Below are 57671 nucleotides of genomic sequence, written 5' to 3'. Positions count from 1 at the left end.
CCAGTCCGGGTAGTGCTATAGGTGTTGGCGGCAAGCCATTGATTCGATAAGTATTCCACGGGGTTGTGGTATTCAGGTCACTGCGTCGTATCACACCTTCGTAAGTCTCACCCATGCCATAAATGACAGTCGGGTCCGATTGCAGTCGCATACCCAGCGCCAGGCGCCGCACAAACACGCCGGCAATATCTGGTTTTTCAGCCTGATGTCCTGATTCCCTTTCGATGATGGAGGCCATGATCAGGGCCTCCCAGGGACTTCCGTAAGGGGTCTCATGTGCCCTGACAGGCCATTCAATGTCAATAATGTCCAGCATGCGCTGTTGGGCGCGACGCAGTATCTCCAGATCGGTGGTGCCACGGGTGTGAAAATAGGTGTCCGGAAAAAGACTGCCTTCCAAAGCCGGCCAGGGCGATTGCAGAGCCTGTAAAATGTCTTTTTCGTCCAGTCCCTGCAAGGTTGCCTGAACAGTATCAACAGCCCACAGGTTTTGCAGAGCCTGCTTTGCTGTCCAGCCCTCAATGAATGTCACGGGATATTGAACATTGCGACCTGACAGCAGCAGAGCCAGCAGATCCCGCGGCGTCGAACCGGTTTCAACTGCATATTCGCCGCTTTTTATGGAGCGGTCCTCGCCACGAAATCTGACCCAGCCTGCAAAAAGGCGTGGCTGTTTAAGGCCCAGTTCCTGCGACAGCTGGTTGGCGAGCCGATTGACGCCGGTGCCCGGTGCAACATTGATGATTGCAGTCTGCTGCTCTGTCTGCGCCATGGTGATTGGTGTGTCGAGATAGTTAAGGAACCACAGGCCCGCTGCAAAAACAGCAGCGACCAGACCCAGGCTAATGCCGGTATAAATTTTGAGTGGAGCCAAGCGCATCTTCATCGGCTTATTATGCCAGAAGAGATTGTAATTCTCTGATGTAATTGTGCTGCCCGAGTCGGACAGGCGGTGAGTCTTCGCTGCACTCGTTAGACAGCCAAAGTTGCCTCAGGGGAATAATGCCAATGATGCTGTTGCAGATAAAAGCGCTGTCGGCTGTGGTCAGGTCCCGGGGGTAGATATCAGTGACCCTCACAGGCCAGTTGCTGTCGTTAGCAACCTCCAGCACACACTGGCGCATGATGCCCTTTACACCGGCATTTACAAGGTTCGGCGTCATCAATTCATCATTGCGGATCAAAAAAAGATTGCTGCGGGTTCCTTCAATAACCCGGCCCTGCTGATCCAGCATCAGGCCTTCAGACATGCCATTTATCTTGCCTGAAACACGCTGAACTTCTGCGCTACCCAGTACCTGATCGAGGCGATTGAGGTGCTTGATACCGCACAGCGTCGGGTTGCTGCTCAGCCGGTGATTACACAAAATACAATCAATACCGGTTTGCTGATACTCAGGCAGTCTGTCTGGTACGGGGTGTGAGCTAATGATGATACGGCTGGCGGGGTTGTCCGGTGGTGTATATCCACGGCCACCGCTGCCGCGGCTGATAATGAGTTTAACGACCAGCTGCTGATCTGCAGTGCTGCCGGCAAGGATGCCCAGAAATGACTCTAGTTGTTGCTGTATCTTTGCCTGCTCAAAAGCTATGCCAAGTACCGCGCAGCCGTCTCGTAGCCGACTCATGTGTTTATCGAGTCTTTTCAGCTGACCGGCACTCCAGCTCATGGTCTCGAACAGGCCATCTCCGTATTGTATGGAGCGGTCGCTGGCAGGCAGCAAATGACTGGCCTGCCCGTCGATAAATACCAGCGCGGTCATCCCGATTAGCGGTTCGGCTGGCTGAAAATCAATGAGCCGTTGGTGCCACCAAATCCGAATGAATTACTCAGCACGGCTCGAAGTGCGGCATCACGACTGTTTTTCGGCACATAATCCAGATCACAACCTTCATCCGGAGACTCAAGATTGATTGTTGGTGTGATCAGCTGGTGATGCAAGCTGAGCACGCTGATAATCGCTTCAACGGCTCCAGCGGCACCCAGCAAGTGGCCGATCATCGATTTGCTGGAGCTGACGGCCAACTTGTTGGCATGATCACCGAACACCGTCTTGATGGCCTGGGTTTCCGCCAGATCGCCGGCCAGAGTCGAAGTGCCGTGGGCATTGATATAATCGATCTGATCGGGATTCAGCCCGGCACTGTTTAATGCGTTTTGCATGCAGTTCGCGGCACCACGACCATTTTCCGAGGGCGAGGTCATATGGAAAGCATCTGCACTCATGCCAAAACCAAGTAGCTCTGCGTAAATTGTGGCGCCGCGTTTTACTGCGTGCTCATACTCTTCCAGAACCATGACACCTGCGCCATCACTGAGCACAAAACCATCACGATCCTTGTCCCAGGGACGACTGGCCGCCTGAGGGTCATCATTGCGAGTAGACAGTGCCCTGGCCGCGCAGAATCCACCCAGACCAACGGGCGAGGTTGCCATCTCGGCACCACCGGCCATCATCAGGTCAGCTTGCCCGCTGGCAATCATCTGGGCAGCAAAACCGATATTGTGAGTGCCCGTTGTGCAGGCTGTGGTCAGCGCAATATTGGGCCCTTGAAGGTTGTAACGGATAGATAAAGAACCCCCAATCATGTTGATGATCGAGCCGGGCACAAAAAATGGGGACACTTTGCGGGGGCCGGAAGTACGGATAAGCTGGGCGGTATCTTCAATGGCAGTGATGCCACCGATTCCAGAACCTATCGCGGCTCCGAACCGCAAGGGGTCGAATGAAGACGCTGTTTCACTATCAAATCCGGCATCGCGCATGGCCTGAATGCCTGCGACCATGCCGTAAATGAGGAATACATCCATACGTTTGGCATCTTTTGCTGCCAGGTACGGTTCGTAATCGAGCGCCTTGATCGATCCACCAAAGCGTGTGCTGAAAGCTGAGACATCAAAATGCTCGATGGGATTGATACCGCTGCGGCCTGATTTGAGGCCATCCCAGGTGGATGCAACATCATTTCCCAGCGGCGTTACCATGCCCAGGCCGGTAACAACGACTCGTCTGCCATTCAAAGCTTGGTTCTCCACTTGATAAACAAAAGCTACTCCAGGTGTGATGCCGGAGTAGCTTTTGTTTAATTCAATCCGATAAGCGGAATGCTGTTACAGGTGCTGGTTGATGTAGTCAATTGCCAGCTGAACAGTAGTGATTTTCTCGGCTTCTTCGTCCGGAATTTCAGTTTCAAACTCTTCTTCGAGAGCCATAACCAATTCCACGGTGTCCAAAGAATCAGCGCCCAGATCTTCAACGAATGAAGAGGAAGCCTTAACGTCTTCTTCCTTTACCCCAAGCTGCTCGCAGACAATTTTTTTCACGCGTTCTTCAATGCTGCTCATAACTCTTATTAGCTCCTAGTACCTTAAGGTTTGTCATGCATTCCGATTAAATTGGTTATTATTTGACCAACTGACATAATCCGAATCGCAAGTTTACATCTATTTGGGTGTGCTTGTAATCTCAAACAGGAAAATAATTCCTAAGTTTTATGCTTTTCGATAGACTCTACCTCGTTATTATTATGTCAGGCCATGTACATTCCGCCATTGACCTGGATGGTTTCACCGGTGATATAAGCACCGGCATCTGAGGCCAGAAAACCCGCTACAGAGGCGATTTCTTCGGGTCTTCCGAAGCGAGCCAGCGGGATCTGGGCCAACAGGGTTTCAATCTGTTTTTCATTCAACGCACGGGTCATGTCAGTATCAATAAATCCCGGTGCGATCGCGTTGACGGTAATGCCACGCGAGCCAATTTCGCGAGCCAGTGAGCGGGTAAAACCTTCGGCAGCGGCCTTGCTGGCGGCGTAGTTGGTCTGCCCCGGATTGCCGCTGGAGGCAACTACCGAACTGACATTGATAATGCGCCCCCAGCGGGCCTTGGTCATAGCCTTGACCGTGGCGCGGCAGACCCGGTACAGGGCGTTGAGGTTGGTGTTAATCACACTATCCCACTCTTCTTCTTTCATGCGCATCAGAAGGTTGTCTCGAGTGATTCCGGCGTTATTGACCAGTATCAATGGCGACGCGCCGAGCGCCTCGCTGATGTCAGTGATAACCGCGTCAACCGCTTCCGTGGAGGAGACATCCAGACAGAACCCTTTGCCTTTGATTGCATTTTCAGCAAAAAAATCCGTAATAGCCTGTGCGCCGTTTTCAGTTGTTGCTGTACCAGCCACAATGACACCACGTGAACCCAGCTCCGCAGCGATCGCGCGACCAATACCACGGCTTGCGCCAGTCACCAGCGCAACTTTCCCTTCAATACTCATGCAAAACTCCTATAAATTATCTGACGCCTTCCAGGGCTTCATTGAAAGCAGCCAGGTTATCTGTGGCATAACAGTCAATCTCTGGATGAATGCGCTTCACCAGGCCGGCGAGTACTTTACCGGGGCCACATTCTACTATTTTGCCAACCCCAAAGTCTCGCATACAGTAAATCGTATCCACCCATTGCACGGGCATGTACAACTGTTTAAGCAGATTCTCACGAATATCGCCAGGTTCACGTGTCGCCCTTCCATTGATATTCTGCACTACAGGCAATGAAGGGGTTCGAAACTCGGTATCTGCCAGCTCACCCGCCAGCTGCTCTGCCGCCGGTTTCATAAGTGCACAATGCGATGGTACACTGACATTCAGTGGCAGAGCCCGCTTTGCTCCGGCTTCTTTTAGGGCCGTCATGGCTCGCCCTACGGCTTCCCTGGTTCCGGCAATAACGGTCTGACCCGGTGAATTAAAGTTAACGGCAGAAACCACCTCTCCTTCTGCTACCTGCCGGCAAATACTGTCAATGCGGCTGTCGTCCATACCAATAATCGCAGCCATGGCACCAGTGCCTTCCGGTACGGCCTGTTGCATGTATTTGCCGCGCATATGCACCAACCGCACGGCGTCACGGAAGCTGATGACATTGGCGCAGACGAGGGCTGAATATTCACCAAGACTGTGCCCCGCAAGCATCTCTGGCAGGCTGCCCTTGTTCTGCATCCAGGCACGCCACAGGGCTACAGAGACTGTCAGCAATGCGGGCTGAGTAATCTCGGTGCGGTCCAGAAGACCATCGGGGTTTTCCTGGGTAACCTGAATCAGATCCTGACCCAGAATGTCGGACGCTTCATCAAAGGTTTCTTTTACAACTGGCTGGCTTGTCAGCATATCTGCCAGCATGCCCTGTTTTTGTGAGCCCTGGCCCGGAAATACAAAACCGATTTTTTGCATGTCACTCTCTCATTGCTTTGTCATATTGAAGGATCGGTGAGGTCGGATGCGCTGGCCATTCGGCTGGCAATCATGGCGGGCACATTGTCTCGGGTCTGCTTGAGTGCGTGCTCGATTGCATGGACAAATCCCTGCTGATCGGCGTCGCCATGACTCTTCACGATGATACCCTGCAAACCTACCAGAGCGGCCCCGTTATAACGTGATGGACGCAGATTCTTCTGCAGGTCACTGAAAAATGGTTTGAAGATCCAGCCGAATAATTGATAATACCAGCGCCGCTGCATGCTCTGATGCATCAACCTCTGCATGGCCTTTACGGCACCGGCACTGGTTTTAATAGTAACGTTGCCAGTGAAACCATCGCAAACAATGACATCAGCAGCACCATCAAAAATCTGATTGCCTTCTATATATCCCGTGAAGTTGATATCCCGGCAACTCTGCAGCAGAGTGGCCGCTTCCTTGATTTGGGCAGTACCCTTGATCTCTTCAGCGCCAATGTTCAACAAGGCAACGCGCGCCTGTGGGCGGCCCGACAGCGATTGGGCTACAACGGCACCCATACGGGCGAATTGATACAGCTCCCTGGCGGTGCTGCTGATATTGGCGCCCACATCCAGCAGATAACTATATCCGCCCGGGCGTGTTGCAGGAATTATGGCCATAATTGCCGGTTTAGCGATCCCCGGTATGGTTTTGAGCAGATGGCGACCGGCCAGCAGGAGTGCACCGGTATTGCCTGCACTGACACTGGCATCCGCCATGCCCTGGCGCACCAGATCTACAGCCCTGAACATGGAACTGTCCCTGAAGGACCTGAGGATGCTGTCAGGGCGGTCGTGGTTGCTGATGATCTGTTGTGCGTCGACAACAGTGACTCGTTGCCGTAATTCATCTGACAGTTGTTCTAGATAAGGCTCAATTTCAGAATGGCGCCCTGCCAGTAGCAGATGCAATTCAGCATGACGCCCCAGCGCATCAATGGCTGCCGGGATGGTCACCGGGGGGCCGTAATCTCCCCCCATGACATCGATTGCGATGCGTCTGACTGGCGTCAAATTCAGTCGTCGCCGAGATTCAGCACTTTTTTGCCTTTGTAGAAACCGTCAGCGGTCACGTGGTGACGGCGATGAACTTCACCAGTGGTTTTATCCACGGACAGAGTCGGGCCCGTCAGGGCGTCGTGACTGCGACGCTGGTTGCGACGTGCGCGGGATTTTTTGTTCTGTTGAACGGCCATTTAAGGTACTCCTGTTTTAGATGCTAAATTCTGTATGTGTACTGCTTGTTCTGATCGCTATTGCACTTAGTCCCTGTTGCTTTTCAGGGTGGCCAGCACCGCAAAGGGGTTCTGAACCGATTCTGCCGCATCTTCCTGCGGCAGCTTGCTGGTATCCTGTCTAATAGCCAGTTCGCACTGCTGATGCGATGCAACAATGGGTAATCCCAGTATCAGTTGCTCTTCAATCAAGTCTGCCGGCACCAGCTGCTCTTCATCTGACAGCCACGGGTCAATGTCAGCCGGCAATTTGTCAGCAATTGCTTCGCTGGCCACCACCGCCAGATCGACTGACTCCTCCAGCTCTACTGCTACCGGCTCCAGACATCGCTGACATTGCAGCATGACTGTTGTGCTGACCTGACCCTGAATTCGGCGCCGATGAGACTCATCATGACCGAACTGCAGCCGGACTTTAACGTTTCCGGCGTGCTCTTCCACCAACGCTGAAAGCCTCTTCATGTCAGATAGTGGCATGCTGCCGCGTAATGACAGTCCCTGTCTGAATACCTTTCTGGCATCCAGAACTGCAGGTATCGGAGAGGAAAAATCGAGGGTGTCAGCCATAGGCGCGCAATAATAGGGGCAAGAACGTTCGCTGTCAAAAAATTATACGTATTTTCGCATATTTTTCCGCTTCTTACTGATTTTTATTGATTGCCGGCTGCCTTCTCGCGCAAGGTGTGCACTAATTCCTGCATCTCCCCGCGCAGTGGTGCTGTAACCGTCATGCGCAACTGATTGCCCGGGTGAGTGAAAACCAGCTCGCTGGCGTGCAGATTCAGAAATTGCACATCCTGAAAATGCTGTGGACCGTGAAAGGTATATTTGCTGTCACCGATAATGGGATGACCTGCAGTCTGGCAGTGTACCCGTATTTGATGTGTGCGGCCGGTCAGTGGCATGGCCTTGATCAGGCTGGCATGCTCAAAGGTTTCAATGGGCTCAAACCGTGTTTCGGACGGTTTGCCCTGCTTACGGTCGGTTTTGACAATACGCTCGCCTTCATGGGGCTGAAACTTTGTCAATGCGGCGTTGATCCTGCGAATGCTGGCGGGCCATCGGCCATGTACAATCGCAAGATAAGTCTTCTGAATACGTTTGTGTTTAAGATCGTCCTGTAGTGCTTTCAAAGCTGTGCCGGTTTTGGCAATCATCAGACAGCCGGAGGTCTCTTTGTCCAGTCGGTGAACCAGTTCACGATAGCCCCCCTCACCTGCCATAAATCGCATGACCTCGATAACCCCGGTCGGTGAGCCGGTCCCGGTATGCACGGCCAGCCCGGCTGGTTTATTAATGATAATCAGCTGATCATCTTCAAACAGGACATTGTCTGCCAACGTTTTCTGCAGCCCAGCCCCAGGGGCAACTATATTGTCGCGCTGAGCCAGGCGTAGAGGCGCGACCCGCACAATATCACCAGAGATGACACGGGTATCTGGTTTGCAGCGTTTTTTGTTGACGCGAATTTCACCTTTGCGGATCAGGCGGTAGAGGTGGGATTTAGGCAGTCCGGCAAGACGGCTGCTCAGAAAATTATCCAGTCGCTGTTCGTGGGCATGCTCCGGTACGTTCAGGAACTGTACGCCGGTGCGTACCCCACCCTGTTCGGTATTTTCGGGGCGTTGAGCGCGAGTATGTTCGGGACGGCTTGTCATGGGCGCATTATACCAGCACCGTGCCGGGATTGATCAGGCAGGCCGGCATGCAATAGTGTAAAATCCGCGCTGCTTTTAATTTAATCTGAAAACAGGCAGGAATTGTTGAATGCAGACCATCAGAGAAACACTTGAACAGGCGGTGACACGGGCACTGATCCGCGTTACTGGCATAGAGGACGCCAAAGGACAGGTAATCTATGCGTCGCGCCCTGAGTTTGGTGACTATCAGGCTAACGGTGTGATGTCCGTTGCCAAGCGTCTGCGCAAGAATCCGCGGGAAATCGCCCAGCAGGTCCTGGATTCCCTGGATGCCGGTGAATGGCTCAGCAAAGCAGAGATTGCTGGTCCTGGGTTTATCAACCTGTTTCTCAAGGAACAGGCTTTGAGCAATCGGGCCAAAGAACTGCTCACAGATCCGTCTCGTCTGATCATCCCGGAACATGATAACAAAACGATCGTGGTTGATTACTCCAGTCCAAACCTTGCCAAAGAGATGCACGTTGGGCATTTGCGGGGCACCATTATCGGTGATTCCATTGTCAGAGTGCTTGAGTCTCTGGGACATTGTGTTATCCGACAAAACCATGTTGGTGACTGGGGGACTCAATTCGGCATGCTGATTGCCCATATGAAATCTCTATCGGCCCAGGGCGCCTCTGTGTCGTCGCGCCTGTCTGATCTGGAAAAATTCTATCGTGAGGCCAAACAACGCTTTGATGAAGAGCCGGAATTTGCCGAACTGGCTCGCTCGTATGTAGTGCGCCTGCAAGGTGGGGACGCGGAATGTCTGAGTGCCTGGCAGCAGTTTATTGAGGAATCTTTGCGTCATTGCCAGGAGGTATATGATCAGCTGGGTGTTAAACTTAAACCTAGCGACCTTTGTGCAGAGAGCTTTTATAACAAAGAGTTGCCTGGTATTGTTAAGATTTTGAATGAGAAAGGATTGCTCACTGAATCTGAAGGCGCAAAGTGCGTTTTCCTGGATGAGTTCAAAGGCAAGGATGGTAATCCTCTGCCGGTTATCGTGCAGAAAAGTGATGGCGGTTATCTGTATGCCACCACAGATCTTGCAGCTGTACGCTATCGATCTGCAGATCTGGGTGCTGACCGTGTTCTGTACGTTGTTGATGCTCGCCAGAGCCTGCATTTTAATCAGGTGTTTGCTGTCGCGGCGGCCGCTGGCATGGTCCGCAGCGATTGTCGTCTGGAACACATTGCTTATGGCACCATGATGGGTGAGGACGGCAAACCCTTCAAGACCCGAAGCGGCGATACCGTAAAGCTTAAAGATCTGCTGAACGAAGCAGTCCGCCGGGCTCATGATCTAGTGAGCGACAAAAACCCGGATTTGCCCGAAAATGACAGGCAGCAGATCGCCGCTACGGTCGGCATTGCAGCTGTAAAATACGCCGACCTGTCCAAAAGCAGAACCAGTGATTACATTTTTGATTGGTCGCAGATGCTGTCATTTGATGGCAATACCGCACCCTATCTGTTGTATGCCTATGCCAGAATCCAGAGTGTGCTTCGCAGACTGGCAGACGAAAATATAACACCCGGCCAGCAAATCAACGTGGATACTCCGGAAGAGCGCGCACTGCTGATCAAGATTCTGCAATTCGCGGAGGTAGTGAGACAGGTAGGTGTCGACTGCTACCCTAATCAGTTGTGTCAGTATCTTTATGAGCTGGCAGGACTGTTTATGAAATTTTATGAGTCGTGCCCAATTCTCAAATCCGAACCACCCGTACAGGCAAGCCGGCTTGCATTGGCCAGACTGACCGCTGATACCTTAAAAACCGGTATGAATCTGTTGGGAATAGAGCCGCTGGACAGGATGTAGCAAATATCGAATTCAGTCAGGTGCCAGGATGAGCCGGCAATCTAAAGCGACTCATCCTGGTCAGTAACTTATCAGTCACACAGCTCAAGGAGGAGTTTATTTAGCTGACGACTGAAACGCGCAGGGTCTTCCAGCTCGTTGCCATCGGCCAGTGATGCCTGATCAAACAACAGGGAAATCAGGTCACCGAAACGCTCCTCGTCCTGCTCTGCATCCAGTTTGGCAATCAGCGGGTGATCCGGATTCAGCTCGAATATTGGCTTACTCTCAGGCACTGCCTGACCCGAAGCCTGCATTATCTTGCGCATCTGAGCACCCATGTCGTCTTCTGCCAGTGCCAGACAGGCGGGAGAATCGGTCAGGCGATGACTAACCCTGACTTCTTTGATGCGATCATCCAGCGCAGTTTTTACCCGCTCAAGCAGGGGTTTCAGGGTTTCCTCCTGCTTTTCCTGCGCTTTTTTCTCTTCTTCGTTATCCAGTTTGCCCAGATCCAGATCGCCCCGGGTAATATCCTGCAGAGACTTGCCATCAAACTCGTGCAAATGGCTCATCAGCCATTCGTCTATACGATCTGACAGCAACAGCACCTCAATACCCTTTTTGCGAAATATCTCCAGATGCGGGCTACTGCGTGCCGCTTTTTCAGAGTCTGCGATCAAGTAATAGATTTTGTCCTGCTCTGGTTTCATTCGAGCCACATAGTCTTCCAGACCCTGATCCTGACCTTTGGAGCCTTCATGCGTACTTGCAAACATCAGCAGTTTGGCGATGCTTTCGCGGTTGCCGAAATCTTCTCCTGGTCCTTCTTTAAGAACCTGTCCAAACTCCTTCCAGAACGCGGCGTATTTTTCGCTGTCATCTTTCTTCAATTTAGCCAGCATATCCAGAGCGCGCTTGGTCAAGGCGCTGCGCATAGAGTCCACTGCCGGATCTTTTTGCAAAATCTCCCGCGATACGTTGAGGGAAATATCGTTAGAATCGACAACCCCTTTAATAAATCTCAGGTACAAGGGCAGAAACTGCTCCGCCTGATCCATGATAAAGACACGCTGCACATACAGCTTCAGGCCTCTAACCCCGTCACGATTCCACAGATCAAACGGCGCTCTGGCCGGCAAATACAGAAGGCTGGTGTATTCCAGCTTGCCTTCCACTTTGTTGTGGCTCCAGGTCAGAGGACTTTCGAAGTCGTGAGAAATATGTTTGTAGAACTCGGTGTACTCTTCTTCACTGACGTCAGTACGCGGGCGCGTCCACAAAGCTTTGGCGTCATTAACCGCTTCGTACTCTGTTTCTGCATCTTGTTTTTCATCTGTTGCCTGTTTTGGCAGCAGTACCGGGATCGAAATATGGTCAGCATATTTTTTTACGATCTGACGCAGGCGGAAAGGATCAGCAAATTCTTTGGCATCATCCCGTAACTTCAATATCACGGTTGTGCCGCGTGATGCCCTCTCGGCGTTTTCAATACTATAATCAGCCTCGCCTGCAGATACCCAGCGCACAGCATCACTGGCGGGTGTGCCGGCCTTGCGGGTGATCACTTCGACTTCTGACGCCACAATAAACGCCGAGTAAAATCCCACACCGAACTGACCGATTAACTGGGAATCTTTTTTCTGATCACCACTGAGTGACTGCAAAAACTGGGCAGTGCCAGAACGTGCGATAGTACCGAGATTGCTGATGACATCGTCACGATCCATGCCGATGCCGTTATCTGTAATTGAGAGCGTACCGGCGTCCTTATCGAAGTCAATAATGACCTTGAGTTCCGTGTCATTTTCGTAAATATCCGGCTTGGACAGCGCCTGAAACCGAAGCTTGTCTGCAGCATCTGATGCGTTGGATATCAGTTCCCGCAAGAACACTTCCTTGTTGCTGTACAGCGAATGAATCATCAGCTGCAGAAGCTGCTTGGCCTCAGTCTCAAACCCTCGTGTTTCCTTGTTTGTCTGCGTTGTCATGCAACTACCCCTGAACTTGTCTGAATGCTTAAGGCATAAAAAACCCCGGGCTACTTTATCGTAACCCGGGGTTTTTTATGGGGGCTGTTAAGCTTATTTCAAGAGCGGTAGTATTCTATCGCTTCCTGCTTACGCTGTTGCAGAGCTTCATGACGAGCCTTTGAGGACTCCACAAAGCTTACGAATTGACCAGCATTGTTGGTGCCAAGGTCTCGTGCGCGCTGGGCCGCTGTTAAGGCTTCATCAAAGCGATCCAGTTCTACCAGCGCACGGGCCAGTGACAGCTGAACTTCACCAGCATTCTCCAGCCCGCCTTTATTGAGTGCTGTCTGCATTGCGGTAACAGCACCTTCATAATCACGATTCATCAGGTGAATGTAGCCAAGATAGTCCCATGCTTCAGCATCGTCTACGATCTCAACCAGACGCTCGGCAGGCTCAACAGCCGCAGCGAACTCCGATGCCACAATGTACATCTGAGTCAGCCTGCGCAGGTTGTCGCCAGTTACTTCAACGATGCCCTGGTCCATGCCGTCTTCCAGAATCTCGATACCGCGCATAGGCGCATCGAGCCCTGCAAGAGACTGAGCCAGGTTCATGAATTCACCTTCGCTTTGCAGATAACCCTTCACATAAGCCAGCTCCATGGTTTGGATCCGTTTGGCATCATCATCCAGGAATCCATAAATGGCAGCCAGGTTTCGCCAGTCACTGCCTTCGTCAAACAGGCCTACCATTGTTTTGGTCACCTCAAGCGCATTGGCGTAATCTTCACGCTCAATGTACATGACGTTCAGCAGGCTGTAGATATTACGTGCGATCTCACGGCCTTCAGCTCGCAGCATGTCCATGTAAGCCAGCAAATTGGTGATTGCGGCTTCATAGTTCTGCAGGTTGTAGTGCGACAGGGCCAGAACGTTGAATACAGTTGCATTCTCGGTTTCTGACAAAGAGCGCCACTCTTCCAGTGTGCGAATGGCATCTTCAAAACGCTCTTCACTGGCATAAAGCTGTCCCAGTGATTGCAAAGAGCGCAGACGCTGTTCCGGACGCAGACCTTCAATAGTCAGGATCTGCTCGAATATACGCAGTGCATTTGTGATGTCATCCACACCAAGATAGTAGTTGGTATAGAAGTTCAGCATGGTCGCTTTTTCAAAATCATTCAGCGAGTCATAGCGTTCGTTCAGCTCATCCAACTCTTCCTTGGCTGCTTCCAGATCAGGCTCCACCCCTTCCTCAGTCGGGTTCATCAGCTCCTGAACTTCGGCGATCACCCGGTATACCCGGTCACTGAGTGTGTCAGAGCGACGAGTGGGTGGCGGCTGACGCGGGCCGTCATCCTCTTCCTGCGCATAGGCTGGAGCGGAGAACATCATCTGCCCTGCTGTGGATGCACTGATAACCATGGCGGCCATCAATACGGAGCGGAGAATTGTTTTTGGTGCACTCATCTCTTACTCCTCCAGTTCAAAGCGGAATACGTATTGAACATTGGGTACTTCAACCGGCTGTCCATTAACCACACGTGGCTGAAAACGGAATCGTTCTGCTGCACGGATGGAAGCGGAGTCGAACATGCCGCGAGGCTCAGCATCAACAACACGCACGTCCCGCACACCGCCAGTCTCAGTTACGGTAAATGCCACCTGACACCAACCTTCGATACCACGTTGCGCAGCACGGGTCGGGTACTGAGGCTGTATGTTAACCAGCGGCAACATTTCACCGTCAGTAGCGCTGAGGCCTGCTGCGCCAATATCCAGCCCGATGTCGAGGTCGACGTTTTCGCGTGCGATATTCAGATCAGCACCGCCATCCATATCGATATTGCGATCGGGTGGTGTGGGCGGTGGTTCATTCAACTCCTCGATAGGTTCGGGGCGTTCCACCTCACGTATCACTTCCATCACAATTTCTGGCATCGTTGCATCGACGATACGAACCACATTGGTGTTCTGCTCCAGATCACCACCCGTCGCAATCAGCGCCTGCATGAAATAAAACAGACCCAGTGTCACCAAACCCGCCAGACCCAGAGAAATTAACCATCGAATTGCAATCATCGTTTAGTTCTCCGTTGAAATGGACACGGATGCAATTTGCGCATCACGGGCCGCCCGCAATATGGACATGACGTGCTCGTTCTGAGCTGACCGGTCGCCCTGTATGACGACAGAGGCATTCGGAGTTTCAGCCAGTCGTCGCTCAAAACGGGACCGGATAAACCGAGAGTCGATTTGCTCGCCATCGATCCAGATTTGACCGTCATTGCTGACTGCAATCAGGATCAGATCCTTGGAGCGAGGTTCGGCCGTTGATGCTTCCGGTTTCATCACTTCAATGCCCGCCTCGGTAATAAATACCGAGGTGACAATGAAGAAGATGAGCAGGATGAAGACGACATCAAGCATCGGGGTCAGGTCAATCTCCCCGGTGTTTTCATCATCACCGCGTTTCTTCATCAAACCTGTTTTCATTATTATGCCTTTTCAGTATCTCTAAATGATTTAGGCCATGTGATCTTCAAGAAGTTCCAGGTCACGGTCGATGCGGGATTTCAGCCAGTTACTGGCAAAAATGCCTGACAGCGCACCCACCATGCCGGCCATCGTCGGGATAGTTGCCTTGGAGACACCACCCGCCATTGACTTGGCGTCACCGCCGCCGGTAAGGGCCATGACATAGAACACTTCAATCATGCCTGTTACGGTACCCATCAGACCCAGTAGTGGACAGACCACCACCAGCGTTTCAATGATTGGCATCGTTGATTTAAGATCCAGCGATATCTCAGAGACCATCATGTTGCGAATCTGCTGAGCGCGCCAGGAACGGGTGTCGCTGCGACCCGCCCACACCGCGAGAGTCTGTTTGACCTTCTTGGCGTGGGTGGAGTGCAGATACCAGACCCGCTCGAATATCAGCGACCACTTCACCAACAGGAGCATACCGATGACCCAAAGTACCGGCCCACCCCTGTTCATGAAATCTGTAATCGCGTCAGAAAGATCGAGCAGCGCGAAATACATGATGCCCCCTTAACCCTGAGCTTTGTTGATAGAAGCTTCAGCTTTACGGGCAATGATACCAGTGGCCTGCTCTTCCAGAATGTGGATGATACGGTCACTTTTGCTCTTAACCCAGGTGTGCATCAGAATAGTCGGGATAGCCACAGTAATACCCAGTACTGTTGTCATCAAGGCCATGGAGATACCGCCCGCCATGATGGTCGGGTCACCCGCACCGTAAACAGTGATCTGCTGGAACACCTGAATCATACCGGTTACCGTACCCAACAGACCCATCAGCGGAGCAATCGCAGAAATGATCTTGATAAAGGTCAGGAAGCGCTCCAGCGCCGGAGTTTCCTGCAGGATTGCTTCACCCAGTTTCAGTTCCAGAGTTTCAGTGTCAACATTCGGGTTAGACTCGGCAACCAACAGAACGCGACCCAGCGGGTTGTTCTTGTTCGCTTTGTCCGACTTGACCTGAGAGTTCACTTTAGCTGCAACCAGGGTCAGCATAAAGGAACGGATCAGAGCGACCAGAACCGCAATCACACCCACACCAATAATCGTAAAACCGATCACGCCAGAGTTCTGACGGACCTGCTCAGCTGGAGTCGGGAAGTTGATCAGGTTGGCCATCAGGCTGCCGCCCTGTGCACCTGTCGGGTCGATACCTACTTTATAGATGCCGCTCTGAGCGCTTTCGAGCGCCTGGGCTCGTCCAACAACATCGGCACCCGGCTGTCGTGGCAGCACCTGCAGGTGGCCCACTGCGCCGTTATAGGACAGGTAGTCGCCGTCAGCGATAGAGTTGAATGTACCGATACGGGTAATTGTACGGTTTTCCTGTTCGCCTGAAGGCAGGCCCACGATGTCGTCATACTGGACAACCCGGCCGGACTCTACCAGTTCCTGTTGCATGTAGAACCAGAAACGCTCGATTTCATCAACACGAACCTGTTCTGTATCAGAAGCAACACGCTCAATGAATGAATCCAGGAACTCATTACGACCTGGATACTGAGCGCTTACCAGCGAGTTGTCAAAGATACTGCGGAAGTCGCCGGCAACACCCTGAATGGTACCCAGAAGCTCGTTCAGGTTGGCGCGTACTTCACGCAGTTGGGCGCGCGCATCAGCCAGACGCTGACGGTTTTCGTCAAACACGCCTTCCAGACGCGTATTCTCTGCTTCTTCTTCAGAAATACGGGTACGGGTTTCCTCCAGGATCTGCTCCTGCTGGTTGACCTGCTGCTGGAAGCGCTGCTCACGCTCACGGGCTTCCTGTGATTCAACAACGCGATTTTCTTCAACATTGCGAAGCAGTTCAGAAAGGTTGGCGGCGGGCTGTTGTGCAAAGGCCTGAGTTGATACGGCAAGAAAAACGCCCGTCAGAGAAATACCTGCTAATTTAATTATGTTCTTTTTCACTGTGCTAACTCCGGCGCAACAATTGGTAGTTCAAAAATTTCTGGTGCAATCATGCCACTGGAAACGTTGATCGCGTCACGTACCGCATTGCGGTATTCAGCCGGATCAAGTGTCTGCCACTGGCGAGTCTCTGGGTTCCAGGCTCCAGTCATGGAACGATCCTTGGTCTGGAAAGTCAGCGAGATACGACCAACGCGCATCATGTCGACATCGCGCTGAACGCCATCCAGCTCCAGAGATGTGGAATAAGTTTCGTGGGTGCGGCCGTAGCTGTTTTCAGTCTGGTACAGAACCAGAATCTGACGGAAGCGTTCTGCGGTAGAAACGTTTGGATTATCTATGGCATCACGGACAAACTGGATGCGGGCACGGCGCTGGTCCAGATGGAACGGGAAATCCAGTTCAATAAACTGCTCAATACTGGCAATCATACGATTCATCAGCAATGGCAGTTCCTGGGTCACGTTTCGAACTTCGCCGATTGACTCGGCAATAGTTTCCAGTTCCTGTTCCTGTATCGCAATCTGTCGACGCCAGTTGGCATTCAAAACCAGCAGAGCTTCCAGGTTGTCACTTTCCACTTTGAATTCTTCGAACAGGGAGCTGGAAGAGTTGGAGAGTCTGTTAATGCGGTTTTGAGACTCCGCGGCCTCCCTGTTGGTTTCACCTACAACACTCTGAGCCCGCTCAATATCGCTGGTGTCAACGTCCTGAGCCTGGGCTGCTCCGATTACCAGCAGCGATGCCAGTGGTAACAGAACCTTTGAATATAATCGACGGTTTTTCATGTGCCATCCTGTTATTGTATTAAACACTCCGGTCGCGAAACCGAATGTGACTTCTTATCTATCGTGCATTACAGCGTAAAGTACTAACATCTGTTTACGGATCCCTCCGGAAAGTAAGAGGCAATTTTCAGGCCAGCTGGTTACGATACTACTCAAACGAGGTTTAATTGTAGAAAGTCGTAACAAAGTCAAGCCAGATACTGCAAATTACCGTAAATTCAGAGCTCCCTGCCGAATTATGTCGTCAAGACTAACACAACCCGTTTGAATTTTTGAACCTCTCAAATGAGAATTTTTTTGCCGTCGAAGAGCTTGTGACCCAACTTGGTTCATGCGCGCGGTTGGCGCACATGAACCGTGCGGCGAACTGACTTACCAGCCAGTGACTTCTTTCAGCGCCTGGCCGATATCAGCCAGGCTGCGAACGGTTTTAACGCCGGCATCCTGCAGGGCCGCGAACTTTTCATCCGCTGTGCCTTTGCCGCCGGAGATAATTGCGCCGGCATGCCCCATGCGCTTGCCGGGAGGCGCAGTTACGCCAGCAATGTATGATACAACGGGTTTTGTGACATTGGCTTTAATATAGGCCGCTGCCTCTTCCTCGGCACTGCCCCCGATCTCACCGATCATGACAATAGCTTCGGTTGCCGGGTCTTTCTCGAACATTTCCAGAATGTCGATAAAATTGGAGCCCGGAATCGGGTCGCCACCAATACCGACGCAGGAAGACTGGCCAAAGCCATAGTCTGTAGTCTGTTTGACCGCTTCATAGGTCAGGGTGCCTGAGCGAGAAACGATACCGACCTTGCCTGGCTTGTGAATATGTCCCGGCATGATGCCGATTTTGCACTCACCGGGTGTGATGACACCTGGACAGTTGGGTCCGATCAGACGTACGCCGAGTTCGTCACAACGAATCTTTGCATCCAGCATATCCAGTGTAGGGATACCTTCCGTGATACAGACAATCAATTTAATGCCGCTGTTGGCGGCTTCAAGGATGGAATCCTTACAGAACGGCGCCGGCACGTAGATCACACTGGCTTCTGCGCCAGTTTCTGCCACAGCTTCGGCCACGGTATTAAAGACCGGCAGGCCCAGGTGAGTTGAACCACCCTTGCCCGGTGTCACACCGCCAACCATTTTAGTGCCGTATGCGATCGCCTGTTCTGAGTGAAATGTGCCTTGCGAGCCGGTAAAACCCTGGCAAATCACTTTTGTATCTTTATTGATAAGAATGCTCATTATTTACCCTCCGCGGCCTTGACTACTTGCTGCGCAGCGTCGGTGAGGCTGCTGGCCGCGATAATGTTGAGTCCGCTCTCTGCCAACACCTTGGCACCCACATCTGCGTTGTTACCTTCCAGGCGCACAACAACGGGGACCTTAACGCCGACTTCCTTAACGGCACCGATAATGCCTTCTGCGATCATGTCACAGCGCACAATGCCGCCAAAAATGTTAACCAGCACCGCTTTAACATTATCGTCAGACAAAATGATTTTAAATGCCTCGGAAACACGCTCTTTGGTTGCACCACCGCCAACGTCCAGGAAGTTAGCCGGCTTGCCACCGTGCAGATTAACGATGTCCATGGTTCCCATAGCCAGACCGGCACCGTTTACCATGCAGCCGATGTTACCATCCAGAGCGACGTAGTTAAGCTCGTGACTGGCGGCATGTGCTTCGCGCGGGTCGTCCTGCGACGGATCATGCATATCGCGCAGCTTGGCCTGACGATACAAAGCGTTGCCATCAATGTTGATCTTGGCATCCAGGCAGTGCAGATTGCCGTCAGTCTTGATAACCAGCGGATTGATTTCCAATAGAGCCAGGTCATAGTCTTTGAACAACTGCCCCAGGCCCATAAAGATCTTGGTGAACTGTTTAATCTGATCACCCTGCAGGCCAAGTTTGAAAGCCAGTTCACGGCCCTGATAAGGCATCGGACCAACCAAGGGGTCGATCGTTGCTTTCAGAATTTTCTCAGGCGTTTCGTGAGCGACTTTTTCGATTTCCACGCCGCCTTCAGTGGATGCCATAAACACCACACGACGTGAAGAGCGGTCAACAACCGCACCAAGATATAATTCCTGATCGATATCGGTACAGGCTTCAACAAGGATTTTACTGACCGGCTGTCCATTAGCGTCTGTTTGATAAGTGACCAGGCGCTTGCCAAGCCATTGCTCTGCGAATGCTTTGGCGTCATCACGGCTCTTTACCAGCTTTACACCACCGGCTTTGCCACGGCCACCGGCGTGAACCTGAGCTTTAACAACCCACATGTCGCCGCCGATCTTGTCGCATGCTTCGGCAGCTGCTTCCGGTGTATCAACAGCAAAGCCTTTGGAAACAGGAAGGCCGTATTCAGCGAATAACTGCTTTCCCTGATATTCGTGTAGATTCATTCTGTATGTCCTCTGTGTTGGCAGCGCATGAATCAGTTGCGCTTGCGTTTATTGGCAGCGTGAATAGCGTGTCCGCCGACCGCCAGTGCTGCTTCGTGCACCGCTTCCGAGAGTGTCGGATGCGAAAACATGGTCAGACCGAGATCTTCGGCACTGGCACTGAATTCCATGGCGATGGCAACCTGCTGTACGAGATCTGCTGCGCTGGGTCCCATGATATGACAACCCAGCACACGGTCAGACTTTGCATCGGCTATCAGTTTGACCAGGCCAGCTGACTCATTGGCAGCCATCGCGCGGCCATTGATGCTGAAAGGGAAGGTGCCGACGTTATATTCAACACCCTCCTCTTTCAACTGCTGCTCGGTTTTACCGACCCACGCGATTTCCGGGTGGGTATAAATGACAAATGGCACCAGGTCGTAATTGACCTGGGTTTTCTTGCCGGCAATACGCTCGGCGACCATGACGCCCTCTTCCATTCCCTTGTGTGCAAGCATCGGGCCGCGCACCAGATCGCCAGCCGCCCACACACCATCAACGGCGGTCTGGCACTGATCATTTACAACGACAAAGCCACGTTTGTCGACTTCAACGCCACTGTCCTCTGCCAGCAGATTGGCAGACAGGGGTCGGCGGCCGACAGCAACAATCAGTTTGTCGAACTCAGCATTGTGATCGCCATCACTGTCTGTATAGCTGACAGTGACTTTTTTGTTTTTGCCTTTGCCGGACACTTTTGTTGCCGACACTTTAGCGCCCAGCTTGATGTCCAGCTCCTGTTTGGCAAAAACTTTGGCGGCTTCTTTTGCAACCTGGCTGTCAACCGCTGGCAGGAAGGCATCCATTGCCTCGAATACAGTAACTTCGGCGCCCAGGCGGGCCCACACGCTTCCCAGTTCCAGGCCGATTACACCGGCACCGATAACTCCCAGTCGCTTGGGTACATCCTGGAACTCCAGTGCGCCGGTTGAATTAACAATCACTTCGTCGTCGACCGGGGCCGGCGGAATATCGATAGGCTCTGAGCCTGCAGCAAGGATCACGTGATCCGCTTCCAGTACTTCTGATTTCCCGTCTGCTGAGGTGACTTCTACCTGCTTGCCTTTCAACAGTTTGCCGAATCCCTGGATGGCTTCGACTTTATTGGCCATGAACAGACCACGAACGCCCTGTGTCAGCTGCTTCACGATCTTGCTTTTGCGCTCAATCATTGCAGGCACATCAATGTCAATTTTACCGACTTTGATGCCGTGAACTTCGAAGTCCTTTTTGGCTTCAGAATATTTATGTGATGAATCCAGCAGCGCTTTAGATGGAATGCAGCCGACGTTAAGGCAGGTGCCGCCCAGTACCGGTTCCTTTTTGTCGTCATGCCATTTTTCAACACAGGCGGTTTTCATTCCCAGCTGTGCGCAACGAATAGCAGCCACGTAACCCGCCGGGCCGCCGCCAACGACAACAACATCATATTTTTTACTCATAATTTTTCCCTGCCCACTATCAATTCATTTAGGTCCGGATTAAACACATGAGCCACAGAGACAAACCTGTCGCCGTGGCTCATGCTTGAGGAGACCTCTGGGTCTCATGTCTCAGAAGGATCTCAGATCTCCAGGAGAATACGTGCCGGGTCTTCCAGCAATTCTTTGATGGTCACCAGGAACTGCACTGCTTCTTTGCCATCAATCATACGGTGGTCATACGACAGTGCCAGATACATCATCGGAAGAATCTCGACCTTGCCGTTAACAGCCATGGGCCGTTCCTGAATCTTGTGCATGCCCAGAATCGCAGTTTGCGGAGGATTCAGAATCGGCGTAGACAAAAGCGAACCAAATACTCCGCCATTGGATATAGTAAACGTACCGCCGGTCATCTCGTCGATAGACAGTTTTCCGTCCTGGGCCTTGTTACCATATTCTTTAATCTTGCCCTCTACCTGGGCCAGACTCATGTGGTCAGCATTGCGCAGCACGGGCACAACCAGCCCTCGCGGAGAGGATACCGCCACGCCTATGTCCTGATACCCATGGTAGACAATGTCATTGCCATCAATTGACGCATTGACGGCCGGGAAGCGCTTAAGCGCTTCAACGCTGGCCCGCACAAAGAAGGACATGAAACCCAGCCTCACACCCTCGTGGGCTTTTTCGAACTGGTCTTTGTAACGTGAGCGAAGTTCCATCACCGGCTTCATGTTAACTTCATTGAAGGTTGTCAGCATGGCGGTGCTCTGTGACGCCTGTAACAGTCGCTCCGCAACCTTGGCGCGCAGACGGCTCATCGGCACACGCTCTTCAACACGTCCGGACGAGCCATCGCCGACAGGCACTTCTGAACGCTGAGCTTGAGGTGCGGGGCTTGCTGTCTTTTTGTCAGCGCCTTCGATGGCCTTGAGCACATCTTCTTTGGTAACCCGTCCGTCTTTACCGCTACCGCTGATCTGGCCCGGATTCAGACCATGCTCTTCAGCCAGCTTTTTGGCTGCCGGACTCAATACAGGCGTATCGCCATCGTCGCTGCTGTCAGATTCCGGCGTCGCAGATTCCTCGCTTTTTTCTGACTTGCTGGCGGTGTCACTTTTCTGCGCTGCTTCCGCACTGCCTTCTTTTACAGTGGCAATGACTTCGTTACTGACAATCGTATCGCCGGCATCTTTGATAATTTTCTCAAGTACGCCATCGGCGGGAGAGACCACCTCAATAACTACTTTATCGGTCTCAATATCCACCAGCAGCTCATCCCGTTTTACCGCGTCGCCTGCTTTCTTGTGCCAGCTGGCAATGGTGCCGTCAGGAACCGATTCCGGCAGTTGTGGTGCTTTTATTTCTATTGACATGTCTATTCCTTACACTGTTTGTGTCGAAATGTTGTAAACAAAAAGAATCAATCCTGATTACCCAGCGCTTGTTCGAGGAAAGCATTCAATTGCTGCAGATGTAACTCAGGATAACCTGCCGCTGCCGCCGCAGAGGCCTCGCGGCCTGCATAACGCAGGTTGACACCTGCATTCAGGGACTGAATAACATTGCGCATATGATGCTGGCTGGAGTACCAGGCACCCTGATTCATGGGCTCTTCCTGGCACCACACAACATCTTTAAAGTTAGGATACTGTTCCATGGTTTTGCGCAGATCATCTTCCGGGAACGGATAGAGCTGCTCCAGCCGGATGATTGCTATGTTGTCAATTTCGCGCTTTCGACGCTCTGCCCTCAGATCATAGTAAACCTTACCCGAACAGAGAATGATGCGTTCGACTTTATCTGCTTGAACATTCTCATCAGTTTCGCCGATAACCACCTGGAATGATCCATTGGCCAGCTCTTCCAGCGTCGCAGTTGTCTCTTTATGCCGCAACAGACTTTTTGGCGACATGACAATCAGGGGTTTGCGCAATGGGCACAACACCTGACGGCGAAGCATGTGGAAAACCTGTGCCGAGGTCGTCGGCAGGCAAACCTGTATATTATGTTCAGCACACAACTGCAGGAATCGCTCCAGTCTCGCAGATGAGTGTTCCGGCCCCTGCCCTTCGTAGCCATGCGGCAACAACATGGTCAAGCCGCACAGCCGCTGCCATTTATGCTCTCCGCTGGTTATGAACTGATCGATCACAACCTGCGCGGAGTTGGCAAAATCACCGAACTGGGCTTCCCAGACAACCAGCGCATTTGGAGTGGTTGTTGCATAACCGTATTCGAATGCCAGCACAGCTTCTTCTGAAAGCAGCGAATCGTAGATGCAGAACATGCCAGGATCAGCCACAAGGGAACGCAGCGGAACATATTCTTCTTCCGTTTTCTGATCGCGCAACACGGCGTGCCTGTGAGAGAAGGTGCCGCGCCCCACATCCTGTCCGGTTATACGCACTCGATTACCGGTAGTCAGGATGCTGGCATATGCCAGGGTTTCTGCAAAGCCCCAATCCACAGGGAGCTCACCTGCCGCCATTTTGGCACGATCATCAGCAATTTTCTGAACCTGGCGCTGCAAAGACAGCTTGTCCGGTAAAGATGTGATTTTTTTGGCCAGCGCCTCAAGGGATTCCAGTTTGATGCTGGTATTAAAATGTGGTGTCCATGTATGTCCCAGATAAGGGTTCCAGTCTACAAACATTTCGACGTTTGGTTCTTTGATCAGGCTTTTTACGACATGCGAACCGGTATCCAGAGCGCTTCGGTAAGAAGTATTCAGCTCGCTCACTTCGTCTTCGGTAGTGATTTTTGCGGCAATCAACTTTTCCGCATACAATGCTCGAGTTGTCTGTAACTTGCGAATCTTCTGATACATCAGAGGTTGTGTTGATGAAGGCTCATCTGTTTCGTTGTGGCCACGGCGGCGATAACATACGAGGTCGATGACAACATCTTTTTTGAATTCGTAACGGAAATCCAGCGCCAACTGTGTAACAAACAGCACGGCTTCCGGGTCGTCGGCGTTTACGTGAAATATTGGCGCCTGAACCATTTTGGCCACATCGGTACAATACTCGGTGGAACGGGCATCATCCTGGCGGCTGGTCGTAAAGCCTACCTGATTATTCACGATAATATGCACCGTCCCGCCAGTGCCATAAGCACGCGTCTTGGACATCTGGAAAGTTTCCATGACAACGCCCTGCCCGGCAAAGGCAGCATCACCATGAATGCTGATTGGAATGACGGCATGACCCAGACTGTCTTTACGGCGATCCTGGCGTGCACGAACAGACCCTTCAATCACGGGAGAAACAATTTCAAGATGCGACGGGTTAAAGGCCATTGCCAAATGAACTTCGCCGCCCGGCGTCATGACATTAGATGAGAATCCCTGGTGATACTTGACGTCCCCGGAACTCTTATACTTGGCTCGACCTTCGAATTCACTGAACAGATCCGCCGGATTTTTACCCAGAATATTAACCAGCATGTTAAGGCGGCCACGGTGAGCCATACCCATAACAACTTCCTTGACGCCATAGCTGCCGGCGCGCTGAATCAGCTCATCCACCAACGGGATAAGACTTTCACCACCTTCCAGTCCGAAGCGTTTTGTACCCGGGTATTTTGAATCGAGGTGCTTCTCCAAACCCTCAGCGGCACTGAGTCGCTCCAGAAGATGACGTTTAACTTCGTTGGGAAAGCCAGGATTTCCAAGTTTCGGCTCAATACGTTTTTGTATCCATTGTTTCTGGGCCAGATCGACTATGTGCATAAACTCATAACCGATTGAACCACAGTAAATACTTTCAAGAGCGTCGACAATCTCGCGCAAGCTTGCTGTGTCGCGATTGATATGCAACGAGCCTGTCTGGAAAATAGTGGAATGATCAGCAGGCGACAGATTATGGAAGTCCAGCTCCAGATCTGGAACTCTTTCGCGGTGCATCAGGGAGAGTGGGTCAAGGGCTGCTTTCTGGTGGCCACGCACGCGGTAAGAACTGATCAGGTGAAGCACCTGAACCTGTTTATTTTCGTGCTCGGAGTTGACAACAACATCATTACTGAGCACCGGCATAAACCGGCTGGTTTTGCCGAGGCGGCGGAAGTATGCCTGAATTTCGCGATGCGAAACATCATCGCTGCTCTTGTCTGCAATCGTTGGCAACTGATCGAAGTAGCTGCGCCACTCTTCCGGAATCAGTTCCGGGTCGGCCAGATACTGATCGTACAACTGCTCCACATATTCAGCATTGCCACCTGAAAGATGGCCAGTGCTCCACATCAACTCCATTATGCTGTCATGCATAGTCATTATCCTGGCTGACAGAGTTCCCGGTGCAGTCTTCGCCTTTTGAGCAAAAACCGCCGGCGGCTCCGATTAAAAATACAAAATGATCAGCTACCCTGCTGTAGCAGCATGTGTCTTATATGACCAATGGCCTTGGTCGGATTCAGCCCCTTTGGACACACGGCAACACAGTTCATGATGCCGCGGCAACGGAAAACGCTGAACGGATCTTCAAGCCCTGCCAGTCGTTCGTCTGTCGCGGTATCCCGGGTATCAGCCAGGAACCGGTAAGCCTGCAAAAGTCCCGCCGGACCAATAAACTTGTCAGGATTCCACCAGAATGAGGGGCAGCTCGTGCTGCAACAGGCGCACAGAATACATTCGTATAGACCGTCAAGTTTGGCCCGGTCTTCAGGTGACTGCAATCGTTCAATTGCAGGTGCCGGTGTATCGTTGATCAGATAAGGCTGCACCTTCTCAAACTGCTTGTAGAAAATGGTCATATCTACGACCAGATCACGTACTACCGGCAAACCCGGCAAAGGACGCAGCACCAACTTCCCGCCTTTCGCCACGGCCGATACCGGGGTAATACAGGCAAGCGCGTTGGTGCCGTTGATATTCATGCCGTCAGACCCGCACACACCCTCTCGACAGGAGCGTCGGTAGGCCAGCGTCGGGTCCTGGTTTTTAATGAGCTGCAGTACATCCAGCACCATCAGATCGCGGCCTTCCGGCAGATCGATCTGGTAATCTCGCATGGAGGGTTTACTGTCAGTTTCCGGGTTATATCGATAAACACTGACTAACACGTTAGTTCACCTTCTATCAGCAACTGGATTAATAGGTACGTATTTTTGGCTCAAACTTTTCGACCGTTTTGGGCGCAAAATTCACCGCTCGCTTGCTTACGCGTCGATCGACCGGATGATACATGGTGTGACACAACCAGTTCTCATCATCACGCTCCTGGTAGTCCTCACGGGCGTGCGCACCACGGCTTTCTGTGCGGTTTTCCGCCGCCAGTGCTGTTGCCTCGGCCACTTCAAACAGGTTTTCGAGTTCAAGCGCCTCAATACGGGCTGTATTAAAGGCGTTACTTTTATCTTCCAGCTTCAGATTGGCAATGCGCGAACCCAACACTTCAAGCTTCTGGACACCCTCGCGCATGAAGTCGCCGGTACGGAACACGCCAAAATGGTTCTGCATGATGGTCTGCAGCTCGGCTCGCAATGTCGAAACACTCTCGCCGTCGGTGCTGTTGTTGAGACGATTCAGGCGTGCCATTGACTGATCGATATCCGTATCTGAAGCCCGGCGATATTCGATGCCCTGTCCCAGCATGCTTTCAATGTGTTTACCAGCCGCACGGCCAAATACCACAAGATCCAGCAGTGAGTTACCGCCCAGACGATTAGCTCCATGGACGGATACGCAGGCAACCTCTCCTACCGCAAACAGGCCGGGAATCTGCTCATCCTCGCCCCTGGCATTCTGGGTGATCGCCTGGCCATGAATATTGGTGGCAATACCGCCCATCATATAATGGCAGGTGGGGATAACAGGAATCGGCTCTTTAACCGGGTCCACGTGCGCAAATGTGCGAGAAAGCTCCAGAATACCCGGCAGCTTTTCGTTCAGTACTTTCTCACCCAGGTGATCCAGCTTCAGCAACACGTGATCACCGTTCGGGCCACAACCCTTGCCGGCTATAATTTCCTGGATCATGGAGCGAGCTACAACGTCGCGGCCTGCCAGATCTTTGGCATTGGGAGCGTAACGCTCCATGAAGCGTTCGCCGTCCTTGTTGATCAGGTATCCACCTTCGCCACGGCAACCTTCAGTCACCAGCGTACCGGCACCGTGAATACCGGTCGGGTGGAACTGCCACATTTCCATGTCCTGTACCGGGTAGCCAGCACGCAGAGCCATGCCCACGCCGTCACCGGTATTGATCAGGGCGTTAGTTGTAGAGGCGTATATACGACCGGCACCGCCGGTGGCCAGCACTGTGGCTTTAGAGGCAACATAAACGGTTTCACCGGTTTCGATGCAGATGGCGATAACGCCAACAACCACACCATCCTGGTTGCGCACCAGATCAACGGCATACCATTCATTGAAGAAGACGGTTTTGTTCTTCAAATTGCCCTGATACAGAGCGTGCAACAAGGCATGACCGGTTCGGTCGGCGGCTGCACAGGTTCGGGCAGCCTGTCCGCCCTTGCCAAAATCCTTGGACTGACCACCAAACGGGCGCTGATAAATGCGTCCATTTTCAGTGCGTGAAAACGGCAGACCCATGTGCTCCAGCTCAAAAACGGTCTGCGGACCTTCGCTGCACATATACTCGATCGCATCCTGGTCTCCGATGTAGTCAGAGCCCTTGACCGTGTCGTACATATGCCAGCGCCAGTCGTCATTCGGATCCGCACTGGCAATGGCACAGGTGATGCCTCCCTGGGCAGATACTGTGTGAGACCGGGTCGGGAAGACTTTGCTGATCACTGCCGTTTTATAGCCTGATTGCGACAATTGCAGTGCGGCTCGCATACCGGCGCCACCGCCGCCAACAATCACTGCATCAAACGAAATCGTACGCATACCGCTCATTTATAGTCCCCACAGAATCTGGATACCCCAAACGAGGTAAATGAAAATCAGAACAACACAGGCTGCCTGAAACAGCACTCGAACTGCTGTAGCTGCACCACCAAAAGTCATTTTTGTCAGGTAGTCAGTGGCAATTGTCCACATTCCTATCCAGGCATGAATGCACAAAGACAGTAATGCCAGTAAACTGAACACCCGCATCCAGGTCGCGTCAAACAGGGCCGACCAGCTTGCATATCCGACATCGGGTGTAATAAGCATCCAGCCCAACAGGAATACTGTGTAAAACGCCAGCACAACGGCACTGAAGCGCTGCAACACCCAATCATGAAGTCCATTGCGCCCCAGATTGGTCGCGCTGTTTACTCTCTTCACCATACCCAGACTCCTGCCAGCACGATGCTGATTACCGCAAATACAACAATTAACACGGCGCCACGCCGGCCGCCTTCAAGAGTTTCACCAATGCCAGCGTCCATCAGCAGGTGGCGAATACCGGCAATCAGGTGATATAGCAGCCCTGACAATATTGCCCAGACCACTACTTTGACAGCCGTTGTGTCCAGCCAGCCGCTCACTCGCTCGTAACCTTGTGGTGAGGACAGCGATTCAGCCAGCATCCACAACAGCACAGCCGTCCCGGCAAAGATGAGTACGCCGGAAATTCGATGCAGGATGGATGTAATTGCAGGCAGAGGAAAATGAAATTTGCTCAGGTCTAGATTTACAGGTCTGTTGTCTTTCACTGGTAGCCAATTCACGTTAGGCCCGGGTATGGGCTCGGTTAGTTTCAGATCGGTGCCCATATAGACGATGCTGCACTGATCAACCTCCGGAGAGTCTGGACAAGACACACGACTGGATGGGCTTGTTCAGGCGCTTCGTTTTTGATTCCAATCGAAAAAATCGTTCGGAATGACAACGGCAGAGTATAGTCTCATAGCAAACGGAATACAATAAAACCCATGGGATAATGGGCTCGATAAGTCGTGTTTGTGACAACACTTTGTCAACATGAAATTTTTGCAGGCAGCATGAGGGAATCATGCAAAAGTTTATGCTAAAGTAGCCGTTTTGCCACTGGCACATTAAATTGAAGCTTTTCCCCCATTCAAGGATCCCCATGCAGGATCAGATCGTTACCCGGCCGACTCCAGCCGAATGCTGGCAGCCGGAAGTTTATCAGTCAGGAGTGAATTATGAGTGAAAACAAAGCCCGCTTGAGCCTGGCCAACAGCCAGGAAGTGATTGAGCTTCCCGTTCTGAAGGGCACGATAGGCCCGGACGTGGTTGATGTGCGTCGCCTGGTGGCAAACGGAGTGTTTACCTACGACCCGGGTTTTATGTCAACGGCTTCAACCGAATCGGCAATCACCTATATTGATGGTGATGCGGGTGTGCTGCTGCACCGCGGTTACCCGATTGACCAGCTGGCTGAACATTCGGATTACCTGGAAACCTGTTACCTGCTCTTGAATGGCGAACTACCTGACGCCGAGAGCAAGCAACAATTTATCGCCGAGATAACTCAGCACACCATGGTTGATGCTCAGATAGCTAAAATCCTGGACGGTTTCCAGCGTGATGCACACCCGATGGCAGTGATGGTCTCCCTGGCCGGAGCGTTGGCGGCGCTGTATCATGAGGGGCTTGATATTGATGACGCCGCACAGCGAAAGCTGGCAGCCATCAGGTTGATCGCCAAAATGCCCACCCTGGCCGCGATGACATACAAGCACTCGATTGGCCAGCCTTACATGTCCCCCCTCAACTCACTTAATTACGCTGAAAACTTCCTCCACATGATGTTTGGTGTGCCGGCCGACAAACCGAACGTCAGCCCGGTACTTGCTAAAGCCATGGATGTGATCTTCCTGTTGCATGCCGATCACGAGCAGAATGCCTCCACGTCTACAGTACGACTGGCTGGCTCTACCGGCGCCAATCCCTACGCCTGCATAGCCTCCGGCATTTCAGCGCTGTGGGGGCCGGCACACGGCGGCGCTAACGAAGCCGTTTTGACCATGTTGAATGAAATTGGCGACGAGTCGCGTATCGAGGAGTTTATAGCACGCGCCAAGGACAAGGATGATCCTTTCCGCCTGATGGGCTTTGGTCACCGTGTCTACAAAAACTTTGATCCGCGCTCACGAGTCATGCGCAAGATCTGTGATGAGGTGCTGGCTGATCTGGGCGTCGAAAACGATCCGCTGTTCAAGATTGCCCGCCGCCTGGAGAAGATCGCTCTGGAAGACGAGTACTTCATTGAGCGCAAGCTGTATCCGAATGTCGATTTCTATTCGGGTATCATTCTCAAGGCCATTGGTATTCCTACCAGCATGTTTACGGTGATCTTTGCTCTGGGTCGCACCCCGGGCTGGATTTCCCACTGGAACGAGATGCTGAGCAACCCCTACAAGATCGGTCGCCCGCGTCAGCTCTACACCGGTCCGGTGCAGCGCGACTACCCTGCTTGACGGGATGGGGACGGTCGGGGACGGAGACCTGCGCTCCGTCCCCAGGGCAGCTCAGACACTAAAGTGATACCGGGTGTCGGCGCTTTGCAGATCAAGCGCTGCTTCAGTGCCAGATTGACACCGGGGACGGAGCGCAGGTCTCCGTCCCCCGGGCAAAAAAAAGGCCACCATGATAAACATGGTGGCCTTTTTAATTTGGTGGAGCTAAGCGGGATCGAACCGCTGACCTCAACACTGCCAGTGTTGCGCTCTCCCAGCTGAGCTATAGCCCCAATAACCAACTATTAAAAATCAACTATTACAGTCACTTCAAACTGCTCACTGCAGAGACCGCGCATTTTAGGCATCGCCCCTGCATGTGTCAATGCTTGAATCTCCCTAATTAACACTTATTTCGAGATATCTTCGCTTTGCTCGAAATTCAACAAGTCCCTGAAGGTTTTCTCAAGCTGCTTAGCTTCCTTTTTGGATATGCCGCCGAGCTGTTCGATAGCGAAACGCAGTCGGGCTCTGCTCACATCAAGACCTATAATATAGATTGAATCGATTACGGATACCGAGACAGCCTTCCCTGTGATGGCTACAAACAGTGGAAACAATGCATCACGTATCTTGATCCCGTTAAAGGCAGCCAGGTGCTGACAGGCCTGTTCAATTGCCTGTTTGTTCCACTCCGCCAATTCCTCAAGTCGCCAGGCCATTAGCTGCAGCAACTCCTTGCATTGCCCGGCTGACAATTGTTTATGCGAAAAACTTTCAGCTGTCACAGGTAGCTGACCACTCAAGAAAAAACCAGCCAGAGGGATAACATCGCTGAACCGTTCTACCCGCTCCTTAACCAGAGGAATGATTTGCGCCAGTTTTTCAGCGTCAAACGCCCATGCGGCAAATTGCTCTGCAAATGACTCAGTATCCAGGTTTTCCCGCATATATTTGCCGTTAAGCCAGTTCAGCTTGGCGATATCAAACACGGGACCGCCCAAAGAAACCCGGTCAATATTAAACACGGCCTGCATCTCTTCCAGTGAGAATTTTTCGCGTCCATCGGGCATCGTCCAGCCCATCATACCCAGATAGTTTGTCAGCGCTTCAGGCAAATACCCCATATCGCGGTAGTAGTTGATGCTGGTGGGATTTTTGCGTTTGCTGAGTTTGCTTTTGTCCGGGTTGCGCAACAATGGCATATGGCAAAACTGCGGTGCTTGCCAGCCGAAGTGTTGGTACAGCAGCAAATGTTTAGGCGTTGAGTTGATCCATTCTTCGCCGCGTATCACATGCGTGATGCCCATCAAATGATCGTCGACCACGTTGGCGAAATGATACGTTGGCAGATTATCTGATTTCATCAGCACCTGCATATCAATTTGCTGCCAGCTAATCCTGATCTCGCCACGCAGACGGTCCTCAAAAACGCATTCACCCTCTTGCGGCACCTTCATGCGAATTACAAAATTCTGTTTCTCTGTCAGTCGCTGTTCAAGCTCTGATTCACTCAAATGCAGGCAGTGGCCATCATAGCCCGCTGTTTGTTTGTTCTGTATTTGTTCGGCGCGCAGTTCGGCCAGTCGCTCAGCCGTACAAAAACAACGGAAGGCATGTCCTTTGTCCAACAATTCGTTGATGTGCTGGCGGTAGATATCACTGCGCTGACTTTGCCGGTAGGGCCCATGCGGGCCTCCAATATCAGGACCCTCTGCCCAATTCAAACCCAGCCACTTCAGGGCGCGCAGAATATCCTGCTCTGAGCGAGCCGTACTCCGGCTTTGGTCTGTATCTTCAATACGCAGAATAAATTCGCCACCATGCTGGCGGGCAAAGCAGAGATTAAACAATGCAATGTAGGCCGTACCCACATGAGGGTCGCCTGTTGGTGAGGGGGCAATGCGGGTTCTGACTGCGGGAGTCGATGCTGTAGTCATATCACTCTCTTGATTGAAACGCTGGAGGGTCTGAGGCAATTATACGGCAAGCTCCGATTAAGCTCCATGAACCTTGCGCGTGTTACAATTGCGCAATGTTAACTCTATATCCCAATCGTCGCTTCTCTGTTGCCCCCATGCTGGACTGGACAGACAGGCATGAGCGTTATTTTTTGCGCCTGCTCAGCCGCCATGCCCTGTTATATACAGAAATGGTTACAAGCGGCGCGATTATACATGGTGATGTGGCACGACATCTGGCATTTGATCCAGCCGAGCATCCAGTCGCATTGCAGCTCGGTGGCAGTGAGCCTCCGGATATGGCACGTGCAGCGGAAGCCGGGCAGCAATACGGCTATGACGAAATCAATATCAATGTTGGCTGCCCAAGCGACCGGGTGCAATCGGGACGTTTTGGTGCATGTCTGATGGCTGAACCGAAACGGGTTGCTGACTGCATTAAAGCCATGCGTGAGGTCAGCGACTTGCCGATCACCGTTAAATCGCGGGTGGGCATAGACGAACATGATTCTGATGAATTCTTGCAGCAGTTTATCGAGACAGTTGCCAGTGCTGGCTGCTCGACTTTTGTATTGCATGCCCGCATCGCCTTGTTACAGGGGCTCAGTCCCAAAGAAAACAGGGATATCCCGCCGCTGCAGTATGAGCGCGTATATCGCATGAAACGCCGCTACCCAGAACTGGAAATCATCATCAACGGCGGCATTAGAACCCTGCCCGAGTGCCAGGAGCATTTGCGCCACACAGATGGCGTGATGCTTGGCAGAGAGATTTATCAAAACCCGTATTTCCTGGCGCATATTGATCGGGCGCTGTATGACGCTCAGGCACCAATACCTGAGCGTACGGAAATTCTTGCAGCCTATCTGACTTATGTGCGACAGCAGCTTTCTGAAGGCGCTTCACTACAGCATCTGACACGACATATTCTGGGAATTTACAAAGGCGAACCCGGCGGGAGGCTTTTCCGCCGGCATTTGAGCGAACATGCACATCGCAAACAGGCTACGGCCAGTGTGCTGGAGGACGCTATCGCACTGGCAGAGCATGCTCGCATGAAAAAACAAAATGAGGTAAATGACAATGTTAGGCACGATACGGCAGTTTTTTGAGAGCCAGCTTTTCAGCACTGAACAAGAATCAGACCAGGATCGGGTCTGTCGGTTGCAATTGGCCAGTGCTGCACTCATGTTTGAATTGTTGAAAACCGATCGTCACATCGACGACCGTGAAACGCACAAACTAAAGGAAATTCTCACGGACCGCTTCCAGTTGCCCGCCAGGCAGCTTCAGGAGATTATTGAACTTGCAGAAGCTGAGTCTGCCGCCGCGGTTTCCCTGTATGAATTCACCAGTCTGGTCAATGAGCACTACGACTATGATGAGAAGGTACAGTTGATTCGCCATCTTTGGGAATTGGCGATGGCGGATGATGACCTGGATAAATACGAAGAACAGATGATTCGCCGCACAGCGGATCTGATTTACGTCTCACACAGTGATTTTATTAAAACCAAATTAGCGGTCAGGGACGCCAGGGCAACAGAAAATTAATCCCAGTTGTCCCAGTCATCGTCCCAGGTCTCTTCGACTTCGCCGTCATTCACAAGATATTGTCGCTGCTGCAGGTAGGCTTCGCGGGTAAATATGTAGGGGTCACCGGTAATCAAGGACTCCACGGACATCGCCGCCACACGGCGATCAAGCTGCTCCAGCGCGAAAGCGCTGTTGCGCACTCTGATATTATCCTGGTGATTGATCGGATTGGTTGCCGTATCAACCAGAAGCCCCAAAGAGTCTCGGAGTGTGCTGGGGCCAAACAAGGGCAGGACCATATAGGGACCTGGACCAATGCCCCAATATCCGAGCGTCTGTCCAAAATCTTCATCATTGCGGTTAAAACCAATGGGTGTGGCGACATCAAAAATGCCAAGCACGCCTACTGTAGTATTCACCATTATCCGCCCGGCATCACTGGCTGCGGCTTCCAGTTTTACCTGCAACAGGTTATTTGCCAGTACGCTGACATCACCGATATTGTAGAAAAAATTTCTGACTCCCTGGCGCGCGGGTGCCGGAATATAGCGTGTATAACCACGAGCAACCGGCAACAGAAAATACCGATCCATAAATACGTTAAAGCTGTGAACTTTCTGGTTAATGGATTCCAGCGGATCATCTTCCGCTGCCGCAACTGCTAGCTGACTGTTCATGACCAGAACGGATATCAGCATTGCGCTTATAGCCACTTTTCCCATCAGAGATACCACTTAGTGAAAACCGCCGCATTATCTCAAATTCAGCCAACCTTCTCCAATTGTTTACGTAATCGCTTCTCTGATACTGGCCCCTTCGTGCCCAACTGCTGAGCAAAGCTGGAGACTCTTAATTCCTGCAACCACCACTGGAAATCTGCCAGCACACCAGGTTTGAGCTGTTCGGCGCGCTGCCAGTCTTTTTGCAAACTGGCAATCATATTACTGAGCTGCCGGTCTTTTTCAGCTTGAGACGGAAGCTTGTCAAGTCGTTGATCAAGAGCTTTGAGGTAGCGTGGATACTCCCAGATCCAGTCAGACGGGGCCGAGTCCGGGAAGTGATCCGGAATAAGTAGCTCAAGCTGATGTCGGATATCCTTGATTGAATCCGGAAACCGGGCCTGAAGTGATTTTAGTCGATGTTCGACAGAAAACGCATAACTGTAGACATCCTGGAGTAAGCGGAAAAGTCGGTCTCCGGTAGCCACCAGATCAGCCTTGCCGACATCAAGTTGCCGCTGAAAGCTCTGTGAGTCGTGTGGCCTCACACTGCCGGTCGCAAACGCCAGGCGGTACACTGTGAGCAGCGCAAATGCAGGCCACTCGGTGTTTTGGGATAACAGCTTGAGACCGAGGCTCTTCTGCAGATTTTTCAGCCGATTGGCGAGAAGTTCTCGCTGCTGAGCCGTTCTGAACATGTACAGGCGTGCAAGACCCCGCTCGGTCAGTCTGCTGGCCGCTGACTGCGTGTCACATAAAACGATAGCCACGCTGTCGCTGTCATCACGCAAAGCCGGATATCGCAACAACCTTATGCCCTGTTCTTTGACTTCCAGCACCTCAGGTAATTCAAAATTCTTCCAGTCTTTCAGTCCGTTTTGTTCGATACCATGACTGGGATTTTTCTGGCTTTTGGCGCTTCCGGCAAAGCGGCTCTGCAGGTCAGCAAGAACATGCCCCCTGGCCAGCTCTTTGCCATTCGCGTCAATAATGCAGACGGTCGGGCGTAGATAAACCGGCACTGTGGACTCGTCCCACGCGTCAGCAGGCACGCGGACTCTTCTCTGCTGCCAGGCTTGCTCTGCCAGAAGCGCCGTTAACACCGGTTTATCGGCTGCATCAGCTGCTTTTAGCGCTTGTTCCACGAACTCTGGCGCAGGCACCAACTGCTTGCGAATGGATTTGGGTAGACTTTTCACCAGAGCCACGCAACGCTCTTGTAGCAAGCCGGGTACCGCCCAGTCGAGATCCTGCTGACTCATCTGCGATATCAGCGTCAGCGGCACAGCTATACTGGCACCGTCGCGCTCGCTCCCTGGCTGAAACTGGTAGCTTATCTTCAGACTGTTCCTGAGCACATTAGTCAAATCAGGATAGGCAAGCTGGCTGTTGACATCAACGTCCCTGGCCAGGATATCCGCTTCACGCATGTGCAGTGAAGTATGCTGTGGATCTTTTTGTTTCCGACTCCAGCGTTCCAGAGTTGCGACGGAGTTGATACCGGGTGGCAGGCGCTGTTCGTAGAACTCTGCCAACACCTCGTCAGGCACAACAATATCCGGACGACGCTCCTTCTCTTCCTGTTTGCGATATTTTTCCAGCAATTGCTGATTGTGGGCGTAAAAAGGCGCTCTTAACTGGATGTCCCCCGCCAGCAGACCCTGATAGATAAAAATCTGCCTGCTTATCTGCGGATCAATTTTAGAATAGGACACCCGACGCCTTTCTATCAAGGTCAGACCAAACAGTGACAGCTTTTCATAAGCAACAACTTCACCCCGTTTCTTTTCCCAATGCGCATCAAAATACTCCCTGCGTAACAGATGTGCAGCTGCATCGACAACCCAGTTTGGTTCGATACGCGCCACTTGTGTGGCAAATACGCGGCTGGTTTCAATCAATTCAGCACTCATGACCCAGCGTGGCTGCTTTCTGGCCAGAACGGAAGAAGGGAATATGGAAAACTTGCGCCCGCGTGGTGTGGCGTACAAACCATCCTGAGATCGTTGCCCTATCTGATTCAAGGCGCCGGGCAACATACTTCGATGAGTCGCCTCATAATCTGGTCGATAGTCAGCAAGATCCTCATCTGCAGGTCGTGATAATTTAAGTCCCTGTTGCTGACACGAAAGCATCAACTGCCGATGTGTCTCACGCCATTCCCGTAATCGTAACCAGGACAGATAATTTTCTGAGCAATACTTGCGGAACTGACTGCTGCTGAGCGCCTGCCGCTCCAGTTCTACCAGGTGCCAGAGGCGGATCCACGACAGAAAATCTGACTCTTTGTCGGCATATTGTGCATGACGCTGGCGCGCCGCCTGTTTTTTGTCTGTGGGCGTATCACGGGGATCCTGTATGCTGAGGGCGCTGACAATAATCAAAAGGTCATACAGGCAGTGCCGTCTGGACGATTCCACCAACATACAGGCCAGTCTCGGATCTGTTGGCAACCTGGCCATCTGTCGGCCACGTGGTGTCAGAATTCGGTTAGCGTCAATAGCTCCAAGCTCTTCTAGAACACGAAAGCCATCGTTTATTGCGCGACGCTCAGGTGGCTCGATAAAAGGAAAGGATTCCACCTCACCAAGGTTTAACAACAGCATCTGCAGTATCACGGCACTGAGATTTGTACGCTTTATCTCCGGATCCGTGAATGGCGGACGATTGAGAAAGTCGTTCTCACTGTATAGACGCACGCAGATACCACTGGCGACCCGCCCGCAGCGTCCGGCTCGTTGATTGGCACTGGCCTGGGAAATCGGTTCAACTGGCAAGCGCTGAACCTTGCTTTGCACACTGTAGCGACTGATTCGCGCCAGACCACTGTCAATAACGTAACGAATACCAGGCACTGTCAAAGAGGTTTCAGCGACGTTAGTAGCCAGAATAATACGTCGCCCCCTGTGAGGCATAAAAATTCGTTGCTGCTCGTTCTGGGTCAGTCTGGCATATAACGGAATGATCTCTGTATCCGGCAATTGCAATTGCCGCAGGGTCAACGCTAACTCCCGAATATCCCGTTCACCACTGAGAAACACCAGAACATCACCAGGAGGCTGTCTGGTTTTGCTTTCGTGTTGCTTAAGTGTTTGCAGCGCCTGAATGACGCTTTGATGAAATCGATCATCCTCGCTCTCAACTTCCAGTTCGGCCGGATCCTGATAAATGATTTCAACCGGATAACTACGCCCGGACACACTAATGACTGGTGCAGCGGAAAAATGTTCAGAGAACTTGTCAACATCGATAGTGGCTGACGTGATGATCAGTTTCAGATCAGATCGTTTGGAGAGCAATTGCTTGAGATAACCGAGCAAAAAGTCGATGTTAAGACTTCGCTCGTGCGCCTCGTCAACTATTATCACATCATATTTCGACAGCAATTTATCCTGCTGAATCTCCGCCAGCAGAATTCCATCGGTCATCAGTTTGATACGGGTATCGGGGCTGGTGGTGTCACTGAAACGCACCTGATAACCCACGCCCTTGCCCAGCGTGGTATTCAGCTCTTCTGCAATACGACTGGCGACTGATCGTGCTGCCAGGCGTCGGGGCTGCGTGTGACCAATCAGTTTTTTTTCACCGAGTCCAAGCTCCAGACAGATCTTGGGCAATTGCGTGGTTTTTCCAGAGCCAGTTTCGCCAGCCACCACCACAACCTGGTTTTCTCTGATGGCGGTGGCTATTTCCGCCCGCTTTTCTGATACCGGCAGTCCCGGCGGATAACTGATCTGCACAGTGCACGTATCCGTCTTTTATGACAATGTGGCCAGTTCCTGTTCGCGCAATTCGCGACGCAGAATCTTGCCGACATTCGACTTTGGAAGATCGTCCACAAACACGATCTGTTTGGGCACCTTGTAGGCTGTCAGATTCTCTCTGCAATATGAAGTCAATTCATCAAGCGTCAGAACATTGTCCCTGCGCACAACAAACAATTTTATGACTTCGCCACTCTTGTCATTGGGAATGCCAATAGCCGCGCTCTCTGCAACGCCGGGGTGCGAGTTGACAACTTCCTCTACCTCGCTTGGAAACACATTAAACCCCGAAATGATAATCAGGTCTTTTTTCCGGTCCACTATCTTGATGAAACCATCCTCATCGATGACGGCAAAATCGCCGGTTTTGAACCAGCCATCTTCCGTAATCGACTCTCGTGTAGCCTTGTCATTCTGCCAGTAACCCTTCATGACTTGCGGACCACGAACCCAGAGTTCACCTTTTTCATTGATTCCCGTATCCTGGCCCTGCTCATCAACTGTCATGACTTCGGTACCCGGCACGGCAGGCCCTACTGTCCCGATTTTGACCTTGTCGTGCGGATTCACACTGACAACCGGAGAGCACTCTGTCAGTCCGTAACCCTCATAAACCTGACAGCCAGTCACTTTTAACCACTCTTCTGCTACGCTGATGGTAAGCGCCATGCCACCGGAGCCGGTAAAGCGCATATCAGAAAAATTAACCCGATTGATTTGACGATGTCGGCACATGGCCAGAAAAAGGGTGTTAAGTCCCACAAAACCGTTGATCTCCGGCAGCGCAGCCAATGTTTTAATCAGATCATCAATATCTCTGGGATTTGGAATCAGAACACTCAAGTTGCCTGCGTAAACCCCGGCCATGCAATGGAACATAAAGGCATAGGTATGGTACAGCGGCAGCGGCGCAACGATCGTATCCTCCTTATCACGAATCAGCGCCTTGCTGACTTGACGAAGTTGCATCATATTGCTGATCAAATTCTGATGAGTCAACATGGCACCTTTTGCGAGTCCTGTGGTACCACCGGTATAAAGAACAATAGCGACATCAGTTCCACTGTCAATTTTCGATAGTTCAGCGGGGGGCTGCGCCAATGCATCGCGCCAGGAATGTGCTCTGGCAATCTTCCAGGCTGGCACCATGCGTTTGATGTACTTGACTGCCAGGTTCACCACACTTCGTTGAGGTTGTGGCAGCATGTCGCCGATCTGGGTAGTGATGACACAACAGATATCAGTGTCGGCCAGAATTTTTTCCAGATTGTGGCAGAAATTCTCCAGGATAATGATTCCCCGTACACCGGAGTCAGTAAACTGATGTTTCATTTCTCGTGCGGTATACAGCGGATTGGTGTTGACAATGACCAGCCCGGCTCGCGCAGCGGCCATCACAGCGACGGGAAACTGCAGGATATTTGGCATTTGAATAGCAATACGATCGCCCGCTTTTAATCCACTATGCTTAATCAGCCAGTTTGCCAGTCGCGCACTGGCGTCGTTGAGGTCGGCGTAAGTCATTTGGTGACCCATGCATTGAAAGGCTGGCCTGTCAGCGTGATGGTCAAACGCGTATTCAAATACATCAGCAATTGTCTTGAATTGACTGGTGCTCATATCTCCGGTGGTTTCAAGGGCTGGGGCTGTAAACATTTTGGTTCTCCGGGGGTTTAGCTGATCTTATTTGCTCAAAAGCTGCATGGCTTCTTCAAGCCCTTTAACGGTCATCGGATACATTCGGTCATTTAACAACTGCCGCACGACCGCAATCGAATAACCATGCTCCCAATGTTCTTTGGGTGTAGGGTTTATCCAGGCCACGTGGTCGTAGTGCTCAGTTACCTGTTGCATCCAGTAGGCCCCTGGCTGCTCGTTGTAGTGCTCGATACTGCCGCCGACATGGGTGATTTCGTAAGGTGCCATGGTGGCATCGCCAACAAAAAGGACTTTATAATCTTTGCCATATTTATTGAGTACGTCTGTCAGCAGCGTCGTTTCGGCTTGCCTGCGGAGACTCTTTTTCCATACAGACTCATAGATAAAATTATGGAAATAGAAATACTCCAGGTGTTTGAACTCCGAGCGAGCGGCTGAGAACAATTCCTCACACACTTTTACGTAGGGATCCATCGATCCGCCTACATCAAAGAAAATCAGCACTTTTACGGCATTATGCCGTTCAGGGATCATTTTTATATCCAACATGCCTGCATTTCTGGCAGTCGATGAAATGGTGTCGTCGATGTCCAGTTCATCCTGCGCGCCGTCTCGTGCAAATTTGCGCAGCCGGCGCAGCGCCATTTTTATATTTCGGGTGCCAATCTCAACGGAATCATCCAGATCGCGGTATTCACGCTTGTCCCAGACTTTGACGGCACGCCCTTCCCGTCCATCATCCTGACCTATGCGTACTCCTTCAGGGTTGTAACCAAATGCCCCAAAGGGTGATGTGCCACCTGTGCCTATCCATTTGTTGCCGCCCTGATGCCTTTCCTTCTGTTCCTTTAGCCGTTCGCGGAATGCTTCCATCAGCTTGTCCAGGCCACCCATAGCTTCAATCTGTGCGCGTTCCTCCTCGCTCAGACTTCGTTCGAACTGGCGACGCAGCCATTCATCAGGAATCATTTCCTTAAGCAGGTCATCAAGCACATCAAGTTCGTGAAAATATCTAATGAAGGCCTTATCGAATCGATCGAAATACTTTTCATCTTTGACCAAACACAGGCGAGCCAGCATATAGAACTCTTCCATGTCTGCAAAAGCGAAATTCCGCTGAAGACAGTCGAGCAGAGTGAACAGCTCAGTGATACTGACTGGCACTCGTTCTCTGCGTAGCGTGTTGAAGAAACGAATCAGCATGAGCCGTTAACGTTTGGCGCGATGCATAAATGCCAGTTTCTCCAGCAAATGTACATCCTGCTCATTTTTCAGTAGCGCACCGTATAATGGGGGTATGGCACTGGTATTATCCTTGTTGCGCAATACCTCTTCCGGGATATCGTCGGCCAGCAGAAGTTTCAGCCAGTCGATCAATTCGGAGGTCGATGGTTTCTTCTTGAGACCAGGTACTTTACGCACGTCGAAAAAAATATCCATCGCCTGACTGAGCAACTCCTTTTTGATGTCAGGGAAATGCACGGCAATGATCTTTTCCATGGTCACCGGATCAGGAAACTTGATGTAGTGGAAGAAACAGCGCCGTAAAAACGCGTCGGGTAACTCCTTCTCATTATTGCTGGTGATGATGACGATCGGTCGATGTTGTGCCTTGACCTGTTGACGGGTTTCGTAAACGTAAAACTCCATCTTGTCTATTTCCAGCAACAGGTCGTTGGGGAACTCGATATCAGCCTTGTCGATTTCGTCAATCAACAGCACTACCGGTTCATCTGCCTCAAAGGCTTCCCACAATTTGCCTTTCACGATGTAGTTGGCGATATCATGCACCTTCGGGTCACCCAGTTGTGAATCGCGCAATCGGGATACCGCATCGTATTCATACAGACCCTGCTGAGCGCGGGTTGTAGACTTTATGTGCCACTGAATTATTCTCAATCCCAGTGATTCAGCAATCTGTTCAGCCAGCATGGTTTTACCCGTGCCCGGCTCGCCTTTTATCAACAGGGGTTTCTGCAAACTGATGGCCGCGTTGACCGCCATCTGGAGTTCGCCGGTGGCGACATACTGTCTGGTTCCGGTAAAGCGCATAATTTCCTCTTTCACTGAAGTTTTTTCTTGATCATGTTCCAGAACAGACCTGCCAGAATCGCCAGGCTGAGTGCCAGCAACAAGGGGACAAATCCGCGAATGAAGGCATCGCCGCCCAGAGTGATCATGTCCAGTGTAATCACCATAAGCACGGGAGCCATGAGATCGTTGTCGGCACTGATATACCAGGGTGTATAGATCAGCGCAATCATAATACCCCGCATAACATTAGCCAGGGTTTTGGGTCGAATGACAGCAGTCGCACGATAGAACAGTACGTAGCAAATCGTGCCAGCAGCCAGGTAAATCGCCCAACTGGTCAGATAACCGTAAATATTCAGCATCGCTGGCCCCGTCTCCGTACTGTGCAGCTCATGTCGATCCACATCAGGCGGTCACCCACCGAATGATGTGTTCCTCAATTCCGTCATCATGGACATACTCCTCAGAGATCACTTTGCCGGTCACGGCGATGCCTTCATCAAGCATAGCCTGTCGCGAGCCTGTCAGTAACGGATGCCATTCTGGCAAGGGCAAACCCTGATATCTGAGTTTATAAGCACAGCTTGCCGGAATCCAGTCATGTTCACGTGCCAGAGTATCCAGATCGAGTACCAGGCAGTCCGGCACCAGCGTCTGTCGGTTTGCATAGGAAGTGCAACCGCAGGTTGGCTGATCCAACAGCTTGCAGACCACGCGCGTGTACCAGATCCGGTCGTCTTCGTCTTGAAGCTTTTTCAGGCAGCAGCGGCCACAGCCATCGCACAGTGACTCCCATTCGCGGCGGTTCAGGCTTTCCAGTGGTTTCTCCCAGAAAGGCTGTAATTGATTGTCAGCGGATTGTTTGTCAGGCATCACTCTTGACTCCCAGGGCCTGTGCGATCGGCTCGTGTAGCAAAGTCTGCTGCCATACACGGACTTCAGACGGCCAACGGATCATATTCCAGTCTTCAACATTTTCATTGAGTCGTAATATACGGATTAATACTTTTTTACGGGCCAGCAATTCTTCAGCGATACCGCTTTGTTTGGCTATAAGACCAACCGCTTTTTGCATTTTCTTTAACAATACTCTTTGATGATGGTTGAGAGGTGCCCCATCGATATTCTCCAGCACATCCTGAGGCACCGGTTCAGCCTTACATACCAGGGCGAGTATCGCATCTGCGTCTTTGTTGTAAAGATTTCTGGACATTTCTTTCAGAGACTTAAGCTCCGACAGCGTTTCCGGCATCCGTTCAGCAATCTGAATGAGATCGGCGTCCCGGGCCACCCAGGTCCTGGGAGTATCTCTAAGCCGTGCCTGTTGTTCACGCCAGATACCAAGGAGTTGCAGTACACCCAATTGCTGCGTGTTCAGACGCCAGGCGGCACCCATCTGCTGATATAGATTTGGCCACGAGGCTTCATCTTCGATACGAACAGCTGTATCAATCATTGCAGCACACTCGGCCTGAAACATTGCAAGACGATCGCGCGCATGCAATTGATCACACAAGCGTTTATACAACTCTGGCAGGTACTTTACATCCAGTGCAGCATAGTGGAGTTGCTGCTCGCTGAGAGGGCGATGCAGCCAGTTTGAGCGGGTTTCCCCCTTTCCAAGTGCAATGCCAGTCATATCATTGACCAGATTCTGGTAGCTGATACTGGGGCCGTATCCCAGAAAGGCAGCGGCCTTCTGAGTATCAAACAAGGGCTCTGGCAGCATCCCGAAGAAGTTCAGAAACAAAACCAGATCCTCAGAAGAAGAATGCAGCACTTTACAAATGGCCGGATTATTCAATAGCGCCTTGAATGATGAAAAGTCATCGATATCAAGTGGATCCAGCAAATAAACATCCTGACCATCACAGACCTGAATCAGACCTGGTTTTGGATAAAAGGTATTGACCCGAATAAATTCAGTGTCAAGAGCCAGTACAGGCAGGTGACTCCACTTATCACACAATTGATCCAGCTCCCGGGAGAGGCTGACGAATGTGTAGTCTACTGCGTTTACCGAGTCGTTCATTTCAGGCGTAGTCGTCCGTTAAATGCATGGCTTAATGTACCCCCATCAACAAATTCAAGCTCTCCGCCAACCGGCACGCCGTGAGCGATTCTTGAAACACTCAATTCCCGGTCCCTGAGCAAAGCGGCGATATAGCTGGCTGTAGCCTCGCCTTCTACAGTCGGATTGTTGGCAAGTATCACCTCCTGAACAGGACGAGAATCAAGAAGAGTCAGTAGTTCAGAAATACCTATCTCCTGTGGGCCTATGCCGTCAATAGGTGACAGGTGGCCCGTCAACAGGAAGTACATTCCGTTATAGCTGCCGGCCTGCTCTATAGCAAACATATCTGCTGGTGAGCCAACAATACATAATAGACTCTGATCCCGGTTCGGGTTGCTGCAGAGTCTACATACCGCCTCTTCCGTCAACGCCCGGCATTGCTGGCAACGTCCCAGCCGCTGCAGGGCCTCGGTAATTGTTTCACTTAAAAGAGCTGCACCAGTGCGGTTGCGTTCCATCAGGTAGAGCGCCATGCGCTGTGCAGATTTTGGTCCAACGCCCGGCAGGCAGCGCAAAGACTGGATTAATTGGTCGAGCAATTTACTGTGCATTGTCAAAAAGGAAACCGGAATCCTTCCGGTAACTTCAATCCCGAAGCCATCTGGCTCAGAGAGTCTTTATTACCGTCCTCGAGTTTCTTGACCGCATCATTAATGGCAGCGACGATCAGGTCCTCGATTATCTCCTTTTCTTCGTTCATCAGGTCGTCGCTCAACTCGACCCTCCTGGCATCATAGCGACCGCCCAGCTCTATCTTGACCAGGCCTGCACCGGATTCGCCGGTTACGCTGCGTTTGGCTGCCTCTTCCTGAGCCTTCTGCATTTGCTCTTGCATTTTCTTGGCCTGTTGCATCAGCTCGTTTATATTAAGTTCGCTCATAATGTGTCCTCAACTGTTCAATGCGTGCATCAAAGGTAGTCACCAGGGCAACTACACCCGGATCATTGTGAAAACTATGGTGTAAGGCCTCGATAGCCTCGCGCTTGATTCTGGCACGTCTCTGCGCCGGTGTTTCGGTGTTCAGTGCGGCTTTGGAGATGCTGACCGTCATTTCGCGACCAGAAACCTCAGACAGAGCTCTGGCAATGTGTTGATCCTGATCGATTGAATACAGCGCACTCTGATTTTCGTCTAGCAGCAAATCCATATGAGATACTGTCTGACTATCGGGGATACAGTTCCAGAGGATATTTGCACTGATGCCAGTTAAACGGCACTGTTCAACCAGACGGTACCAGTCGTCTATATCGGTGACCGGGGCAGCCGCAGCATCAATACTATCGGTTTTCTCTTCAGGCAGCGGCTGACTACCCTGTATTTCTTCTTTCTGCTCCGAATCGGCTTCATGAGCTACTGCGCCGGCGAGGGGTGATACCGGGTCAGGATTTTGCGCCGGAGAACTCAGGGGCTTTTTTTTTTCGACTGACTGATCTGGTATGTGTTCAGCTTCTTCATGTCCAAAAACATCTGGACTGAAGGCGAGCATCCGTAGCAGAGACATTTCGAAACTCATGCGCTTATCGGGCGAGAATTTCATTTCCTGGATACATTGCAGGGCAAACTGGTAATAGAGCTGCACATCTTCAGCAGCCAATTGCCCTGCCAGCGACTGCACAAGCTCTTTGTCACCCTGGCTGTTGTCCACCGTGCCGGGCACAGCCTGAGCGAGCGCCAGTCGATGCAGTAATTCCGCCATCGCTGTCATCAGGCGTTCGAAGTCGGGATTATTTTCGGCGCACTGAGCTATATCATTTATCACACGCTCGCCATCTCGATCTTTCAGAGCATCCAGCAGGGAAAACAACAGCTTATGATCCGGCGTACCCAATAGCGCGGTCACGGCCTGACTATGCACCCGACCTTCGCCAAAAGAAATACTTTGATCCAGCAAGGTCAATGCATCACGCATACTGCCATTAGCCGCCCGCGCCAGCTGCCATAGCGCGTTTTCTTCAAATTCAATCTGCTCGGCCGTCAACACAGACTGCAGGTAGTTGACAATTTGCTGAGGTGCCAGGTTTTTGAGATGAAACTGCAGACAGCGCGATAAAACAGTTACCGGTAGTTTCTGGGGGTCGGTAGTGGCCAGCAGGAATTTGACGTGCGGCGGGGGTTCTTCCAGCGTCTTCAGCAGGGCATTAAAACTGTGCGTTGACAGCATATGAACTTCGTCTATCAGATAGACCTTGAAACGACCACGCGACGGAGCATACTGGACATTTTCCAGGAGCTCACGGGTATCTTCCACACGGGTGCGCGAAGCGGCATCCACTTCAATCAGATCGATAAAGCGGCCTTCAGAAATTTCGCGACAGGCATCGCATTGCCCGCAAGGTGCAGCCGTGATCCCTGTTTCGCAATTCAGACAACGAGCCAGGATACGGGCGACGGTCGTTTTGCCTACGCCCCGTGTACCTGTGAACAGATAAGCATGATGCAGGCGTTGCTGCTCCAGAGCATGGCTCAGAGTCTGCAGGACATGCGCCTGGCCGGCCATTTCACTGAAATTTTTTGGACGCCATTTTCTGGCGAGCACCTGATAACTCATGCGTGTCAGTCTTGTCGAATAGTCAAAGGACTATTGTATTGCAATCAATCGTCAAGTGACAGAGCCGTATTGGCCGGGAATAGTATCTGAAGTGCTGCAGGTGAGTGGCGTATAGAAGTAACTGGAGGTACCTCCTGCCAGCCACACCACGGCACATGAGTCAGCTGTTACCGTTGCTCCCTTCCGGGCCTGGCGGGGTTCACAGCCTATCATTGCGCGGGGACCGACAAGAGGCACCATTACAACACTGCCGTGAGCGAGTCACGGCAAGGGCGGCATTATGGGCAATAACGGCGACTGAATCAAGTGGCTCCGCGACTCAGGGTAAAGACAGGCCAATAAGTCGTGTATCCGGCCCTGCTCCGATTGCCATCACGATAAACTGCTTGCCGTTAACCATATAGCTCATTGGCGTGCCCATTGGCGGTAATGGCAAATCCAGTTCGCTCAAGACAGCGCCGCTCTGCTTGTCGTAACTGCGAATCAATGGCCTGCTGCCATCAAGCTGGGCAACAAACAGCAGACTTTTTGTCAGCAAAGGCCCATTGCGCCCGAAACTTCCTACCGGGCCGGGATCCTCAATACCCATGTTGATCAGGCGCTGCCGGATACCTTCCCCATGCGGCACCATCCAGAGATGCTCTCCCCGATTAAGATCAATGGCCGTAATTCTTGCATAGGGTGGTTTGATTAACGGCAGACCCTGCGGGCCACTGATATCAAAGCTGCGATCACGTATATAGCCAAAGTCGGATTCCCCCGACTCGGGCTTTCGCAGTCGGACGAATCGGGGTGCCGAAAACGATGGAACGTACATCACGCCAGTCTCGGGATCGGTTGCTGCACCGGTCCATGTCGCACCGCCGCTGTAACCGGGGAAAATGATGACACCGCGCTCGGAGGGCGGCGTATAAAGCGGCCCATAGTCCACATCCGCGATCAAGGCTAATGCCTGTTCACGTAGTTCCGGCGTAAAGTCGATCAGAGTCGCATCCGAAATACCCTGCGGCTCGAAAGGCGGTGGTTTGCTCGGAAACGGCTGGGTTGGCGAACTGCGCTCGCCGGGCACATTTGATTGCGGAACGGCCCGGTCTTCAATCGGCCAGACCGGCTCTCCGGTTATCCGATCAAAAACAAACACGAAGCCCTGCTTGCTAACCTGGGCGACCGCTTTGATGATTTCGCCGTTAATGTTGATATCAAGCAGATTGGGCGCCGCCGGCAAATCATAATCCCACAATCCGTGCCTGACGGTCTGAAAATGCCAGACCACCTCACCGGTGGCTGAATCCAGGCAGACCAGGCTCTCGGCGTACAGGTTGTCGCCAAGACGGTGTGCACCGTACCAATCGTTGTTGGGCGTGCTGGTTGGCAGGTAGACATAGCCGGTTTCCGGATCGGCGCTCATTGTCGTCCATACGTTAGTCGCGCCGGCTGTGCGCCATGCGCCATTCTCCCAGGTCTCTGCGCCCGCCTCCTCGCCTTGCGGAATGGTGTGGAATATCCAGCGCTGTTCGCCGGTCCGCGCATCGAAACCGCGCACATGCCCCGGGGGCAACTGATCCTGAAACAGTGGCCCGTCACTGATAGAAGATCCCACAACAATGATGTCATTAATGACAGTTGGCGGCGAAATCGCACCATACAGGCCAATGCGCGTCTCGCGCCCCAGGCCAAGTTTGAGGTCAACGACGCCATTCTCTCCGAAGGCCGCATCCGGCTGGCCGGTTCGGGCGTTGATTGACCACAGCAAGCCATCGTTAGCCGCCATCAAAATACGGCCGTCAATGCCATCATCCCACCAGGCGACGCCCCGGTGATTGTTGTTGAAATTCGGATGACGCCCTCTTTGCCAGGAACCGGTATCAAACACCCAGCGTTGTTCACCACTCACCGCATCTATAGCAGCCACCTGCCCCAGTGAGGTGCTCACGTAAAGGGTGTCATCGATCATGATCGGGGTGGATTTATACTCCCCGGCACTGGCATTGTCGTGTTGACGGAACAACTCATTGTCCGGAGTTTCCCAGGACCACGCAATCTGCAGCTCGTTCACATTGCTGGCATTTATCTGTTCCAGCGGCACGTATTTGCTGGCGGCCAGATCAGAACCATAGGTCTGCCAGTCGACCGTTTGTGCAGTTGCCGTCGCCGAGACACTGACGACAACTGCGGTAGACAGCCAGGCAAGACTTTTACGAATTCGCGGCACTCTGGAATCAGGGCAAGGCATAGCTCACCATAAAGGATTCGGGCCCGCCACCCAGCGCAATCGCGATATACTGCTTGCCATCTGCCATGTAGGTCATTGGTGTCGCCGATGGGACAGAAGGCAGATCGATTTCGTGCACAATGGCGCCGCTTGTCTTGTCGAAGGCACGCAGCACCGACCTGCCACCATCCTGCTGCGCTATAAACAGCAAGGTACGGGTCAGCACCGGACCTGTTCGAGAGGCCGAACCGACCGGGCCCGGATCCTCAATGCCGAGATCGATAATCCGCTGCCTGGGGCCTTCACCATGCGGAACCATCCAAAGATGATCGCCGGAGTTCAGGTCTATGGCAGTGATTCGCCCATAAGGTGGCTTGGTCAGAGGCAAGCCCTGCGGGCCATTAACCGACGTTACCCCGCCACGCACGTATCTGAAATCGGAGGTGCCAGGTTCAGGCTCCACCAGCTGCACGACAATGGGTCCTGTGCCTGATGGGATGTAGACAATCCCGGTTTCCGGATCAACGGCAGAACCCTGCCAACCACCGCCACCGGCCCAGCCTGGCAGCAAAATGGTGCCACGCAGCGATGGCGGCGTAAACAGTGGGCCATAGTCAAAGCGCTGGATATTCTCCATGGCTTCGGCGCGCAGCTGAGGAGTGAAGTCGACTATTGTCTCATCCGAAACACCCTGCGGCTCAAAGGCTGCAGGCCGTGTCGGGTGAAGTTGGGTCGGCGACGTGCGCTCGCCTGGCACTGTAGATTGAGGTACAGGCCTTTCTTCCATGGGCCAGACAGGTTCGCCGGTTTCGCGATTCAGAACATAAACAAACCCTTGTTTGGAAATCTGGGCCAGCGCTTTTACAGGTTTACCGTCGACAGTGATATCCACCAGATTGGGCGCCGCCGGTAGATCATAATCCCACAAGCCGTGTTTGACCGCCTGAAAATGCCAGCGTCTTTCGCCTGTCAGCGCATCAACCGCGATCAACGTCTCAGCAAACAGGTTGTCACCCAGCCTGTGGCCACCGTACCAGTCATTGGTTGGAGTACCAACCGGCAGATACACCAATCCCAGCTCCGGGTCCGCACTCATTTGCGTCCAGACGTTGGTATTGCCGACTTTTTGCCAGGAATCGTTCTCCCAGGTCTCATTGCCAAACTCGCCCGCCTGGGGAATGGTGTGGAATATCCATACCTGTTCGCCAGTTCTGACATCAAAGGCCCGAACATGCCCTGGAGGAGCCTCCTGATACATCGGTCCATCGTGGATCGATGAACCGACTATTGCCAGATGTTCATAGATCAGCGGTGCTGACATCATAGTGTAAGCGCGACGATTAATCTCCCTGCCCAGACCCTGCGCCAGATCTACTTTACCGCCATCACCGAAACTCTCATCCAGTTGGCCGGTTTCAGCATCAATTGACCAAAGATAAGCGTCATTGGATAGCGCCAGAATGCGCTTTTGGTCACCATCACTCCAGTAGCTGACGCCCCGGCTGTTATAACCAAGGTTCGCGGGGCGCCCTGCCTCCCAGCCCCTTGTATCAAACATCCAGAGCTCTTCGCCGCTTACACCGTCAATAGCGGAAACCCGGCCGAATGAGGTGTTTATATACAGCACGCCATCGATCGCAATGGGTGTGGCCTTGAATGCTGAAGGTGTGGCGCGAAAGTTCTCCGCAGCGTGATTGGCCGCAACGGTGGCGTTATCAGGTGAATCCCAGCGCCAGGCCTGTCTCAATTGACTGACGTTGCGCTCATCAATTTGATCAAAAGGAGCATATTTGCTGGACCCGAGATCGGAGCCGTAGTGCTGCCAGTCATTAGCATGCGCCAGGGTACCGAGCCCAGCCAGCAATGCTGAGACTGAAAAAACAAGTGATTTTGGAAGAAACCGGGGAAACAGACAGATTTGCGGCTTGGATGGGTACATGCTGTGCTCTCTTGTCGATTATTTTTTTATCGGGCAAGAGGATCTTACAACATGCCAGCCAGACTGTTAAAGCCTGAATAGAACTTTGTTAAAAGCGATCTGCTGAAAGGGAATTTGGCGGTGAGGGAGGGATTCGAACCCTCGATACGTTTCCGTATACACACTTTCCAGGCGTGCTCCTTCAGCCACTCGGACACCTCACCGTTTTAAGGCGCGTAACTCTATACCAAGGCCCGGTCAAATACAAGCGCGATGATGTGCTGCCTGCGAATCAATCTACTGCCGCAATAACCTGGGCAAAGGCTGCATTCGCATAACCGGCAATGACGTTCTGACAGGATTGATTTCCAGACCGCCGCGACGCAGAAAATTGATCTGTACAGTTAAATATTCCGGTGCGCACACCGCCATGATGTCGCGATAAATCTGTTCAGCACAGTGTTCATGAAATCCTTCGTGCTGGCGATAGGAAATCACATAACGAAGCAGACCCTCATGGTCAATGGCGTCGCCCGTGTAACTAATGATGACTGTCCCCCAGTCTGGCTGCGCCGTGACCGGACAGTTGGAACGGAAAAGATTGGAAGCAAGCACTTCGGTCACGGAAACCGCACCTTCGCTTACAGGCCCCGCAAGCTGCAGAAGTCTCCTGTCAGGTTTAAAAATTCGCGCGGATACATTCAGCCGATCCAGCAATACAGCGTTTTCTGGAATCGCCTGAAGCCGCTGCGTTGAAGTCTGCCCTTCGCCAGGCAATTGGATTGTGACGATAACGTCGCCGCCTGCCGCCGTCGCCAAATCTTTTTGTATGCATTTTCTGGCTTCTTCTGCACTGGCAAAGGTATGTTGATTTAAGGAATTGAAATACAGCTTCATTGATTTGGATTCCACAATATTGGTGGAATCACAGGACACCAGCACATCACCTGTTGCAACTACCGGCATGCCATTCGGCCGCAGCCACGACAGTTCATAGGCGCGCCAATGGTCGAAGCCCCGAAAAGGCAGTGCTGACTCGATTATCCCGAGAGAAGTCCGGTTCATAGACCGGGGGACACTATAGAGAAGCGCGGGGTCGTAGGTCTCCGGATAGGTGGTCGCCTGACCGAGCGGGTTTGTCTTGATCGTCGTCAATGTCGTAATCCTGTGCCGCGACGCAATAATATCAACGCTACAGCATATAAAACCGAGCCAAACAGCAGCAACATAAATACGGCCCAATAGATATTGACATCGCTGCTGCCGAGAATTCCGTACCTGAATGTATTGACCATATACAGTACCGGGTTCAGAGCAGAGATCCACTGACCTGCAGTTGGCAAAAGTTCAATTGAATAAAATACCCCACCCAGGTAAATCAATGGTGTAAGCACGAAGGTGGGGATTATGGATATGTCATCGAATGTATTGGCAAACAGGGCATTGATGAATCCAGCCAGCGAAAACACCATTGCAGTCAGTAACACCACCAGAATGGTGAGCAAGGGATGTTCGATTGAGAGCGAGGTGAAGATAAACGACATCATCGTCACCATAATGCCTACGGCCAGACCTCGAGCCATTCCACCGGCCACGAATCCCAGCAGGATGATGAAATTGGGTACCGGCGAGACCAGAATTTCTTCTACACAGCGCTGGAACTTGTTGCTGAAGAACGACGATGAAACATTGGCGTATGAATTTTGTATAACCGCCATCATGATCAATCCGGGGACAATAAAATCGATATAGTTGTACCCGCCCATTTCGCCTATTCGACGACCGATCAAATTCCCGAAGATAAGATAATACAGACCGATTGTAATAGCTGGCGGAACAAGAGTCTGCATCCAGATTCTCGAAAAGCGCCGGATCTCTTTGATTAAAATGGTTTCGAAAGCAACAAACTTGTGATTAGCAAACATGATCAATATGTCCTGCTTATTGAACCGGTCGCAGGCTGGAGAGGAACAACTCTTCAAGCCTGTTGGTTTTATTGCGCATACTTTTAACCAGTACCTGCTGACCGCTTAAAACGGCGAACACCTCATTAATATCACGACTGGTGCTCATATTTACTTCAAAGCTATGACTGTCCAGTAACTGGACATGAATATCCGGATCATTAAATTGTGGCACCTGATGCAGCTCGCTAAAGGTGTCAAAAACCAGGGTCTGTCGTGCAAGCTTGCCCAGCAGGGCTCGCATACTGGTATTTTCGACGATTTCGCCGTGATTGATGATGGCAATATTGCGGCACAGGTTCTCGGCTTCTTCCAGGTAATGGGTGGTCAGAATAATCGTGGTGCCTCTATTGTTAATCTCTTGCAGAAACTCCCACATGGATCGCCGCAGCTCGATATCCACGCCTGCGGTCGGCTCATCCAGGATTAACAGACGAGGCTCATGAACAAGCGCCCTGGCAATCATCAACCTGCGCTTCATGCCACCCGAGAGCATCCTTGAACGATTATCGCGTTTATCCCACAAGTCCAGCTTCTTGAGATATTTTTCTGTGCGCTCCCGCGCCAGTTTACCTTTCAGACCATAATAGCCAGCCTGGGTAAGAACAATATCACCGACTTTTTCAAACTGACTGAAATTGACTTCCTGTGGCACGATTCCCAGTGACAATTTTGTCTCATAGGTATGAGTCTGCAGGTCTTTGCCAAATATGCTGATGCTGCCTGACGTTGCCCGCACCAGAGTGGAAATTATGCCGATGGTGGTGGACTTGCCCGCCCCATTGGGACCGAGCAGCGCAAAAAAATCATTTTCCCGCACATCCAGGTCAATGCCTTTCAGTGCTACATGACCATTATCATAAGTTTTGTGCAGATCGCGGATGGAGATGGCGTATTGAGCAGAGTCGTTCATATCTGTTCCCGATTAACTGGCAGACAAGACACTATCATATGAATCCGGCCAAAAAAAAAGCCTGGCAAAAGCCAGGCTTGAATATGGCGTCCCCTAGGGGTTTCGAACCCCTGTTGCCGGGATGAAAACCCGGTGTCCTAGGCCTCTAGACGAAGGGGACAGAAAACTTTGTTTCCTGCCTTATTGCAGAAAGCGGCGCGAATTTTAAGAATCTGGCGAGCCGCCGTCAAGTAAAATCTTTTAATCTGAAGAACAATTATTTTCTGGCAAATGTCCTCACTCAGACAGCGCGCGAATAATAGCAAAACAGATGGTGAAGCGATAGGCCTGTCATTAAAAATGAGCAATTATTTTTATTAAATGATAGTTTTTGCCCGTGGTAACTCAAATGTATCGGAGGATGAGACGGAATGTTGGCTTTAATCAGCTTGATACTGGCCCTTCTGCTGACGGCGGCGATAGTCATCGCATTGCATCGCTTCCAGGAAACGTCCCGGGCCAAAGCGGCTGATCGGGAGCAGAGCCTGCCGCCCCTGCACCTGGATCGAGGGGATGAGAATGAGTCAGATCCGGCTCAAACTCTCGACACAGACGAAGAATCTGATGCCTCTGACATGCAAGACTCCGGACCTTCCGTCGACTGGAAGCAGCAAAGTCAACTACTGAAAGATTCCGGGGATTATGAGTCAGCTTTGCAGATAAGCCAGCAGGCCTGGCCTCAGTGGCAAAGTTATCAACAAGCTGCGGTCATCATGCGGGCCGCAATAAGGTCAGCCGATGCAGAGAATTCGGACAAGTGGCTCATCAGGCTGTATCAACTGGCAGCGCAGGCCGGCTTTCTGCACGACAAGATAGACGGTTTGCCGCAACCAGGCTGGCAGACACTGGCCCGACAATTCAGTCTTCAGGACTTGAACGCAATGCATTTCGACTGGCATGTGCTGGGCTACCGACATATGCGGTTGCTGACAAAAACCGATATTCGTCAGATGTCTAAGGCCTGGGGAGAACCGGAAAATCACCAGAGTGCGAAGCAGCATTATCAGAAAGTCTTTATAAGCCAATCGGCTTATTGACCATTTTATCGTAAATATGTCAATCTCATGGCGATTTAAACGGTAATATGGTGTCAGTCACTCATGTCTCCCCGATATCCGCCGATAAAACGGATATCCGACGGACTGACGCCGTTTTGCATACCCGACCTCAGAGAGCCTCAGGCATGAGCTTGAAAGAAAAGCGTAACCGTCCCCGCACACCAGACGTGGAGCCGGATCTGCTTGAGCAGGGCATCAGCCAGCTTGAGCTGGAAATCCGCACCCTGCAGGACTGGATTGGCAGCATAGGCCCAGGGGAAGTCGAACACCGCAGATCCTACGAGGACATGTTGCGAAGCCGGCAGGAAATGCTTGTGTCTCTGAAGCGTCAACAAACCGAATTAGCCCAAAAGTCCAGCAAATGATTCCAGCTATTGCCGCAGCGCCGGCCCGAGTTATGCTGCAGTTACAGGCAGCAATGAACAGTAAAGTCGATCCTGAGTGGATCAGCGCACGCTACCCTTATTTGCGCGCCGTGGTTATCGAGGCGGCAGAAGCCATAGAGCACCATGGCTGGAAATGGTGGAAGAAGCAGTTAATGGATCTTCCGCAGTTACAGATGGAAATAATTGATATATGGCATTTTATTCTTTCCGAAATGCTGCTTGAAAATGACGGCAATGTGGAAAATACTCTGCCACAGCTTACTGATTGGCAGTATGAGAACACGCTTGAATTTGATAGTCAGACATACACCATCAATGAGCGTTCACTGCTCGACAAACTCGAACTGTTGATCGCCCTCTCCGCCTCACGCCGTATAGATTTGAGCGTTTTTGCAGCTATCATGAAGGACTGTGAACTCGACTGGTCATCACTGTTTACACAATATGTCGGAAAAAATGTGCTTAATTTTTTCCGACAGGATAACGGCTACAAGGAAGGCCATTATCAAAAACTGTGGAACGGGCGTGAAGACAACGAAATTCTGGTTGAGGTTATGGGGGGGCTGGATGCCAACGACCCCCTCTACGCGGAACACTTGTACAATGGGCTGCGGGACCGCTACCCTGCCCGGCCCTGATCACTTGAAATAGGCATTTTCGCGATTGCTGTGATCGGTGACATCTCGAACGCCGGTCAAACCCGGAATCTGATCCATCAGTGTCTTCTCAACGCCTTCTTTCAACGTGACATCCACCATGCCACAGCCCTGGCAGCCGCCACCAAACTTCAAGACTGCAATACTGTCATCCACGATATCTTCCAGGCTTACCACGCCACCGTGTGACGCGAGGGACGGGTTGACTTCGTTATAAAGCACATAATTGATGCGGTCTTCCAGCGGCGAATCTTCGCGGATCTTTGGCAGCCTCGAGTTTGGCGCTTTAATCGTTAGCTGCCCGCCCATGCTGTCCTTTGCATAGTCCACAACCGCCTCTTCAAGGAACGGGATGCTGCGCTTTTCTATCCAGGCGTTGAAATCCTCAAACGTCATGAGCTCATCTTCGTCTTTCTGTTCGCCGGGCCGGCAAAAGGAAATGCATGTTTCGGCCTTGGGTGTGCCTGGGTCCAGTATAAACACCCGGATGCCAATGCCGTCAGCATCCTGCTTACTCAGTAACTGGGCCAGGTACTCCTGTGCGGGCTCGGTAATGGTAATCATAAATTGCCTCTTGATTTAATAGCCGAGTATTTTACTCGGTTATTAAGAATTTTCCAGCCCGACAGTATGGCAAGAGACAAAAAATATCGGTTGCCGCCGCGCATCTGTTAGAATTGCGCCCTCTTTTTGCGACACAATTGATGGACCTGATCATGAGCAGACACCGAAACTGGAAAACACTCGAAGACGCACTGAGCAAACGCATTCTGGTTCTGGACGGCGCGATGGGCACCATGATTCAGGCGGCAAAACTCGGCGAGAGTGATTTTCGAGGACAGCGCTTTGCTGACCACGGCTCAGATCTGACAGGCAATAATGACCTGCTGACCCTGACTCGTCCGGATCTGATCCGTGATATCCATATGGCATATCTGCAGGCCGGTGCCGATATTATCGAAACCAATACCTTCAATTCAACGGCGGTGTCGCAATCTGATTATCAACTGCAGGCGCTGGTGTACGAACTTAATGCTGAAGGTGCCAGGATCGCCAGGCAGTGCTGCGATGCGGCAGGCGCCGAAACACCTGAAAAGCCACGTTTTGTGGCAGGTGTGGTCGGACCTACCAGCCGAACGGCATCCCTTTCTCCCGACGTTAACGATCCGGGCTACCGAAATACGGACTTTGATACGCTGGTAAAGGATTACGAAGTTGCCGTCACCGGCCTGATCGACGGCGGCGCTGACTTGCTGCTGATCGAAACGATTTTTGACACCCTGAATGCTAAGGCGGCGCTTTTTGCTGTTCACAATATCTTTGAAAGAAAGGGTGTTGAGCTGCCGGTCATGATTTCCGGCACCATCACCGATGCCAGCGGTCGCACCTTGTCGGGACAGACGGTTGAGGCTTTCTGGAACTCCATCGAGCACGTTAGACCACTTTCTGTTGGTTTTAACTGCGCCCTGGGTGCAGAGCAGCTAAGACCACATATCGAGGAAATATCCGGGCTGGCCAACACCTTCGTGTCTGCCCATCCGAATGCCGGCCTGCCAAATGAGTTCGGAGAGTACGATCAAAGCGCAAAAGAAATGGCTGATATTGTTGAGGAATTTGCTGCCAGCGGTTTCCTGAATATCATAGGTGGTTGCTGCGGCACAACACCTCAGCACATTCGTGCGGTGTCCGAAGCTGTGTCGCGCCACAAGCCTCGTGTCATCCCGAATATACCCGTTAAATGCCGCCTCAGTGGTCTGGAGGCCTTCAATATCGGGCCAGAGTCCCTGTTTGTCAATGTTGGCGAGCGAACCAACATTA

52 protein-coding genes, 3 tRNA genes and 1 other RNA gene (2 of these 56 only partly in view) are annotated in these 57671 nt (G+C 51.9%); 8 read left to right on the top strand and 48 right to left on the bottom strand.

Annotated elements, in window-relative coordinates:
• The 10 genes from mltG to PS2015_RS07490 all read right to left on the bottom strand — a co-directional run.
• Positions 1 to 874 carry the 5' portion of an endolytic transglycosylase MltG gene (mltG, locus tag PS2015_RS07535; RefSeq protein WP_237113409.1) on the bottom strand. 146 nt of this gene lie to the left of the window's left edge, so 874 of the gene's 1020 nt are visible here — the first part of the coding sequence; its start codon is at positions 872 to 874; its stop codon lies off the left edge, out of view.
• A 19-nt stretch (positions 875 to 893) separates the two neighbouring features.
• On the bottom strand, positions 894 to 1763 hold the full coding sequence (gene pabC, locus PS2015_RS07530; protein ID WP_058021633.1) for an aminodeoxychorismate lyase: 870 nt from the start codon (positions 1761 to 1763) through the stop codon (positions 894 to 896).
• Positions 1764 to 1768: 5 nt separating this feature from the next.
• On the bottom strand, positions 1769 to 3022 hold the full coding sequence (fabF, locus tag PS2015_RS07525) for a beta-ketoacyl-ACP synthase II (RefSeq protein ID WP_082628218.1): 1254 nt from the start codon (positions 3020 to 3022) through the stop codon (positions 1769 to 1771).
• Positions 3023 to 3112: 90 nt separating this feature from the next.
• Positions 3113 to 3346, bottom strand: coding sequence for an acyl carrier protein (acpP, locus tag PS2015_RS07520; RefSeq protein WP_058021632.1), 234 nt, complete (start codon positions 3344 to 3346; stop codon positions 3113 to 3115).
• 185 nt (positions 3347 to 3531) lie between these two features.
• Positions 3532 to 4278: a 3-oxoacyl-ACP reductase FabG gene (fabG, locus tag PS2015_RS07515; protein ID WP_058021631.1), complete on the bottom strand. Its 747-nt coding sequence runs from the start codon at positions 4276 to 4278 to the stop codon at positions 3532 to 3534.
• Positions 4279 to 4294: 16 nt separating this feature from the next.
• Positions 4295 to 5230 (bottom strand): ACP S-malonyltransferase, encoded by a 936-nt coding sequence (gene fabD / locus PS2015_RS07510; RefSeq protein ID WP_058021630.1) that lies wholly within the window; start codon positions 5228 to 5230, stop codon positions 4295 to 4297.
• 20 nt (positions 5231 to 5250) lie between these two features.
• Positions 5251 to 6291 (bottom strand): phosphate acyltransferase PlsX, encoded by a 1041-nt coding sequence (plsX, locus tag PS2015_RS07505; protein ID WP_058021629.1) that lies wholly within the window; start codon positions 6289 to 6291, stop codon positions 5251 to 5253.
• A 2-nt stretch (positions 6292 to 6293) separates the two neighbouring features.
• A complete protein-coding gene (gene rpmF, locus PS2015_RS07500) occupies positions 6294 to 6473 on the bottom strand; it encodes a 50S ribosomal protein L32 (RefSeq protein ID WP_058021628.1) in 180 nt (59 codons plus the stop codon).
• Between the two features lie 66 nt (positions 6474 to 6539).
• Complete coding sequence (locus tag PS2015_RS07495) at positions 6540 to 7079, bottom strand: YceD family protein (protein ID WP_058021627.1); 540 nt, start codon at positions 7077 to 7079, stop codon at positions 6540 to 6542.
• Positions 7080 to 7162: 83 nt separating this feature from the next.
• Positions 7163 to 8170: an RluA family pseudouridine synthase gene (locus tag PS2015_RS07490; RefSeq protein ID WP_058021626.1), complete on the bottom strand. Its 1008-nt coding sequence runs from the start codon at positions 8168 to 8170 to the stop codon at positions 7163 to 7165.
• Between the two features lie 109 nt (positions 8171 to 8279).
• Between PS2015_RS07490 and argS the strand changes: the two genes are divergently transcribed.
• Entirely contained in the window at positions 8280 to 10016 is a 1737-nt protein-coding gene (gene argS / locus PS2015_RS07485; protein WP_058021625.1) for an arginine--tRNA ligase, read from the top strand.
• A 71-nt stretch (positions 10017 to 10087) separates the two neighbouring features.
• Here the strand turns inward: argS and htpG are convergent, their stop codons facing one another.
• The 16 genes from htpG to sdhC form a co-directional block, all read right to left on the bottom strand.
• Positions 10088 to 11986: a molecular chaperone HtpG gene (htpG, locus tag PS2015_RS07480; RefSeq protein ID WP_058021624.1), complete on the bottom strand. Its 1899-nt coding sequence runs from the start codon at positions 11984 to 11986 to the stop codon at positions 10088 to 10090.
• A 98-nt stretch (positions 11987 to 12084) separates the two neighbouring features.
• Positions 12085 to 13440, bottom strand: coding sequence for a tetratricopeptide repeat protein (locus PS2015_RS07475; RefSeq protein ID WP_058021623.1), 1356 nt, complete (start codon positions 13438 to 13440; stop codon positions 12085 to 12087).
• 3 nt (positions 13441 to 13443) lie between these two features.
• Positions 13444 to 14052, bottom strand: a complete 609-nt coding sequence (locus PS2015_RS07470; RefSeq protein WP_058021622.1) for an energy transducer TonB — start codon at positions 14050 to 14052, stop codon at positions 13444 to 13446.
• A gap of 3 nt (positions 14053 to 14055) precedes the next feature.
• Positions 14056 to 14466 carry an ExbD/TolR family protein gene (locus PS2015_RS07465; protein ID WP_237113408.1) on the bottom strand — a complete coding sequence of 137 codons (411 nt, stop codon included), beginning with the start codon at positions 14464 to 14466 and terminating at the stop codon, positions 14056 to 14058.
• 30 nt (positions 14467 to 14496) lie between these two features.
• Complete coding sequence (locus PS2015_RS07460) at positions 14497 to 15018, bottom strand: MotA/TolQ/ExbB proton channel family protein (RefSeq protein ID WP_058021621.1); 522 nt, start codon at positions 15016 to 15018, stop codon at positions 14497 to 14499.
• A 9-nt stretch (positions 15019 to 15027) separates the two neighbouring features.
• Positions 15028 to 16428 (bottom strand): MotA/TolQ/ExbB proton channel family protein, encoded by a 1401-nt coding sequence (locus tag PS2015_RS07455; protein ID WP_058021620.1) that lies wholly within the window; start codon positions 16426 to 16428, stop codon positions 15028 to 15030.
• Positions 16425 to 17216 (bottom strand): DUF3450 domain-containing protein, encoded by a 792-nt coding sequence (locus PS2015_RS07450; protein ID WP_058021619.1) that lies wholly within the window; start codon positions 17214 to 17216, stop codon positions 16425 to 16427. Before PS2015_RS07450 ends, PS2015_RS07455 begins: the two co-directional genes overlap by 4 nt.
• 372 nt (positions 17217 to 17588) lie before the next feature.
• Complete coding sequence (gene sucD / locus PS2015_RS07445; protein WP_058021618.1) at positions 17589 to 18461, bottom strand: succinate--CoA ligase subunit alpha; 873 nt, start codon at positions 18459 to 18461, stop codon at positions 17589 to 17591.
• Entirely contained in the window at positions 18461 to 19627 is a 1167-nt protein-coding gene (gene sucC / locus PS2015_RS07440; RefSeq protein WP_058021617.1) for an ADP-forming succinate--CoA ligase subunit beta, read from the bottom strand. The genes sucD and sucC overlap by 1 nt, the downstream gene beginning before the upstream one ends.
• Positions 19628 to 19659: 32 nt before the next feature.
• Positions 19660 to 21111: a dihydrolipoyl dehydrogenase gene (gene lpdA, locus PS2015_RS07435; protein ID WP_058021616.1), complete on the bottom strand. Its 1452-nt coding sequence runs from the start codon at positions 21109 to 21111 to the stop codon at positions 19660 to 19662.
• Positions 21112 to 21233: 122 nt separating this feature from the next.
• Positions 21234 to 22469, bottom strand: a complete 1236-nt coding sequence (odhB, locus tag PS2015_RS07430) for a 2-oxoglutarate dehydrogenase complex dihydrolipoyllysine-residue succinyltransferase (RefSeq protein ID WP_058021615.1) — start codon at positions 22467 to 22469, stop codon at positions 21234 to 21236.
• Between the two features lie 47 nt (positions 22470 to 22516).
• The gene (locus PS2015_RS07425; RefSeq protein WP_058021614.1) at positions 22517 to 25360 is read right to left on the bottom strand and encodes a 2-oxoglutarate dehydrogenase E1 component; all 2844 of its coding nucleotides are present in this window, start codon (positions 25358 to 25360) and stop codon (positions 22517 to 22519) included.
• An 89-nt stretch (positions 25361 to 25449) separates the two neighbouring features.
• The gene (locus tag PS2015_RS07420) at positions 25450 to 26154 is read right to left on the bottom strand and encodes a succinate dehydrogenase iron-sulfur subunit (RefSeq protein ID WP_058021613.1); all 705 of its coding nucleotides are present in this window, start codon (positions 26152 to 26154) and stop codon (positions 25450 to 25452) included.
• Positions 26155 to 26182: 28 nt separating this feature from the next.
• Entirely contained in the window at positions 26183 to 27955 is a 1773-nt protein-coding gene (sdhA, locus tag PS2015_RS07415; RefSeq protein WP_058021612.1) for a succinate dehydrogenase flavoprotein subunit, read from the bottom strand.
• Positions 27956 to 28333: a succinate dehydrogenase, hydrophobic membrane anchor protein gene (sdhD, locus tag PS2015_RS07410; RefSeq protein WP_058021611.1), complete on the bottom strand. Its 378-nt coding sequence runs from the start codon at positions 28331 to 28333 to the stop codon at positions 27956 to 27958. It lies immediately after the preceding gene.
• Positions 28327 to 28701, bottom strand: coding sequence for a succinate dehydrogenase, cytochrome b556 subunit (gene sdhC, locus PS2015_RS07405; protein WP_058023204.1), 375 nt, complete (start codon positions 28699 to 28701; stop codon positions 28327 to 28329). Before sdhC ends, sdhD begins: the two co-directional genes overlap by 7 nt.
• Positions 28702 to 29154: 453 nt before the next feature.
• On the opposite strand from sdhC, the gene gltA reads away from it, so the two are divergent.
• The gene (gltA, locus tag PS2015_RS07400; protein ID WP_058021610.1) at positions 29155 to 30432 is read left to right on the top strand and encodes a citrate synthase; all 1278 of its coding nucleotides are present in this window, start codon (positions 29155 to 29157) and stop codon (positions 30430 to 30432) included.
• A gap of 196 nt (positions 30433 to 30628) precedes the next feature.
• Here gltA and PS2015_RS07395 read toward each other — a convergent pair.
• Both PS2015_RS07395 and gltX read right to left on the bottom strand, forming a co-directional pair.
• A tRNA-Ala gene (locus PS2015_RS07395) sits at positions 30629 to 30704 on the bottom strand.
• Positions 30705 to 30821: 117 nt separating this feature from the next.
• On the bottom strand, positions 30822 to 32351 hold the full coding sequence (gene gltX, locus PS2015_RS07390; protein ID WP_058021609.1) for a glutamate--tRNA ligase: 1530 nt from the start codon (positions 32349 to 32351) through the stop codon (positions 30822 to 30824).
• Positions 32352 to 32446: 95 nt separating this feature from the next.
• Between gltX and dusA the strand changes: the two genes are divergently transcribed.
• Positions 32447 to 33484, top strand: coding sequence for a tRNA dihydrouridine(20/20a) synthase DusA (dusA, locus tag PS2015_RS07385; RefSeq protein WP_058021608.1), 1038 nt, complete (start codon positions 32447 to 32449; stop codon positions 33482 to 33484).
• Positions 33450 to 33926 (top strand): tellurite resistance TerB family protein, encoded by a 477-nt coding sequence (locus PS2015_RS07380; RefSeq protein WP_082628027.1) that lies wholly within the window; start codon positions 33450 to 33452, stop codon positions 33924 to 33926. The genes dusA and PS2015_RS07380 overlap by 35 nt, the downstream gene beginning before the upstream one ends.
• On the opposite strand, the gene PS2015_RS07375 is transcribed toward PS2015_RS07380, so the two are convergent.
• The 19 genes from PS2015_RS07375 to PS2015_RS07290 form a co-directional block, all read right to left on the bottom strand.
• The gene (locus PS2015_RS07375; RefSeq protein WP_237113406.1) at positions 33923 to 34606 is read right to left on the bottom strand and encodes an MlaA family lipoprotein; all 684 of its coding nucleotides are present in this window, start codon (positions 34604 to 34606) and stop codon (positions 33923 to 33925) included. The genes PS2015_RS07380 and PS2015_RS07375 overlap by 4 nt on opposite strands.
• A 65-nt stretch (positions 34607 to 34671) precedes the next feature.
• Complete coding sequence (gene hrpA, locus PS2015_RS07370; protein ID WP_058021605.1) at positions 34672 to 38367, bottom strand: ATP-dependent RNA helicase HrpA; 3696 nt, start codon at positions 38365 to 38367, stop codon at positions 34672 to 34674.
• An 18-nt stretch (positions 38368 to 38385) separates the two neighbouring features.
• A complete protein-coding gene (locus PS2015_RS07365; RefSeq protein WP_058021604.1) occupies positions 38386 to 40047 on the bottom strand; it encodes an AMP-binding protein in 1662 nt (553 codons plus the stop codon).
• 27 nt (positions 40048 to 40074) lie between these two features.
• Positions 40075 to 41253 carry a vWA domain-containing protein gene (locus tag PS2015_RS07360; RefSeq protein WP_058021603.1) on the bottom strand — a complete coding sequence of 393 codons (1179 nt, stop codon included), beginning with the start codon at positions 41251 to 41253 and terminating at the stop codon, positions 40075 to 40077.
• A gap of 6 nt (positions 41254 to 41259) precedes the next feature.
• The gene (locus PS2015_RS07355; RefSeq protein WP_058023203.1) at positions 41260 to 42102 is read right to left on the bottom strand and encodes an AAA family ATPase; all 843 of its coding nucleotides are present in this window, start codon (positions 42100 to 42102) and stop codon (positions 41260 to 41262) included.
• A gap of 11 nt (positions 42103 to 42113) precedes the next feature.
• On the bottom strand, positions 42114 to 42446 hold the full coding sequence (locus PS2015_RS07350) for a hypothetical protein (RefSeq protein WP_156412683.1): 333 nt from the start codon (positions 42444 to 42446) through the stop codon (positions 42114 to 42116).
• A gap of 43 nt (positions 42447 to 42489) precedes the next feature.
• Positions 42490 to 42957, bottom strand: coding sequence for a YcgN family cysteine cluster protein (locus PS2015_RS07345; RefSeq protein ID WP_058021601.1), 468 nt, complete (start codon positions 42955 to 42957; stop codon positions 42490 to 42492).
• Positions 42950 to 44116: a ribonuclease D gene (gene rnd, locus PS2015_RS07340; RefSeq protein ID WP_058021600.1), complete on the bottom strand. Its 1167-nt coding sequence runs from the start codon at positions 44114 to 44116 to the stop codon at positions 42950 to 42952. The genes PS2015_RS07345 and rnd overlap by 8 nt, the downstream gene beginning before the upstream one ends.
• Positions 44113 to 44709, bottom strand: coding sequence for a recombination mediator RecR (gene recR / locus PS2015_RS07335; protein WP_058021599.1), 597 nt, complete (start codon positions 44707 to 44709; stop codon positions 44113 to 44115). Before recR ends, rnd begins: the two co-directional genes overlap by 4 nt.
• Before the next feature lie 2 nt (positions 44710 to 44711).
• Complete coding sequence (locus tag PS2015_RS07330; protein WP_058021598.1) at positions 44712 to 45038, bottom strand: YbaB/EbfC family nucleoid-associated protein; 327 nt, start codon at positions 45036 to 45038, stop codon at positions 44712 to 44714.
• Positions 45025 to 46707, bottom strand: coding sequence for a DNA polymerase III subunit gamma/tau (gene dnaX / locus PS2015_RS07325; RefSeq protein WP_058021597.1), 1683 nt, complete (start codon positions 46705 to 46707; stop codon positions 45025 to 45027). The genes PS2015_RS07330 and dnaX overlap by 14 nt, the downstream gene beginning before the upstream one ends.
• A 132-nt stretch (positions 46708 to 46839) precedes the next feature.
• Positions 46840 to 46936, bottom strand: an RNA gene (ffs, locus tag PS2015_RS15455) — signal recognition particle sRNA small type.
• Positions 46937 to 47026: 90 nt separating this feature from the next.
• Positions 47027 to 48919 (bottom strand): pyrroloquinoline quinone-dependent dehydrogenase, encoded by a 1893-nt coding sequence (locus tag PS2015_RS07320; RefSeq protein WP_169792282.1) that lies wholly within the window; start codon positions 48917 to 48919, stop codon positions 47027 to 47029.
• Between the two features lie 7 nt (positions 48920 to 48926).
• Positions 48927 to 50858: a pyrroloquinoline quinone-dependent dehydrogenase gene (locus PS2015_RS07315; protein ID WP_058021595.1), complete on the bottom strand. Its 1932-nt coding sequence runs from the start codon at positions 50856 to 50858 to the stop codon at positions 48927 to 48929.
• A 115-nt stretch (positions 50859 to 50973) separates the two neighbouring features.
• Positions 50974 to 51061 (bottom strand) — tRNA-Ser (locus PS2015_RS07310).
• 73 nt (positions 51062 to 51134) lie between these two features.
• The gene (gene queF / locus PS2015_RS07305; RefSeq protein ID WP_058021594.1) at positions 51135 to 51992 is read right to left on the bottom strand and encodes an NADPH-dependent 7-cyano-7-deazaguanine reductase QueF; all 858 of its coding nucleotides are present in this window, start codon (positions 51990 to 51992) and stop codon (positions 51135 to 51137) included.
• Positions 51989 to 52762 carry an ABC transporter permease gene (locus PS2015_RS07300; protein ID WP_058021593.1) on the bottom strand — a complete coding sequence of 258 codons (774 nt, stop codon included), beginning with the start codon at positions 52760 to 52762 and terminating at the stop codon, positions 51989 to 51991. The genes queF and PS2015_RS07300 overlap by 4 nt, the downstream gene beginning before the upstream one ends.
• A 16-nt stretch (positions 52763 to 52778) precedes the next feature.
• Positions 52779 to 53714: an ABC transporter ATP-binding protein gene (locus PS2015_RS07295; protein ID WP_058021592.1), complete on the bottom strand. Its 936-nt coding sequence runs from the start codon at positions 53712 to 53714 to the stop codon at positions 52779 to 52781.
• Positions 53715 to 53798: 84 nt separating this feature from the next.
• A tRNA-Glu gene (locus tag PS2015_RS07290) sits at positions 53799 to 53874 on the bottom strand.
• 250 nt (positions 53875 to 54124) lie between these two features.
• Here PS2015_RS07290 and PS2015_RS07285 point away from each other — a divergent pair.
• The 3 genes from PS2015_RS07285 to PS2015_RS07275 all read left to right on the top strand — a co-directional run bounded on the left by PS2015_RS07285 (position 54125) and on the right by PS2015_RS07275 (position 55835).
• Positions 54125 to 54790, top strand: a complete 666-nt coding sequence (locus PS2015_RS07285; RefSeq protein WP_058021591.1) for a hypothetical protein — start codon at positions 54125 to 54127, stop codon at positions 54788 to 54790.
• Positions 54791 to 54936: 146 nt separating this feature from the next.
• A complete protein-coding gene (locus tag PS2015_RS07280; protein ID WP_058021590.1) occupies positions 54937 to 55176 on the top strand; it encodes a hypothetical protein in 240 nt (79 codons plus the stop codon).
• Complete coding sequence (locus PS2015_RS07275; protein ID WP_237113405.1) at positions 55173 to 55835, top strand: dUTP diphosphatase; 663 nt, start codon at positions 55173 to 55175, stop codon at positions 55833 to 55835. The genes PS2015_RS07280 and PS2015_RS07275 overlap by 4 nt, the downstream gene beginning before the upstream one ends.
• Here the strand turns inward: PS2015_RS07275 and nfuA are convergent, their stop codons facing one another.
• Positions 55836 to 56417, bottom strand: coding sequence for a Fe-S biogenesis protein NfuA (nfuA, locus tag PS2015_RS07270; protein WP_058021589.1), 582 nt, complete (start codon positions 56415 to 56417; stop codon positions 55836 to 55838).
• A gap of 149 nt (positions 56418 to 56566) precedes the next feature.
• On the opposite strand from nfuA, the gene metH reads away from it, so the two are divergent.
• A protein-coding gene (gene metH / locus PS2015_RS07265; RefSeq protein ID WP_418054916.1) for a methionine synthase crosses the window boundary here: on the top strand, positions 56567 to 57671 show its beginning. The gene runs 2597 nt beyond the window's last position; only the first 1105 of its 3702 coding nucleotides appear in the window; the start codon lies at positions 56567 to 56569; the stop codon falls past the right edge of the window.

This window comes from Pseudohongiella spirulinae (assembly GCF_001444425.1).
In the GTDB taxonomy this organism is placed as follows: Bacteria; Pseudomonadota; Gammaproteobacteria; order Pseudomonadales; family Pseudohongiellaceae; genus Pseudohongiella; species Pseudohongiella spirulinae.
Note: the sequence above shows the minus strand (reverse complement) of the source record. Positions and strands in the feature narration are given on the sequence as shown.

Excerpts from the sequence above, each read along its gene's own strand:
- pabC (WP_058021633.1), bottom strand. The coding sequence starts at position 1,763 with ATGACCGCGCTGGTATTTATCGACGGGCAGGCCAGTCATTTGCTGCCT.
- acpP (WP_058021632.1), bottom strand. The coding sequence starts at position 3,346 with ATGAGCAGCATTGAAGAACGCGTGAAAAAAATTGTCTGCGAGCAGCTT.
- fabG (WP_058021631.1), bottom strand. The coding sequence starts at position 4,278 with ATGAGTATTGAAGGGAAAGTTGCGCTGGTGACTGGCGCAAGCCGTGGT.
- fabD (WP_058021630.1), bottom strand. The coding sequence starts at position 5,230 with ATGCAAAAAATCGGTTTTGTATTTCCGGGCCAGGGCTCACAAAAACAG.
- rpmF (WP_058021628.1), bottom strand. The coding sequence starts at position 6,473 with ATGGCCGTTCAACAGAACAAAAAATCCCGCGCACGTCGCAACCAGCGT.
- PS2015_RS07495 (WP_058021627.1), bottom strand. The coding sequence starts at position 7,079 with ATGGCTGACACCCTCGATTTTTCCTCTCCGATACCTGCAGTTCTGGAT.
- PS2015_RS07490 (WP_058021626.1), bottom strand. The coding sequence starts at position 8,170 with ATGACAAGCCGTCCCGAACATACTCGCGCTCAACGCCCCGAAAATACC.
- argS (WP_058021625.1), top strand. The coding sequence starts at position 8,280 with ATGCAGACCATCAGAGAAACACTTGAACAGGCGGTGACACGGGCACTG.
- htpG (WP_058021624.1), bottom strand. The coding sequence starts at position 11,986 with ATGACAACGCAGACAAACAAGGAAACACGAGGGTTTGAGACTGAGGCC.
- PS2015_RS07475 (WP_058021623.1), bottom strand. The coding sequence starts at position 13,440 with ATGAGTGCACCAAAAACAATTCTCCGCTCCGTATTGATGGCCGCCATG.
- PS2015_RS07470 (WP_058021622.1), bottom strand. The coding sequence starts at position 14,052 with ATGATTGCAATTCGATGGTTAATTTCTCTGGGTCTGGCGGGTTTGGTG.
- PS2015_RS07465 (WP_237113408.1), bottom strand. The coding sequence starts at position 14,466 with ATGAAAACAGGTTTGATGAAGAAACGCGGTGATGATGAAAACACCGGG.
- PS2015_RS07460 (WP_058021621.1), bottom strand. The coding sequence starts at position 15,018 with ATGTATTTCGCGCTGCTCGATCTTTCTGACGCGATTACAGATTTCATG.
- PS2015_RS07450 (WP_058021619.1), bottom strand. The coding sequence starts at position 17,216 with ATGAAAAACCGTCGATTATATTCAAAGGTTCTGTTACCACTGGCATCG.
- sucD (WP_058021618.1), bottom strand. The coding sequence starts at position 18,461 with ATGAGCATTCTTATCAATAAAGATACAAAAGTGATTTGCCAGGGTTTT.
- sucC (WP_058021617.1), bottom strand. The coding sequence starts at position 19,627 with ATGAATCTACACGAATATCAGGGAAAGCAGTTATTCGCTGAATACGGC.
- lpdA (WP_058021616.1), bottom strand. The coding sequence starts at position 21,111 with ATGAGTAAAAAATATGATGTTGTTGTCGTTGGCGGCGGCCCGGCGGGT.
- odhB (WP_058021615.1), bottom strand. The coding sequence starts at position 22,469 with ATGTCAATAGAAATAAAAGCACCACAACTGCCGGAATCGGTTCCTGAC.
- PS2015_RS07425 (WP_058021614.1), bottom strand. The coding sequence starts at position 25,360 with ATGCATGACAGCATAATGGAGTTGATGTGGAGCACTGGCCATCTTTCA.
- sdhA (WP_058021612.1), bottom strand. The coding sequence starts at position 27,955 with ATGAGCGGTATGCGTACGATTTCGTTTGATGCAGTGATTGTTGGCGGC.
- sdhD (WP_058021611.1), bottom strand. The coding sequence starts at position 28,333 with ATGGTGAAGAGAGTAAACAGCGCGACCAATCTGGGGCGCAATGGACTT.
- gltA (WP_058021610.1), top strand. The coding sequence starts at position 29,155 with ATGAGTGAAAACAAAGCCCGCTTGAGCCTGGCCAACAGCCAGGAAGTG.
- gltX (WP_058021609.1), bottom strand. The coding sequence starts at position 32,351 with ATGACTACAGCATCGACTCCCGCAGTCAGAACCCGCATTGCCCCCTCA.
- dusA (WP_058021608.1), top strand. The coding sequence starts at position 32,447 with ATGTTAACTCTATATCCCAATCGTCGCTTCTCTGTTGCCCCCATGCTG.
- PS2015_RS07380 (WP_082628027.1), top strand. The coding sequence starts at position 33,450 with ATGACAATGTTAGGCACGATACGGCAGTTTTTTGAGAGCCAGCTTTTC.
- PS2015_RS07375 (WP_237113406.1), bottom strand. The coding sequence starts at position 34,606 with ATGCTGATATCCGTTCTGGTCATGAACAGTCAGCTAGCAGTTGCGGCA.
- PS2015_RS07365 (WP_058021604.1), bottom strand. The coding sequence starts at position 40,047 with ATGTTTACAGCCCCAGCCCTTGAAACCACCGGAGATATGAGCACCAGT.
- PS2015_RS07360 (WP_058021603.1), bottom strand. The coding sequence starts at position 41,253 with ATGCTGATTCGTTTCTTCAACACGCTACGCAGAGAACGAGTGCCAGTC.
- PS2015_RS07355 (WP_058023203.1), bottom strand. The coding sequence starts at position 42,102 with ATGCGCTTTACCGGAACCAGACAGTATGTCGCCACCGGCGAACTCCAG.
- PS2015_RS07350 (WP_156412683.1), bottom strand. The coding sequence starts at position 42,446 with ATGCTGAATATTTACGGTTATCTGACCAGTTGGGCGATTTACCTGGCT.
- PS2015_RS07345 (WP_058021601.1), bottom strand. The coding sequence starts at position 42,957 with ATGCCTGACAAACAATCCGCTGACAATCAATTACAGCCTTTCTGGGAG.
- rnd (WP_058021600.1), bottom strand. The coding sequence starts at position 44,116 with ATGAACGACTCGGTAAACGCAGTAGACTACACATTCGTCAGCCTCTCC.
- recR (WP_058021599.1), bottom strand. The coding sequence starts at position 44,709 with ATGCACAGTAAATTGCTCGACCAATTAATCCAGTCTTTGCGCTGCCTG.
- PS2015_RS07330 (WP_058021598.1), bottom strand. The coding sequence starts at position 45,038 with ATGAGCGAACTTAATATAAACGAGCTGATGCAACAGGCCAAGAAAATG.
- dnaX (WP_058021597.1), bottom strand. The coding sequence starts at position 46,707 with ATGAGTTATCAGGTGCTCGCCAGAAAATGGCGTCCAAAAAATTTCAGT.
- PS2015_RS07315 (WP_058021595.1), bottom strand. The coding sequence starts at position 50,858 with ATGTACCCATCCAAGCCGCAAATCTGTCTGTTTCCCCGGTTTCTTCCA.
- PS2015_RS07300 (WP_058021593.1), bottom strand. The coding sequence starts at position 52,762 with ATGTTTGCTAATCACAAGTTTGTTGCTTTCGAAACCATTTTAATCAAA.
- PS2015_RS07295 (WP_058021592.1), bottom strand. The coding sequence starts at position 53,714 with ATGAACGACTCTGCTCAATACGCCATCTCCATCCGCGATCTGCACAAA.
- PS2015_RS07285 (WP_058021591.1), top strand. The coding sequence starts at position 54,125 with ATGTTGGCTTTAATCAGCTTGATACTGGCCCTTCTGCTGACGGCGGCG.
- PS2015_RS07280 (WP_058021590.1), top strand. The coding sequence starts at position 54,937 with ATGAGCTTGAAAGAAAAGCGTAACCGTCCCCGCACACCAGACGTGGAG.
- PS2015_RS07275 (WP_237113405.1), top strand. The coding sequence starts at position 55,173 with ATGATTCCAGCTATTGCCGCAGCGCCGGCCCGAGTTATGCTGCAGTTA.
- nfuA (WP_058021589.1), bottom strand. The coding sequence starts at position 56,417 with ATGATTACCATTACCGAGCCCGCACAGGAGTACCTGGCCCAGTTACTG.